Consider the following 57,403-nt stretch of genomic DNA (forward strand, 5'->3'; position numbering starts at 1 on the left):
CAGCAGGGCAATGCGCTGATGCCCCAGCGACAGCAGATGCTCAACGCCCAGATGTGCCCCCTGTACGGCGTTAAATACGAGGCTGTTTACCTGTGCTGAAGGCGAGACATCAAGGAACAGCACCGGGACAGGCGATGCCAGCGCCCTGAGCGCTTCGGCGTCAGGATCGTCGAGCGGAACGTTTACCAGTAGCGCGTCCACCCGCTGCGCCAGCAGCGCCTGAAGCGCGCCCTGACACTGCGTCGGCTGCTCCACCATCGAAATGAGGACGCTCGCCCCCTGTTCCGCCGCCCGTGATTTCACGGCCGACACGATTTGCGAGGGCGCATGCAGGGCCAGATCGGTGGTGATGAGACCCAGCGTGCGGGTGCGTTTACCCGCCAGCTGCTGCGCGCGCAGGTTAGGCACGTAGTGTAATTCCGCCATCGCCTGCTGTACCTTTTCCCGCGTGCGGGCAGACACATGCTCCGCGTTGTTAATGACGCGAGAGACGGTTTGATAAGAAACCCCCGCAAGGAGGGCAACGTCATAGAGAGTGATTGCTTTCATGCATTGTGGCATCGCGTGAGTCGTAGTGCATCATTGTTGCACAGCGACGCCGTTAAAACATGTGAGCGCTTCGCAAAATTAAACACCCCGCTCCGGCTGCGCAATTTCAGCAACGCTCGGCTTCTGGCGGAACCAGGGCAGACAGAGCTGGATAAGTGGGCCAATGGTCAGGGCGTACACTACCGTTCCCACCCCAAACGTGCCGCCAAGCACGCACCCAATCAGCAGGACGGACACCTCAATGGAGGTACGCACGCTGCGAATGGACCATCCCAGCCGGGCATGAATGCCGGTCATCAGGCCGTCGCGCGGGCCTGGCCCAAAACCGGCGCCGATGTACATGCTGGTCGCAATTGCGTTCATCACGATACCCGACACCAGGAAAGCGATGCGCACAGGTAACGAGTCCAGTTCCGGGATCAGCGCCATGCTGGCATCCGCCGCCAGACCGATACAAATCACGTTGCTGATGGTGCCCAGGCCCGGCATCTGGCGCAGGGGGATCCACAGCAGCAGCACCGCAGCACCGGTTAAAATGATCACCATTCCGATAGTCATCCCCAGCTGTATCCCCACCCCAAGGTGAAAAACATCCCAGGGATCGACACCCAAATCGGAACGAATAAACATCGCGGTGGACAGGCCATACAGCCCTAAACCGACATAGAGTTGTAGCAGACGACGTACCATTTTTATCTTCTCCAGTGAACCAGACTTTCATCCTGACCTAAAATGGCACTATGATTAATGTCCAGTTTTCAAATAGTGGACTGCACATGTCGTCACGTCGCTTCGGAAGCCAGTCTCTGGTACGCCTTTTAGGCCACTGGCAGCAAACCTCATCCCGCACGCCGCTCTGGCGACAGCTGGCCGATGCGCTGCGCCTGTTAATCCTTGACGGACGTCTGGCATTGAATACACGGCTACCGGGGGAGCGCGAGCTGGCCACGGCGCTGGACGTGAGCCGGACCACCATCAGCAGCGCCCTCGCCCATCTGCGCGAGGAGGGATATCTTGAAAGCCGCCACGGCAGCGGGTCACGCGTGATCCTCCCGGATACGCGCGCCGTTCCCACGCTTTCCGCGGCGAGTGCCGCACTGGATCTCTCCACTGCCGCCCTCAATGCCGGGCCGGAAATCCACCAGGCGTATACCCACGCGCTCACGGCCATTACGCAGCACCTCGCGCTGACGGGTTACGATCAGCTAGGGCTGCCGACGCTGCGGGAGGCCATCGCTGCGCGCTACACCGCGCGGGGCCTTCCCACCCGCGCGGACGAAGTAATGGTGGTCAATGGCGCCGTCAGCGGCTTCGCGCTGGTCCTGCGGATGATGGCCGGGCCCGGGGATCGCGTCGTGGTCGATCATCCCACCTATCCGCTGGCGATTGCCGCCATTCAGGGCGCGCAGTGTCGGCCCGTGGGGGTGTCGCTGCCGGAAACGGGCTGGGATACGGACGGCTTCGCCGCCACGCTTGCCCAAACCGCGCCGCGCCTGGCGTACCTGATGCCTGATTTTCATAACCCCACCGGGCGCTGCATGGATGTCGCGACCCGTCAGGCCATTACCGACATTGCTGCGCAAACCCGTACGACGCTGGTGGTGGATGAAACGATGGTGGATCTCTGGTTTGACGCCCCTCCTCCGCCCCCGCTGGCCTCCTTTAACCCGCAGGCCACCGTCATCACCTTAGGTTCTGCCGGAAAAAGCTTCTGGGGCGGGCTGCGTCTCGGCTGGATCCGCGCGTCCTCGCGCACGATCGCCACGCTTGCCCAGACGCGCGATACGCTGGATTTAGGCTCGCCGCTGCTGGAACAGCTGGCGGCGCTGTGGCTCATCAACAACAGCGAGACGTTTCTACCCGCACGCCGCAAAATGCTGGCGGAACGACGCGATCGATGCGGTGAACTGCTGCGTGAACATTTCCCGGAGTGGACATTCCATGAAGCAGAGGGCGGGCTCTCATACTGGATTGAGCTCCCCGGCATGCTGGCGACGCAGCTTGCCGCGCGGGCTGAGATTCTGGGGATAAATCTGGGGACCGGTACGCGGTTTGGTTTATCGGGTGCGTTTGACCGCTATTTGCGGATGCCCTTCTCGCTCGAGCCGACAGAGCTTGAACAGGCGCTGCTGAGGATTAAACCGTTATGGCTCGCCCTGAATAAAAACGTGCCAGCCGTTAAACGCAGCGTGATTTAATAGCAAAAAGTTTGAAGCCGATCATAAAAAATAAAAACAGCTGACTGTCATGGATACAGTCAGCTGTTTTCACCAGTCAGGAATTAATGCTGAGCAGGAATAGGAAACCCTTTCAGTGAAATAACGAAGTTTTCACCGTCTTTCTTTATTTTTGCGCCAGTATCACACCAGTCAGACGCAATACGAAAGAACTCATCACTTCCGACATTCCAGCCAAGACGTACATGCTTCACGTAGCCTGAACGCAACAAATCGCAGGCCTCTTTGTAGTCACTGGCAGTTGACAGTTGTTGTTTCATTTTTTCTTCTTCAGAAGTTTACGTAGAGCCTTGATTTCTTTAGGAGTAAATGGAGAAACATTCTCTTCTTCCGTATGCTGATTATCAATATCCTCTTCCGATACTCCCGCCTCTTCTACTGCCTCGAACGCCAGCAGCAGCAGTTTCTCTGTCGTCACGCTTAAATTCTCGTTATTCACTTCCGCATAGTGGCGAAGCCTTTCTTTTAGCGCGTCATCAATCTTAACGTTTAATACCGCTGTAGCCATGTTTGTCACTTCCCTTCGGAATAAGTACTTTATTTAATACACGAAGTTAACAATGTTATCCAGATATATATTTTTTTGAAGTATGGCAGAAAATAGACGTCCGATTATAAAATGCCAGTCTATTATTACAGGTTTATGACAATAATATTTCAGCGCGATGAAATATATATTACATGCTATAGGCTTAATCTTATTAGGGAATAACGTCCAGGGAAGAGGCAAAAATCAGGGAAGAACGCAGAGGCTCAGAAATGGGTGGGGGCCCTGCCAGCTACATCCCGGCACACACGTCGTCTGCCCTGGCTGCTTCCTTCCGGACCTGACCTGGTGAACAGAGTAGCGTTGCGGGAGAACCAACAGAGCCCCCATTGAGAGCGTTGATAACCAACGCGCTGGCGCATTATCCCTGTGCGAAGGCCCAATTGCAAGCCGCCAGGAACCGGATGCTGGTTTCTTGCGCAAACAGGCGCAGCAATCAGGGCGATCTTCGTTTACCATGGCTCTCCAGAAACTCCCCGCAGGTGAAAGTATGGACGAGCAGGACTCTTTTCCACAGCGCGTATGGCAAATCGTGGCTTCAATCCCGGAGGGCTATGTCACCACCTATGGTGATGTCGCGCGCCTGGCCGGTTCCCCGCGCGCGGCGCGACAGGTTGGAGGCGTCCTGAAACGGCTGCCGGAAGGCAGTACGTTGCCCTGGCATCGAGTGGTGAACCGTCATGGCGCCATCTCACTCACCGGGCCGGATCTCCAGCGGCAGCGTCAGGCGTTACTTTCAGAAGGGGTGCAGGTGTCAGGGTCGGGTCAGATCGATTTACAGAAGTACCGGTGGGTGTACTGACCCCTCTCCCGAAGGAGAGGGGAATAACCCTATTACATCTGCGTCGGTGGGGTTGGCAGAGACGGCTGATTGGTTTGCGGTGCGACCGGCACTTCGGTCTGCTGTACTGGCACCAGGTTCAGGTCGATTTTGGTTCCACCGTTGTTAATCGCTTCCTGGACCGTATCGGTGATAAACACCAGCTTACCGTTGATGGTGACCGCTGCGCTCAGCAGAATACGGGCATTAGGCTGCACGTCCGACGGGTTATACGGCAACACGAAGCTAAACGGCGCCTGCTTGCCTTCAGTACGGACGGCACGCTGGGCCACGACTTTCGACGGCGCGTCGGCCAGGGAAGCATCAGACAGCGTCACCGTTAATACCGCATCCGGCGGCAACGCAACTTTCTGTTTAATCCAGATGGTACCGGAAACGTTAGGCTGCTGAATGGACTGCTGCGAAAGGGTATTAATCCCGTTCGGGTCAGCTGCTGGCACTGGCACCTGGGCGCTCTTACCGGCACAGGCGGACAACGCCACCGCAATCGCTACACCACTTAGCATAGGCACGAGTTTCATTGAAGTCTCCTTATCATCAATGCACCAGCGGGATCGATCCCATCCGATGTCGTTTCAATCACATAACGTTTTTAAGTGTGGCACAACTCACTGATTAATGCCTGAAATCATCCCGATATTCAGATTATTCTACCCATCGGACCACTTTCATTTCTGCGTTATACTCTGCCTATCTTTCGCTACGGGGTTTATTGAGGACAACTATGAGTCAGGCACTGAACAATCTGCTGACATTACTGAATCTGGAAAAAATTGAGGAAGGACTCTTTCGCGGACAGAGCGAAGATTTAGGCTTACGCCAGGTCTTCGGTGGGCAAGTCGTTGGACAAGCGCTGTACGCTGCAAAGGAGACTGTCCCGGCAGACCGTCTGGTGCATTCATTCCACAGCTACTTTTTACGCCCTGGCGATAGCGCGAAACCCATCGTGTATGACGTTGAAGTTCTGCGAGACGGCAACAGCTTCAGCGCGCGCCGCGTCGCGGCCATCCAGAACGGTAAGCCGATCTTTTACATGACCGCCTCTTTCCAGGCGCCGGAGCCGGGTTATGAGCATCAGAAAGTCATGCCCCCTGCCCCCTCGCCGGACGATCTCAAATCGGAAACGGATATCGCTCGCGCATTGGCGCATCTGCTGCCGCCGCAGGTTAAAGAGAAGTTTCTCTGCGATAAGCCGCTTGAGATCCGCCCCGTCGAGTTCCACAACCCGATGAAGGGCCACACCGCCGAGCCAAAGCGTCAGGTGTGGATCCGCGCCAACGGCAGCGTGCCGGAAGATTTCCGCGTCCATCAGTATCTGCTAGGCTATGCGTCTGACTTCAACTTCCTGCCGGTGGCGCTGCAGCCGCACGGCGTCGGCTTCCTCGAAAAAGGGATGCAGGTCGCGACGATCGATCACTCGATGTGGTTCCACCGTCCCTTCAACATGAACGAGTGGCTGCTCTACAGCGTGGAGAGTACGTCGGCATCCAGCGCCCGCGGGTTTGTACGTGGGGAGTTTTATACTCAGGACGGCGTGCTGGTCGCTTCAACGGTGCAGGAAGGGGTGATGCGTAACAGAGGTTGATGTAAAAAGCCCGGTGGCGCGACGCTTACCGGGCCTACGTTTTGTGCTGTTGTAGGCCGGGTAAGGCGAAGCCGCCACCCGGCAAGACACTCAGATCATGCGTTATACGCATTCTCGCCGTGGCTGTTCACATCCAGACCTTCGCGCTCCTGCTCTTCCGGTACGCGCAGGCCGACCGTCATGTCCGCCAGCTTGTAGCCGATGAAAGCGACGACCGCAGACCACACCACGGTGATAGCGATGCTTTCCAGCTGCACCAGCACCTGATGAACCATAGTGACGCCTTCTGCGTAGCCCACGCCACCGAGCGATTTCGCCGCGAAGATACCGGTCATGATACAGCCGACAATCCCGCACACGCCGTGCACGCCGAACACATCGCAAGGGTCATCCACGCGCAGAACTCGTTTCAGTGCGGTGACGCCCCACAGACCCGCCAGACCCGACACCAGGCCGACCAGCAGCGCACCACCGACACCGACATAACCACACGCAGGGGTGATACCAACCAGACCGGCAATCGCACCTGAACAGGCCCCCAGCAGGGAAGGTTTACCGCGCACCGCCCACTCGCCAAACACCCAGGAGAGGATTGCACCCGCCGTGGCCACAACGGTGTTCACGAAGGCCAGCGCGGCGATTTCGTTGGCCGCACTTGCTGAGCCGGCGTTGAAGCCAAACCAGCCAAAGTAGAGGATCGCAGTACCGGTAAAGACCATCGGCAGGTTGTGCGGTTTGAACGCCTCTTTACCGAAGCCCACGCGTTTGCCAATCAGATAAGCGCCCACCAGACCCGCGACCGCGGCGTTAATGTGGACAACGGTACCGCCCGCGAAGTCCAGCGCGCCGTGCGTGGCCAGCAGACCACCGCCCCAGACCATGTGCGCAATCGGCACATAGGAGAGCGTCAGCCAGACCACCACGAAGATCAGGACCGCAGAGAAACGAATGCGCTCGGCGAGCGCGCCCACAATCAGCCCGACGGTAATGCAGGCGAACGAGCCCTGGAACGCCACGTGAATATACTGATAGAAGCTGCCCATCAGCGCGGTCAGTTCAATGTTTTTCAGCATCACCCAGTCGAAGTTACCAAAGAACGCGTTACCCGTGCCGAACGCCAGAGAGTAACCGTAAACCACCCAAAGCACGCAGACCAGTGCAAACGTCACGGCAACCTGCGTCAGCATGGAGAGAACGTTTTTGCCACGGATCAGACCGCCGTAGAACAGCGCAATGCCCGGAATGGACATAAACAGCACCAGCGCGGTGCTGATCATCATAAAGGCGTTATCGGCTTTGTCGGCCACCGCAGGGGCAGCAGCCAGCGCCAGGCCCGGCAGCAGCGCCAGCGAACCCAGACCCGTTTTAAGTGTTGCTATCTTCATTTTCTCGATCCCTATCACTGTGTGCCAGGCGTTAATTACAGTGCCGCTTCGTCAGATTCGCCGGTACGGATGCGAATGACGCGCTGCAGTTCGGCAACGAAAATTTTGCCGTCGCCAATTTTGCCGGTGTAGGCCGCTTTGCTAATGACATCAATGACTTCATCAAGCTGATCGTCAGCAATCGCGACATCAATTTTTACTTTTGGCAGAAAGTTAACGCTGTATTCCGCCCCGCGATAAAGCTCGGCATGACCCTTCTGACGACCAAAGCCTTTCACTTCGGTGACAGTCAGTCCCTGAATACCCATTGAAGACAATGCTTCACGCACGTCTTCGAGTTTGAATGGTTTGATTACAACCGTAACCAGCTTCATAGATCCCCTCCAGTCAGAATTCGGTAATGGCCGCAGCTTACGCGGAAGGTATTGCAAGGGATGTGCCAGAAATGAAAACGTGAGGGAATCGCGGTGCGATGTGCGTTACACGGTTCTGATAAATGAACCGGTGAAAAAAAACGCACCATGCCGGTGCAGGGTGCGTTTCAGTTTTGCACCAACAGGAATGACTGTTAGCGCGGCGCCTCATTTTAGTGCATCAGGCGCTAAGGGACTCTTCATCACGCACGCTGGCGGCCAGCTCTTCGCCCGCCAGCTGCAGCTGGTACATCTGCCAGTAGCGCCCTTGTGCTTCCAGCAGCTCGCGGTGCGTACCGCGCTCCACGGCCTGTCCGCGATGCAGCACCAGAATCGTGTCCGCGTCGACGATGGTGGAGAGCCGGTGAGCAATCACCACCAGCGTCGTATGGTCGCGTACGGCGGCCAGCGCCTGCTGAATCGCCTGCTCGGTTCCAGAATCTATGCTGGCCGTGGCTTCGTCCAGAATCAGCACCTGCGGCGTTTCAATCAGGACGCGCGCCAGCGCCAGGAGCTGTTTTTGCCCCACGGAGAGGTTGTTGCCCTGCTCGCCCAGCTTGGTGTTGATCCCGTCGCTAAACCCGCGCGCCAGCTCTGCCAGCTGCACCGTTTCCAGTACCGCCCAAACCTGCGCTTCTGAATAGTCCCGTCCCAGGGTTACGTTGGCGTAGAAGGTATCGGCCAGCACGACCGGATCCTGCTGCACCATCGCAACGCCTTTGCGTAACACCGTGTGGCTGAGCGACGCGAGCGGGCGTCCGTCGAGGCGGATTTCGCCTTGCGTGACCGGATAGTAGCCCATCAGCAGGCTGGCGAGCGTGCTTTTACCGCTGCCGGTATGGCCCACCAGCGCGACGAAACCGCGTGACGGCACATCGAGCGTAATGTCCTGCAGCACCAGACGGTCTTCGCGATAGGCAAACGAGACGTTATCAAAGGTGATAGCCCCGCTTTGCAGAGGTCGCTCGTCATTGCCGTAGGCCTGGCGCGGCCTGTCCATCAGCTCAAAGACGCGCTCACCGGCGACAACCGCCTGTTGCAGCATCGATTGCTGCGTAGTGAGTTCGATCAGCGGCTCGTTAAGGCGTCCCAGATAGCTAATGAAAGCGTACAGCACGCCCACTTCAATCGTACCGTTTGCGCTCAGGCCAAAGAGCATCAGCAGCCCGCAAAGCACCAGCGCCGAGAACAGGCTCAGCAGCGGTCTCAGCAGGAAACCGTCCAGGCGCAGCGTCTGCATACGCGCCATATAGTGCGAACGGCTGGCTTCGCCCATGCGCTCGCCAAAGCGCGCCTGCTGGCGGAACTGCTGGATGACGCTCATGCCGTTGATCACTTCGTTGAAGCCATCGTTGATATCGGCCAGATAGGCGCGCACCCGGCGCACAATTGGCGTGCTGTAACGCTGGTAAATCACCATGACGATCAGCACCGCCGGGAAGATGGTGATCGCCACCAGCGCCATGCGCCAGTCGAGGCTGAACATCGCCACCAGCATCGCGCCAATCAGCGCCGCGCTGCGCAGCACGGTTGCCACCACGGTGACATACAGATCGCGGATCACCTCGGTATCGTTGGTCACGCGCGAAATCACCTGCCCGACCGGCTGGGTATCAAATTCGCTGAGCGGCTGGCGAAGCGCCGCGTCCATCACATCGGTACGCAACTGCTGAACCACGCCTACGGCTGCACGGTTAAACAGCAGCGACTGCGCATAGTGCAATCCTGCCGCCGTCAGCTGTAAGCCAACGTAGGCCACGCCTAATCCCGCCACCAGCCCGAGCGGCAGGTAGCTTTTGGCGACCATATTGTCGATGAAGTAGCTGATGAGCAGCGGCCCGCTCACTTCGGCAATCGCCGCAATCCAGAGTAAAAGCACAGCAACGGAGAGCGGTTTACGCCACGGCGAGCCGTAGGCCAGCAGACGTTTGAGCGTCGGCCACATCGTTCCGAGCTTACGCATTGGCGGCCTCCTCATCCTGCTCCGGCGCATCATCCAGCGCCGCCTCAAGCTGCTGATAACGGTACATATCGCGATACCAGCCCGGCTGCTCTGCCAGCGCGTCATGCTGCCCGCGCTGGGCAATATGGCCGTGCTGCAAAACCAGAATTTCGCTGGCTTCGGTGAGCGCTGACAAACGGTGGGCACTGATAATTATCGTGCGTCCGTCGCCCCACTGGCGCAGGTTATGCAGGATCTGATGCTCGGTACGGCCGTCCACGGCGGAGAGCGCATCGTCCAGAATCAGGATCTCGGCATTGAGCAGCAGCGCGCGGGCAATGGAGATACGCTGTTTTTGCCCGCCGGACAGCATGACGCCGCGTTCCCCGACTTCGGTGTCGTAGCCCTGCGGCAGGCGCAAAATATCATCATGTACGCTGGCTAAACGCGCCACATGCTCGATCTCTTCCTGCGTTGCTGCCGGGCAACCAAGCGCGATGTTGTTCGCCACGGTGTCAGAAAAAAGAAACGGCGTCTGGCTGACAACCGCCAGGCGACCACGCCACTCATCCAGCAGCAGGCTGGTGAGCGGAATATCATGGAAGCGAATATCGCCCTCGGTGACGTCAAAGTGGCGCTGGAGCAGCGACAGCACGGTGCTTTTACCGGATCCCGTCGGGCCGCAGATGCCGAGCATCTGGCCCGGCTGAAGGGTAAAACTGACGTTCTCCAGCACCGGATGTTCCGTTTGCGGATAGATAAACTTGCGGACGTCGACTTTCATGACGCCGCGTCCTTCCGGCAACGCTTCGCTGCCGTCATTGACCACCGGCGCTTCGGCCAGCATGGCGCGAATACGGCTGTAGGCGGCGCTGCCGCGCTCCACGATGTTAAACATCCAGGCCAGCGCCAGCATCGGCCAGATCATCAGCCCCAGATACATGGCAAAGCTGGTCAACTGGCCCAGGGTGAGCGTGCCCTGCACCACCATCCAGCTACCGCCGCCAATCGCCAGCATATTTGCCATGCCAATTGCGATATAAATCGTTGGATCAAATCGCGCGTCAATACGCGCGACGCGCATGTTTTTCGCCCCCGTGTCGGCCGCATCGGCGGCAAACAGCGCGGACTGCCGGTCTTCCAGACCAAACGCTTTAATCATGCGGATGCTGGTCATGCTCTCCTGGGTGCGATCGTTCAGCGACGAAAACGCCGCCTGCGCCAGCTTGAAGCGCTCGTGCAGCTGTTCGCCGTAGCGATTGATCGCCAGCGCCATGAGCGGCATCGGCAGCAGCGCCAGCAGGGTCAGCTGCCAGCTGATCTGCGTTGACATGACGATCAGCACCGCGCAGCCCATTACCAGCGAGTCCACCAGCGTCAGCACCCCTTCCCCGGCGGCAAAGACCACGCGATCGACGTCGTTAGTCGCGCGCGCGATAAGATCCCCGGTGCGATGGCGCAGATAAAATTCGGGATGCTGTCGACTCAGCTGGCGATAAAAATCTTCACGCAGCTCAACGGCCAGCTGATAGGACGCACCAAACAGCAGCACGCGCCAGACGTAGCGCAGCAGATAAACAATGACCGCCGTCAGCACCAGCGTGCCAACCCACATCAACACCCGTGCGGTGGTGTAATGCTGTTCGGTGACGCCATCCACGACGTAGCCCACCACTTTCGGCGGGATCAGCTGCAGGATAGCAATGATAATAAGCAGGGCGACTGCACCGAGGTAGCGTTGCCACTCCCGACGAAAGTACCAGCTTAATTGGGCAAATAATCGCACGCGGTTTGTTCCTGAAGGTATTTTACGAAGTTATTCAATGGGTAATGCTGTGGTGTATTTAATCTGTTCCATAGCGAAGCTTGAGGTGACGTCCGATAACCCCGGCACGCTGTTCACCAGCCGCTTGTAGAAGTCATCATAACGCTTCATGTCGGCCACCTGGACGCGCATCAGGTAATCGTACTCGCCGGCCATACGCCAGAAACCGAGCACTTCGGGCATCTCAGACACCTGGGTAACGAAGCGGCAATACCACTCGCTGCTGTGATGCTGGGTTTTTATCAGCACAAATGCCGTCAACCCAAGCCCCAGTTTTTCAGGATCTAACAGCGCGACGCGCCCCAGAAGAATACCGTCATCTTCCAGCTTCTTAAGCCGCTTCCAGCACGGGGTGGTGGTCAGATTAACGGCATCTGCCAGCGCCTGCAAAGAGAGGGTACAGTCACTTTGCAGCAATGAAAGGAGCTTGCGGTCAATTTTATCTAGCATACTCACCTCACAGAGAAAATTTTTCTCCCTTAATTCTATTTTAAAGGCCAGATAGCAACAATTTTTTCTGTGCTTTTCGCTATGCTAGGCACAAAATGACAAACGGATAACGACGATGAATAGCACCTGGGTTAAACATGCGATCAGCGAAATCAATGCCGACTATCAGCGCTCGGCGGATACGCACCTGATTCGCCTTTCCCTGCCGGGATTTGACGGCATTCAGCTCTATCTGAAAGATGAAAGCACTCATCCTACCGGCAGCCTGAAGCATCGCCTGGCGCGCTCGCTGTTTTTATACGGTTTATGTAACGGCTGGATTAAAGAAGGCACCACCATCATTGAATCCTCTTCCGGTTCAACGGCGGTGTCCGAAGCCTATTTCGCCCGCCTGCTGGGCCTGCCGTTTATTGCGGTGATGCCCTCCTGCACCGCAAAACGCAAAATCGAACAGATCGAATTTTACGGCGGTCGCTGCCACTTTGTGGAAAGCGCCTGCGAAATCTACGCCGCCTCTGAAATGCTGGCTCGTGAGCTGAACGGCCACTATATGGACCAGTTCACCTTCGCCGAGCGCGCAACGGACTGGCGCGGGAATAACAACATTGCCGACAGTATTTTCCGCCAGATGACCCACGAACCGCATCCGGTTCCGTCCTACATTGTGATGAGCGCCGGTACCGGCGGTACGTCAGCCACGATCGGACGCTATATCCGCTGTCAGGGTTACGATACCCAGCTGATGGTAGTTGACCCGCAGAACTCCGTGTTCCTCGACTACTGGCAAAACCGCGATGCCGGTCTGCGCAGCCCGGTGGGGAGTAAGATTGAAGGGATTGGCCGTCCGCGCGTTGAGCCCTCTTTCATCCCCGACGTTGTGGACGAGATGATGCGCGTGCCGGATGCCGCCAGCGTGGCAACGGCGCACTGGCTGGAAACGCAGCTGGGCCGCAAAGTGGGCGCCTCGACGGGCACCAATATGTGGGGCGCGCTGCAGCTTGCCGCACGTATGCGCGAAGCGGGACGCACCGGTTCCATCGTCACGCTGCTGTGCGACAGCGGCGAGCGTTATCTCGAGACCTACTACAATGCGGAGTGGGTGCAGGCCAACATCGGTGATATCGCCCCCTGGAAGGCGCAGATTGCTCAACTGCTGAAATAAAAAAAGCCAGACCGAAGTCTGGCTTGCTGGAAGGGTCTCACTATTCGGGGGAATATGGGAGGTTGTTATTGTCCAGCCAATGCGTCAAAAAATGGGACACTGCTTCATTACGGCAGTGACCGATAACCGGCAGATGGGGAAGTTCTGCTTTCAGCTGCGCCATCGCATTCCCCATGATCAGACCGCGACCTACGCTACCCAGCATTTCGCGGTCGTTCATGGCGTCACCGAACGCCATACACTCCTGCAGCGTTAATCCCAGGTGGTCGCTCAGCACCGCCAGAGCGGAACCTTTGTTGCAGCCCACCGGCAGCACTTCCAGGCAATCCACCGCCGAGAAGGTCAGGTGCGCCCGGTCGCCCAGCGCCTCATTCAGTTGGATCCGTAAGCGACAGAGATCGTCGTGATCGCCGCAGAAGCAGATCTTGGTCACCGCATGGGCGGGGATCCGACGCAGATCGATAAGCTGGTATTTAAAACCGCTATACACATGCGCGTGCAATAATTCCGGGATGTCGCTTCCGGTAAACCAGCCCCGATCGTTAAAGACGTGGATGCTGGCCTGCGTGTCCCAGGTACTGTGCAGCACGATATCCGCCACTTCCGGGTTGAGATCCTGTCGGTACAGCACATCGCCTTCTACAGAGTGAATTCGCGTCCCGTTGCCGGTGATCAGAAAGGCATCGAGGGCAAACGCGCCCAGCAAATGGCGCATTTCCAGAACATGACGCCCGGTGGCAAACGTCAGGGTGACATTACGCTCGTGCAGGCGCTTCAGCGTGTTCAGGGTTTTCTCCCCTAAACGGTGATCCGGCATTAACAGCGTACCGTCCATATCAAATGCAGCGAGCCGAGCCATGATTACTCCCGAAATGTGATGCGGTTAACTTGTGCATCAGTATCGTGTGAGATATACGGAAGTAATAGTGAATAGATGAGAATTATTGTTCCGGGTTTCTTATGCGCCAGCTTAACCGTCTTAACCAGTATCAACGCCTGTGGCAACCTTCCGCTGGCGCGCCGCAGCAGGTAACCGTAAATGAACTTGCCAGCCGCTGCTTTTGTAGCGAGCGACATGTCCGTACTCTGCTGCGTCAGGCCCAGGAGGCGGGCTGGCTGACCTGGCGCGCGCAATCCGGGCGAGGAAGGCGCGGTGCGCTGACGTTTCACGTCACTCCGGAATCACTGCGCAATACGATGATGGAAGAAGCGCTAAAAAGCGGGCAGCAGCATAACGCCCTCGAGCTGGCGCAGCTTGCTCCCGAAGATTTGCGTGCGCTGCTGCACCCGTTTTTGGGTGGGCAGTGGCAAAACGACACGCCGACGCTGCGCATTCCCTACTACCGCTCACTGGAGCCGCTTCAGCCGGGCTTTTTACCGGGTCGGGCAGAGCAGCATCTGGCAGGGCAAGTCTTCTCAGGTTTGACGCGATTTCACGGCAACAGCAGTGAGCCGACGGGCGATCTGGCGCATCACTGGGATGTGTCGGATGATGGACTGCGCTGGCATTTCTACATTCGCTCCACGCTGCACTGGCATAACGGCGATAAAATTGAAACGGCGCATCTCCAGCGAAGCCTGACCGCGCTGTTGACGCTTCCCGCCCTGCGCACTCTGTTTCAGAGCGTCCTCTGTATCGAAACAACGCATCCGCAGTGCCTGACGTTTACGCTGCATCATCCGGACTACTGGCTGCCGCACAGGCTGGCAACCTACTGTAGCCGTCTGGCGCATCCCGACCATTCGACGATTGGCAGCGGCCCCTTTCGGCTGGTCGCCTTTGAACCCGACCTGGTTCGTCTGGAAAGCCATGAGCAGTACCACCTGAGCCATCCGCTGCTCAAAGCCATCGAATACTGGATCACACCCCAGCTTTTTGATCACAGGTTGGGTACCAGCTGCCGTCACCCGGTGCAAATCGCGATTGGTGAGGCCGACGAGCTGGAAAGTCTGCGGCTGGTAAGCAGCAGCACCAGCCTGGGGTTCTGTTACCTCACGCTAAAACAGAGCGCACGCCTGAGTGAGAACCAGGCAAAGCGGCTGATTAATATCATTCATCACTCCAGGCTTCTCCACACGCTTCCGCTAAACGAGGGGCTCATCACCCCCACCGGGGAACTGCTTCCCGGCTGGACAATCCCCGAATGGACTGATTTAACCGATGTTGCCCTGCCTGAAGCACTGACGCTGGTTTACCATCTTCCCGTTGAGCTTCACACCATGGCCAGCCAGTTGAAGACGTACCTGGCGCTAGAGGGTTGTGAGCTGACCGTCATCTTTCATGACGCCAAGACGTGGGACGGATGCCAGCAGCTTGCCGAAGCAGACATCATGATGGGCGACAGGCTGATTGGCGAAGCGCCAGCGTATACGCTTGAGCAGTGGCTGCGCTGCGATACGCTTTGGCCACACGTGTTAAGCGCACCGGCGTACGCCCATTTGCAAGCCACGCTGGATGCGGTACAGACTCAGGCCGAGGCTCGGGATCGGCACGCGGGCCTGAAGGCCATTTTTAGCCGATTAATGGAAAATGCGGTGCTGACGCCGCTCTTTAATTATCAGTATCAGATCAGCGCGCCGCCGGGCGTGAATGGGATTCGCCTCAACACCCGCGGCTGGTTTGATTTTACCGAAGCCTGGCTGCCCGCCCCCAAATCGTGAAGAAGCTGGTCGCCGCCACAGGCAGACGGTAACATAACGTTTTTACCGTAACAGTCGAGATGATTTATGAAACGTGCCGTCGTCGTGTTCAGCGGAGGACAAGACTCTACTACCTGCCTGGTCCAGGCTCTTCATCAGTACGATGAAGTTCACTGTGTCACTTTCGATTATGGTCAGCGTCATCGCGCTGAGATCGACGTTGCCCGTGAACTGGCCCTGAAACTGGGCGCACGCGCGCACAAGGTGCTGGACGTTACGCTGTTAAATGAACTGGCCGTGAGTAGCCTCACCCGGGACAGTATTCCCGTCCCGGACTACGAACCCGATGCCAGCGGCATTCCGAATACCTTCGTGCCGGGCCGCAATATTCTGTTCCTCACCCTGACGGCAATTTATGCCTACCAGGTAAAAGCCGAAGCGGTGATCACGGGCGTGTGTGAAACAGACTTCTCCGGCTACCCGGACTGTCGTGATGAGTTCGTGAAGGCGTTAAATCACGCCGTCAATCTGGGGATGGCGAAAGAGACGCGCTTTGAAACCCCGCTGATGTGGCTGGATAAAGCCGAAACCTGGGCGCTGGCCGACTACTGGGGCAAGCTGGACCTGGTTCGCAGCGAAACCCTTACCTGCTACAACGGCATTAAAGGCGACGGTTGCGGCCAGTGCGCCGCCTGTAATCTGCGCGCTAACGGGCTGAACCACTATCTTGCCGATAAAGCCGGCGTGATGGCCGCAATGCAGAAAAAAACCGGGCTTAAATAGGGCGACCTGACCGTGCTGTCGCATAACAGGTGTCGACAGCACGGGTAAGCCTGAACCTGTGTTACACGATCATCAGTTCCAGCTTTTCGCGCAATTCCCCTTCCAGCGGCAGCGCTTTCTGCGTTTTCAGATCGATACAGACAAAGGTGATCAACGCATCAGCCACCACCTGCCCTTCGGGATCGAGCGTAACCACCTGGCTTAACACGCCGCTTTTGCCATTGATCTGCTGCACCTGGCTGGTCACCGTGAGCACATCGCCCAACACGGCAGGGCGACGGTAGTTGATATTAATATTGACGACCACGAACGCGATGTTGTGCGCGGTCATCCACTGAAAGCTTTCGCTGTTTTCCAGCCCTTCCCAGCGCGCTTCCTCAAGAAACTCCAGGTAGCGGGCATTGTTCACATGCTGGTAAACGTCGAGGTGAAAACCGCGTACTTTTATTTTTGTCTGCATAGCGCAATAGCCTTTACTGTTATTGTAGGATAAGAGGTCATAACTGGTATGACCTCTTTATCCTGGCAAAATTTTGCCGCTGTGCAAGTAATTGTGAGATTACAACGTCAGGTGTGCGAGGTTGCGCTCAACCAGCGCGCTCCCCATGCCCGGAACCTGCTTGAGGTCGTCGACCGTTTTGAAAGGACCATACTCTTCACGATAGCTTACGATGGCCTGCGCTTTTTTCAGCCCGACGCCATTCATCACGCGGGCCAGCTCTTCTGCAGAGGCCGAATTGATGCTGACTCGCGTACCGTCATCATCCACGTTTTTACCAACGTCAGTCGCTTTGGTTTGCCCCTGCCCCGGCGCTGCGGCGTCGGTCTTACTCTGTACCGCCTGTGGTTTAGCGGCAGGTGTCGCCGCCAGTGCGCCCGCGCTCAGCCCGGTGGTAGCAATAGCCAGCGTAATAAACAGTGCTTTGATTCCACATTTCATGCTGTTATCTCCTTGTTTGTAGACAGCCACGTCACGATAGCCGCCCGATAAAAGAGGCACAAACAGCAGAGTGCAGAAATGGAAAAGGCCGCGAAAGCGGCCTTTAGTTATTGCAGAGCGTTGCGAAAATCTGCGAGCAGATACGTAATTATTGCTGCTGAGTAATGATATCGCCCAGCTTAATTTTGGCCTCTTTACGCAGGTTGCTCATCATGGCTTCGAAGGCAATCTGGGCATTGTTCTGGGTAATCCCCTGAACCATCGCCTTCTTCTGCGCGTCTGGCAGAGTGCCGGCTTTCACTTCATCCAGCGCCAGCAGAACAACGTTACCCTGCATATCGGTAGTGGTGCCGAAGCTTGGCTTGTCTTTCGCCGGCAGAGTCAGGCCAAACGCGGCCTGACTGATAGGGTCCTGACCAGTACGGCTCAGCGTTTTCGCTTCACCGAAGCTCAGGCCAGCCGCTTTCAGCGCGTCCTGTTTACCCGCTTTCAGATCGGCCAGAATCTTCTCAGCATCCAGTTTCGCCTGCTGTTCCGCTTTGTTGTGCTTAACCTGAGCGACGACCTGATCCTTAACTTCCGCCAGCGGTTTGACCGCTTCTGGCTTGTGCTCGCTGACGCGCAGCACAAACGCACGATCGCCATCGACGGTAATGATGTCTGAGTTACTGCCCGGCGTGCCGTTCTCACCAACCAGACCACCGTTGAAGATGGCATCAGAAACCGGTTTGAAGTTCAGCTCTTCCGGCAGGTTGTCACGACCAAACCAGCCCGTCTCAACCGCTTTCACCCCAGCCGCCTGCTCGGCACCCGCCAGAGATTCGTTGTCGTTGCTGGCAGCATCACTCACTTTCTGCTGCAGCGCATAGTAGGCATCCAGCGCTTTTTCCTGCTTCACTTTTGCCGCGATATCGTCACGAACCTCAGCCAGCGGCTTGGTTTTCGCCGCGGTGATGTCGTCCAGACGCACGACCAGGAAACCTACGGAGGATTTAATGACGCCAGACAGTTGGCCTTTCTCTTTCAGACCGGCATTTTTCAGCTCGTCCGGCGTGGTCGCGTCTTCCAGCCAGCCCATATCGCCGCCGTTTTTCGCAGAGATAATGTCGGTGGATTTCGCTTTCGCGACGGTCGCAAAATCAGCGCCTTTGTTCAGCTCATCCAGTACCGTTTTGGCATCCGCCTCGGTTTTGGTCTGAATCACGCGGTAGCGGTTACGCTGCGGCTGTGTGAACTGATCCTGATGTTGGTCGTAGTAAGACTGGATTTCCGCGTCAGACGCGCTTTCCTGCAGCGCAGCCGCATCCAGCTTGATGTAGCTCACGCGGAACTGTTCAGGAGAAACAAAGGTATTCTTGTTCTGCTCGTACAAGGCGTTAATGTCAGCGTCGCTCACCTGCTGTTTCGCCGCCAGGGCGTTAACATCAATGGTCGCTTCACGTACAACGCGCTGCTGCGCCACCAGCGCAGCCAGTTCATCCGTTTCGCCTTTGAGCATGAAATCGGTGCCAACAACGGCATTGATGAGCTGCTGGGTGGTCAGTTGGTTACGCAGCGCCTGCGCGTACTGATCGGCCGTCATCCCCATCTGGTTGACGATGCTGTTGTAACGCGCGTTGTCGAATTTACCGTTAGACTGGAAGGCTTGCGTGGAGAAGATGGCTTTTTTCACCTGCTCATCGCTAATGCCAAGGCCGAGTTTTTTGGCATACTGATCCAGCAGCGCTTCGTCGATAAGACGGTTCAGCGTCTGCTGACGCAGGGTCTTCATATACCCTTCGTTTGCTGCCAGTTCAGAGAATTGGTCGCCCAGCTGTTGCTGCATACGGTTACGTTCACCGGCAAAAGCATTCTCGAACTGGCCGCGGCTGATCTCCTGGCCATTCACTTTTGCGGCATAGTTCGCGCCACCGCCAATAAGGTAACTGCTCACGCCGGTCAATATGAACGACACGATAATGATACCGAAAATAATCTTGAGCACGAGACTGTTAGCAGCCGTGCGTAAGCTGTCCATCATGGTGTAACAACACTCCGCTGTAGGTGACTGGTTACCTGACGCTGACGGAAAATCCTGCCCGTCGCGCGTAAAGTCGTATTGTGACAAGAAAACGGGGCGATTGTCAGCCCACAACTCGCATAAACTCGCACAAATCAGGTCTGGACAAACAAAAAAGGCACATCAAACGATGCGCCCTTGTACTATCCGGCTTCCCTGAAACGGGAAAGCAATCAGTTTACTGCGTCTTTCAGCGCTTTACCTGCACGGAAACCCGGCACTTTAGCGGCAGCAATGGTGATCTCTTTACCGGTCTGAGGGTTGCGGCCAGTACGGGCAGCACGCTCTTTAACAGCAAAAGTACCGAAGCCTACCAGTGCAACGTCGTCCCCAGCCTGCAGAGATTCAGTAACAGAAGCAATTAATGCATCTAACGCACGTCCAGCTGCAGCTTTAGAAATATCAGCACCAGCAGCAATTTTGTCAATCAGTTGAGATTTATTCACTGTTCTCTTCCTCTCTTTATAATTTATATCGCGCCTGAATCCTTCACAACGCGACCGCGCAGCAGTTATATCAGGCCTGCCATGACCTTACAACACCCGTTGTTGATGGCTGACCTAATCAGCAATCTAAATTAGCTATACAAAAAAAGGCTGGCAAGTGCGAAATGACTTACCAGCCTTGTTTTTATTGACGCTCTTTGCGCGAGGTCACTATTTTGCGGTTACAACCTGCATTCCAGACGGTTCATTCTGCAATGCGAGACTAAGTACTTCCTCAATTCGCTTAACAGGATGGATCTGCAGGTCGGCAATCACGTTGTCCGGAATCTCTTCCAGATCGCGTTTGTTTTCGTAAGGGATCAATACGGTTTTGATCCCACCACGATGCGCCGCCAGCAGTTTTTCTTTTAAGCCACCGATTGGCAGAACCTGACCGCGCAGGGTGATTTCACCGGTCATTGCCACATCAGCACGCACCGGGTTACCTGTCAGGCAAGAAACCAGAGCGGTACACATGGCAATACCCGCGCTTGGACCATCTTTCGGCGTCGCCCCTTCAGGTACGTGTACGTGGATGTCGCGTTTTTCGTAGAAATCCGGGTTGATACCCAGTTTCTCCGCGCGCGCGCGCACCACGGTCAGCGCCGCCTGAATGGACTCCTGCATCACTTCACCCAGCGAGCCGGTATAGGTCAGCTTGCCTTTACCCGGTACACAGGCGGTTTCGATGGTCAGCAGATCGCCGCCCACTTCCGTCCATGCCAGACCGGTCACCTGGCCAACGCGGTTTTCGTTGTCCGCGCGACCGTAGTCGAAGCGCTGAACGCCGAGATAAGCATGCAGGTTATCACCATTAATCGTGATGTGTTTCAGGCTCTTATCCAGCAGCAGCTGTTTCACCGCCTTACGGCACAGTTTAGAGATTTCACGCTCAAGGCTACGCACGCCCGCTTCACGAGTATAGTAGCGGATGATGCCAATAATCGCGCTGTCCTCGACGGTCAGCTCGTTGGCTTTCAGCGCGTTACGCTCAATCTGTTTCGGCAGCAGGTGCTGTTTCGCGATGTTCAGCTTCTCGTCTTCGGTATAGCCGGAGAGACGGATCACTTCCATACGGTCCAGCAGCGGCGCCGGAATGTTCATGGAGTTCGACGTCGCCACGAACATCACGTCGCTCAGGTCGTAATCCACTTCCAGGTAGTGATCGCTGAACGCCACGTTCTGTTCTGGATCAAGCACTTCCAGCAGCGCAGACGCCGGGTCACCACGCATGTCCGAGGACATTTTGTCGATCTCATCGAGCAGGAACAGCGGGTTTTTAACGCCCACTTTCGCCATCTTCTGGATCAGTTTACCCGGCATAGAACCGATGTAGGTACGGCGGTGACCGCGGATTTCCGCTTCATCGCGTACGCCGCCCAGCGCCATACGGATATACTTACGTCCGGTCGCTTTAGCGATGGACTGGCCCAGAGAGGTTTTACCCACCCCCGGCGGTCCTACCAGGCACAGAATCGGGCCTTTAATTTTATTCACACGACTCTGTACCGCAAGGTACTCAAGAATGCGGTCTTTCACACGTTCCAGGCCGTAGTGGTCGGTATCCAGGATTTCCTGTGCCTGACGCAGGTCTTTTTTGACCTTGCTGCGGGCGTTCCAAGGAACCTGTACCATCCACTCAATGTAGCCGCGTACGACGGTCGCTTCAGCCGACATCGGAGACATCATTTTCAGCTTCTGCAGTTCTGCTTCGGCTTTCTCTTTCGCCTCTTTCGGCATCTTCGCCGCGTCGATCTTACGCTTCAGCGCTTCGTTTTCGTCCGGCGCGTCGTCCATCTCGCCCAGCTCTTTCTGAATAGCCTTCATTTGCTCATTCAGATAGTACTCACGCTGAGATTTCTCCATCTGCTTTTTGACGCGGTTGCGAATGCGCTTCTCAACCTGCAGCAGATCGATTTCAGACTCCATCATCGCCATCAGGTATTCCAGACGTTCGTTAACGTCGGACATTTCCAGCACAGACTGTTTGTCAGCCAGCTTCAGCGGCATATGGGCAGCGATGGTGTCCGCCAGACGTGCAGGATCGTCGATGCTGTTCAGCGACGTCAGCACTTCTGGTGGGATTTTCTTGTTCAGCTTGATATAGCCTTCAAACTGGCTAATCGCGGTGCGAACCAGCACTTCCTGTTCGCGCTCATCAAGTTCAGGCGAATCAAGGTACTCTGCCTTCGCAGAGAAGTGTTCGCCGTCGTCTGACAGAGTGGTAATACGCGCACGCTGCAGGCCTTCTACCAGCACCTTCACGGTGCCGTCAGGCAGCTTCAGCATCTGCAAAATAGAGGCCACGGTCCCGACGGTGAAAAGATCGTTTACACCCGGCTCATCCGTTGATGCTTCTTTCTGCGCCACCAGCATGATTTTTTTATCATGATCCATAGCGGCTTCGAGGCAACGGATAGATTTTTCCCGCCCTACAAATAAGGGTATGACCATGTGCGGATAAACCACCACATCGCGCAACGGCAATACGGGGATTTCAATGCGTTCAGAACGCTCAGGATTCATAGAGCTCTCTCTTAGTTAGTGTCCGCCAGGTAAGCTGGTCATGTCACTGTGCTTCACATAACCATTAACATGTATCCAGTATATGGGGATGTTTCCCACACATTCAACGCTATGAATACGGAAAAAGTAAAGGGGAGATAAAATCCCCCCTTTTTGATTAACTGCTTGTATGATTTGGTGAATTATTCGCCAGATGCCTGCTGGGCTTCCGGTTTGCCGTAAATCAGCAGCGGTTTGGTTTGACCGCTGATGACCGACTCGTCAATCACCACTTTCTCAACGTCTTCCATCGACGGCAGATCGTACATGGTGTCGAGCAGTGCCGCTTCAACGATAGAACGCAGGCCACGCGCGCCGGTTTTGCGGCTCATTGCTTTTTTGGCAATCGCATCCAGCGCTTCGTCGCGGAATTCCAGATCAACCCCTTCCAGATTGAACAGCGCCTGATACTGCTTGGTCAGCGCATTTTTCGGCTCTTTCAGGATCTGGATCAGCGCCTCTTCACTCAGCTCATTCAGCGTAGCCACAACCGGCAGACGACCGATGAATTCAGGGATCAGACCGAATTTGATCAGATCTTCTGGTTCAACCTGTGCCAGGAGCTCGCCTTCGTTCGGTTTTTCGGATGTGGATTTCACCGTTGCGCCAAAACCAATGCCGGAGCCGGTTTCAACACGGTGGGAGATGACTTTATCCAGACCAGCAAAGGCACCGCCACAGATGAACAGGATCTTGGAGGTATCAACCTGCAGGAACTCCTGCTGCGGATGTTTACGACCACCCTGTGGCGGAACGGCGGCAACCGTACCTTCGATCAGCTTCAGCAGTGCCTGCTGTACGCCTTCACCCGATACGTCACGAGTGATGGACGGGTTGTCGGATTTACGGGAGATCTTGTCGATCTCATCGATGTAAACAATCCCGCGCTGGGCTTTCTGTACGTCGTAATCGCACTTCTGCAGCAGTTTCTGGATGATGTTTTCGACGTCCTCACCCACGTAACCGGCTTCGGTCAGGGTGGTGGCATCCGCCATGGTGAACGGAACATCAAGCAGACGCGCCAGGGTTTCAGCCAGCAGCGTTTTACCGGAACCGGTTGGGCCGATCAGCAGAATGTTACTTTTACCCAGTTCCACGCCATTGCTGGTATCGCCGTTACGCAGGCGTTTGTAGTGGTTATAGACCGCTACCGCCAGCACTTTCTTGGCCTGCTCCTGGCCGATGACGTAGTCGTCAAGGTGATGACGAATTTCATGCGGCGTTGGCAGCGCGCTGCGCTCACGGTGCGGTGCGACTTCTTTAATCTCTTCGCGAATGATGTCGTTACATAAATCGACGCATTCGTCGCAGATATACACGGACGGCCCGGCAATCAGTTTACGCACTTCATGCTGGCTTTTGCCGCAAAAAGAGCAGTACAGCAGTTTGCCCGAACCATCTTTGCGTTTATCTGTCATGAGTCCAAACCTCTTTTTAAGTTCTTTGTGCCGCACATGACGACGCAAATGCCATTCTAAGACGCAAGCTGCATCAAGCAGCGTGCCGCCCTACCTTAGTATAGCGGCACACTCGCGTCGCGGGCATCAATTACGATGGGTCAACACGGAGTCGACTAAGCCGTACTCAACTGCCTCTGAAGCAGAGAGGAAGCGATCGCGCTCGGTATCGCGCTCGATCTGCTCGAGAGGTTGACCCGTATGCTGCGCCATAAGTTCATTCATGCGCGCTTTTACTTTCAGGATTTCGCGGGCGTGGATTTCGATATCCGTCGCCTGCCCCTGGTAACCGCCCAGCGGCTGGTGAATCATCACGCGGGAATTCGGCAAGCAGAATCGCTTACCCTTCGCCCCTGCGGTTAACAGGAACGCGCCCATAGATGCGGCCTGACCCATACAGATCGTGCTGACATCCGGTTTGATGAATTGCATGGTGTCATAAATGGACATCCCTGCGGTAATCACGCCACCCGGGGAGTTAATGTACAGGTAAATGTCTTTTTCCGGGTTTTCCGCTTCCAGAAACAGCATCTGCGCCACGATCAGGTTAGCCATGTGGTCTTCCACCTGGCCTGTCAGAAAGATAACGCGTTCCTTGAGCAGACGGGAATAGATATCAAAAGAACGCTCACCACGTGAGGTCTGTTCAATAACCATTGGCACCAGAGCCATATGGGGTGCAAAGTTATCTCGTTCGCCACTGTATGACATTTCCGTCTCCTGGATCAAAATTGAAAACACCTGCTGTACTGATTGTAACCTTACGGACGGATTATCAGCCAGTCTCATTCATCATGATTACGTACTTATGGGGTTCACAGTGCCCTATTTCAAGCATAACAACCTTTTGTTGTTACGCTAACACCGAAAGGGCGTTTTAGCACTCTTCCTGGGCTCTGGCTGTGATAAAAAAAACCCGCTGCCGCAAGGCAACGGGTTTTCTGTTCAAACTTTAAACCGTTGGGGCGAAATTACGCCTGCTGGTTCATCAGTTCGTTGAAAGAGGTCGCTTTTTCGGTCACTTTCGCTTTCGCCAGTACCGCTTCAACAGCCTGCTCTTCCAGGGCAACGTTGCGCATGTTGTCCATCAGCTCTTTGTTCTTACCGTAGAACTCGATCACTTCTGATGGATCTTCGTATGCAGAAGCCATCTCTTCGATCAGGCCTTTCACACGCTCTTCGTCAGCTTTCAGCTCGTGGGTACGAATCACTTCGCCCAGCAGCAGGCCAACCACAACGCGGCGTTTTGCCTGCTCTTCAAACAGCTCGCGCGGCAGTTCCATCGCTTGCTGCTGGTTGCCACCGAAACGCTGTGCAGCCTGACGGCGCAGAACGTCGATTTCGCTGTCGATCAGGGCAGCAGGAACGTCGATTTCGTTGGCTTTCACCAGACCTTCGATCGCCTGAGACTTCACGCGGTTACGCACAGCACCGTTCAGCTCGCGCTCCATGTTTTTACGCACTTCGGTACGCAGGCCAGCAACAGAACCGTCTTCCACGCCGAAACGTTTGATGAACTCTTCAGTCAGTTCTGGCAGTTCGCGCTCTTCCACTTTCTTCAGGTTGATGACGAACTTCGCTGCTTTACCTTTCAGGTTTTCAGCGTGGTACTCTTCCGGGAAGGTCACGTCGATGGTGAACTCTTCGCCAGCCTTGTGGCCTTTGATACCGTCTTCGAAGCCTGGGATCATTCGACCCTGGCCCATTGCCAGTACGAAGTCAGACGCTTTGCCGCCTTCGAACTCTTCGCCGTCTACAGAACCGGTGAAGTCGATGGTTACGCGGTCTTCCGCGTCAACAGCGCCTTCTTTCTCTTTCCAGTTCGCCTGCTGCTTACGCAGGGTGTCCAGCATGCCGTCAACGTCTTCGTCAGTCACGGAGACAATCGGTTTTTCAACTTCGATAGATTCCAGACCTTTCAGCTCAACTTCCGGATACACTTCAAACTCTACGGAGTAGGTGAAGTCTTCGCCCAGTTTGTATTCGCCTGGAACGTAGTTTGGCGCACCGGCCGGATTGATTTTTTCTTTGATGATCGCATCGATAAAGTTGCGGCTCATCAGTTCACCCAGCACATCCTGACGCACGGAAGCGCCATAACGCTGAGCAACAACATTCATTGGTACTTTGCCCTTACGGAAGCCGTCAATACGTACTTTTTTTGCTACGTTGACCAGCTCGCTTTTCACAGCAGTTTCGATGCTGTCAGCAGCGATAGTAATCGTTACACGGCGGCCAAGGCCTTGAGTGGTTTCAACTGAAACTTGCATCTTGTTACCTCAAAAAAATCACAGTGCTCGGTCAACTCTGAATCTGTCTGTCTGTTATACCGGGATGCTCTCTTAGTGCAGATTCACATTCCCTGTCGCCAGAATCATCCCGAAGACATTCAATAAGACGCGGCATTATAGCGGCATCACTTAGGTGAGTCGAGAACGGTTGGGGCATGTTGCTGCGGCTTTTTTCACACTTTAAGGCTATTTTTAGCCTTAAAATCGCGCCATCCGCTCAAAACTCAGACAAAACAAAACGGCCCGAAGGCCGTTTTGAGGAAATCTGTAAGCAACATACTGGAAAAGCTCCAGCCGTTGCAAATCCGATTTATCAGGCGATAGTGCCTGCACCGCGACAGGGCGGCGATGCGAAAACCGTATCCTGCAAGCCTTCCCATTCCTTAATGGTGTAGGTATGCAGTGCCAGCGCATGCACGGTCGTGGAGAGCTCTTCCGTCAAGGTGCTGTAGATCAAGCGATGTCGGTTCAGGAAACGTTCTCCCGTGAAGCGATCGCTAACCAGAACCACTTTAAAGTGGCTTTCAGAACCTGCCGGTACGTTATGACGATAGCTTTCGTCGACGACTTCGAGGAACACAGGGTTGAACGCTGCCCTTAATTTATCTTCTATATGCTCACGTATCATCATGAAATTACTCCTCCGACAACGCCAGGATGTCACCCATCCCTTTAAATATTAGCCGCTTTTACCGTTTCCATTACACATTGACAACAAATATTTAGCTTTCGTCCGATTTTCTCATTCAAACGAATGAAGTTAACTGTGAGGCTCATACCTTTTATCATCAGTGAAAGGAGAAAATGAGTGAGCTGGTCAGTTTTCAGACAAGACGATGAATTTACATGCGTTGACCACTTCCCCTGACCGTTGGCGATGTTATGATGGCGGCAATTTTTCTCTCTATTATGCTTACGATTCGTGAGAACTTAAAAATGTTAAAAAAACTCTTCTTTCCATTGGTAGCCCTTTTTATGCTGGCAGGCTGTGCTACCCCGCCTACCACCATTGATGTCTCACCAAAAATCACCCTGCCTCAGCAGGACCCAAGCCTGATGGGCGTCACCGTGAGCATTAACGGTGCCGATCAGCGTCAGGATCAGGCGCTGGCAAAAGTGACCCGCGATAACCAGCAGGTGACGCTCACCGCGTCCCGTGACCTGCGCTTCCTGCTGCAGGAAGTGCTGGAGAAACAAATGACCGCTCGCGGCTATATGATCGGCCCAAGCGGTGCGGTTGATCTGCAGATCATCGTCAACAACCTGTACGCTGACGTGTCACAGGGCAACGTGCGCTACAACATCGCCACCAAAGCGGATATCGCCATCATTGCCACCGCGAAGAATGGCAACAAGATGACCAAAAACTACCGCGCGAGCTACTCTGTTGAAGGTGCGTTCCAGGCATCCAACCAGAACATTGCTAACGCCGTTAACAGCGTGCTGACCGATACCATCGCCGATATGGCGCAGGACACCAGCATCCACGACTTTATCAAGCAGAACGCACGTTAATCCTGCTCACTGACCCGGTGTAACACCGGGTCAGTCTTAAAAGAACATGTCCAGCCATTACTTACGCATTTTCCAGCAACCGAAATCAGCGATTCTGCTGATCCTCGGCTTTGCCTCGGGTTTACCCCTCGCGCTCACCTCCGGCACGCTTCAGGCGTGGATGACGGTCGAGAACATCGATCTCAAAACCATTGGTTTCTTCTCGCTTGTCGGCCAGGCCTATGTCTTCAAGTTCCTGTGGTCGCCGGTGATGGATCGCTATACGCCGCCGTTCCTCGGGCGTCGCCGCGGCTGGCTGGTGATGACGCAGGTCCTGCTGCTGCTGGCCATCGCGGCGATGGGGTTTCTTGAGCCCACCACGCAGCTGCGCTGGATGGCCGCGCTTGCGGTGGTGATTGCCTTCTGTTCCGCCTCTCAGGATATCGTGTTCGACGCCTGGAAGACGGACGTGTTACCAGCGGAAGAACGCGGTGCCGGTGCGGCCATCAGCGTGCTGGGCTATCGCCTAGGGATGCTGGTCTCCGGCGGGCTGGCGCTGTGGCTTGCCGACCGTTACCTCGGCTGGCAGGGCATGTACTGGCTAATGGCCGCCCTGCTTATCCCCTGCATTATCGCCACGCTCTTTGCCCCCGAACCGAGCGACGTTATTCCGGTTCCCCGCTCGCTGGAGCAGGCCGTGGCCGAACCGCTGCGCGACTTCTTTGGCCGCAACAACGCCTGGCTGATCCTGCTGCTGATCGTCCTTTATAAGCTTGGCGACGCCTTTGCCATGAGCCTGACCACCACCTTCCTGATCCGCGGTGTCGGTTTTGACGCTGGTGAAGTGGGGGTAGTGAATAAAACGCTGGGGCTGTTTGCGACCATTGTCGGGGCACTTTACGGTGGCGTGCTGATGCAGCGCCTGACGCTGTTCCGCGCACTGCTGATCTTCGGCATTCTTCAGGGTGCCTCTAACGCGGGCTACTGGCTGCTGTCGATTACCGACAAACATATGATCAGCATGGCCGCTGCGGTGTTCTTCGAAAATCTCTGCGGCGGTATGGGGACTGCAGCCTTTGTCGCCCTGCTGATGACCCTGTGCAACAAGTCATTTTCCGCCACGCAGTTCGCGCTGCTCTCGGCGCTCTCTGCCGTTGGCCGCGTTTACGTAGGTCCGATTGCCGGCTGGTTTGTGGAAGCCCACGGTTGGCCAACGTTTTATCTTTTCTCCGTGGTGGCTGCCGTGCCGGGGATTTTATTGTTGCTGGTCTGTCGCCAGACGCTGGAATATACCCAGCGGACCGAACACTTTATGCCACGAACTGAATATCACCGCGCCTACCGTTTTGCGTTACGTCTGTTAATGATGGGCTGCGTTGCGCTGGCACTCTGGCTTATCGTGCTCATTATTAATGCCAGCACATCACTGGCGCTCCCCTTTGAGGCCCTTCTGCTGGACGCCGGAGCCCTGCTGGCCATCGTTGGGATCCTGACGGGCGGTCTGCTCGATTTCATGGCGTTGCGGAAAACGAAGCTGACCTGAAGAAAAATGCGAAAGGTTATTTCCCGTTGTAATCACCAACCGAAATTATAACGGTGAAATAGCCACCATCGACTAAAAAATATTTGTTGTTTTGTGCGGGATAGGATTTGGAAATTATTGGCTCTGGTTCCAAAACGCTATTTTTCATTAAACGATTCAGCATGCGATAGTTTGATTTTTCGTTTTTTAGATGTCTTTTTATTGATAATTAATTGTTAATTTTTTGTTTATTTTTAACAATGGTTATACCAATTGTCCCTTTTAAGGTATGCTTGGGGGTCCTTTCGTTATAAAGCCCATCTCATGCGGCTTCGGTCATAAAAACCGACATAATTTGCAACACTTGTGACACGTGCGGCAGAACCCGGTAACACCTTCCTGACACAGGCCTAATGATGTTTACAGTAATGTAACCTTCCCGTAAAATGCCCGCACACTTTAAACGCCACCAGACTCCCGTGGAATTGAGGTCGTTAAATGAGACTCAGGAAATACAATAAAAGTTTGGGATGGTTGTCATTATTCGCAGGCACTGTATTACTCAGTGGCTGTGATTCTGCACTACTAGACCCCAAAGGACAGATTGGACTGGAACAACGTTCACTGATATTGACGGCTTTTGGCCTGATGTTGATTGTGGTTATTCCAGCCATTTTGATGGCTGTTGGTTTCGCCTGGAAGTATCGTGCGAGCAATAAAGATGCGAAGTATAGCCCGAATTGGTCACACTCCAACAAAGTGGAAGCTGTGGTCTGGACGGTACCTATCCTGATCATCCTGTTCCTTGCCGTACTGACCTGGAAAACCACTCACGCACTTGAGCCAAGCAAGCCGCTGGTTCACGATGAAAAACCAATTACCATTGAAGTGGTCTCCATGGACTGGAAATGGTTCTTCATCTATCCAGAGCAGGGCATTGCTACCGTGAATGAAATCGCCTTCCCGGCGAACACTCCGGTTCAGTTCAAAGTGACCTCCAACTCCGTAATGAACTCCTTCTTCATCCCGCGTCTGGGTAGCCAGATTTACGCGATGGCCGGTATGCAGACTAACCTGCATCTGATCGCGAATGAAGCAGGCACCTACGATGGTATCTCCGCCAGCTATAGCGGCCCGGGCTTCTCAGGTATGAAGTTCAAAGCTATTGCAACGCCAGACCGTGCCGCTTTCGACCAGTGGGTTGAAAAAGCGAAACAGTCTCCAAACACCATGTCTGACATGGCGGCGTTCGAAAAAGTGGCTGCACCTAGCGAATACAACAAGGTGGAGTACTTCTCTAACGTGAAGCCTGATTTGTTCAAAGACGTTATTGGCAAATTTATGGATCACGGCAAGAGCATGGACATGACCCAGCCAGAAGGCGAGCACAGCGCGCACGAAGGTATGGAAGGCATGGACATGAGCCACGCGGAAACCGCTCACTAAGGGGCCGAGGAAGAAAATGTTCGGAAAATTGACACTGGATGCAGTGCCCTACCATGAACCGATTATCATGGTTACGGTGGCTGCTATTATCATCGGTGGCGCGGCCTTAGTTGGCCTGATCACTTACTTCGGTAAGTGGAGCTACCTGTGGAATGAGTGGCTGACTTCGGTTGACCACAAAAAACTCGGTATCATGTACTGCATCGTCGGTATCGTCATGTTAATTCGTGGCTTTGCGGATGCGATCATGATGCGTAGCCAGCAGGCGCTCGCGTCTGCGGGTGAAGCCGGCTTCCTGCCACCGCACCACTACGATCAGATCTTTACCGCCCACGGCGTTATCATGATCTTCTTCGTGGCGATGCCGCTGGTTATCGGTCTGATGAACGTGGTCGTTCCGCTGCAAATCGGCGCGCGCGACGTTGCGTTCCCGTTCCTGAACAACCTGAGCTTCTGGTTCACCGTTGTCGGCGTTATTCTGGTTAACCTGTCACTGGGTGTGGGCGAATTCGCGCAGACCGGCTGGCTGGCTTACCCACCGCTGTCAGGAATTGAGTACAGCCCGGGCGTTGGCGTCGACTACTGGATTTGGGCGCTTCAGCTCTCCGGTGTCGGTACGACCCTGACCGGTATCAACTTCTTCGTGACCATTATCAAGATGCGTGCCCCTGGCATGACCATGTTCAAGATGCCGGTATTTACCTGGGCATCTCTGTGCGCCAACATCCTGATTATTGCGTCCTTCCCAATTCTGACTGTTACCATCGCGCTGCTGACCCTGGACCGCTATCTGGGCACCCATTTCTTCACGAACGATATGGGTGGCAACATGATGATGTACATCAACCTGATTTGGGCATGGGGTCACCCGGAAGTGTACATCCTGGTTCTGCCTGTATTCGGTGTGTTCTCCGAAATCGCGGCAACCTTCTCGCGTAAACGTCTGTTTGGTTACACCTCTCTGGTGTGGGCAACCGTGTGTATTACCGTTCTGTCGTTCATCGTTTGGCTGCACCACTTCTTCACCATGGGTGCGGGCGCGAACGTAAACGCCTTCTTCGGTATTACCACCATGATTATCGCCATCCCGACCGGGGTGAAGATCTTCAACTGGCTGTTCACCATGTATCAGGGCCGTATCGTGTTCCACTCAGCAATGCTGTGGACCATCGGTTTCATCGTGACCTTCTCCGTAGGTGGGATGACCGGCGTACTGCTGGCGGTACCGGGTGCTGACTTCGTTCTGCACAACAGTCTGTTCCTGATTGCGCACTTCCATAACGTTATCATCGGTGGCGTGGTCTTCGGCTGCTTCGCTGGCGTAACCTACTGGTGGCCAAAAGCGTTCGGCTTCACGCTGAACGAAAAATGGGGTAAACGCGCGTTCTGGTTCTGGATCATCGGCTTCTTCGTGGCCTTTATGCCGCTGTACGTGCTGGGCTTCATGGGTATGACCCGTCGTCTGAGCCAGCAGATCGATCCGCAGTTCCACCCAATGCTGATGGTTGCAGCGGGCGGTGCCGTGCTGATTGCCTGTGGTATCGCGTCTCAGCTGATTCAGTTCTACGTGTCTATTCGCGACCGCGACCAGAACCGTGACCTGACCGGTGACCCATGGGGTGGCCGTACGCTGGAGTGGGCGACCTCTTCTCCACCGCCTTTCTATAACTTTGCCATCGTGCCTCAGGTTCATGAACGCGACGCATTCTGGGAAATGAAAGAAAAAGGTGAAGCGTACAAGCAACCTGCTCATTACGAAGAGATCCATATGCCGAAAAACAGCGGTGCGGGCATCGTGATTGCCGCCTTCGCAACGGTATTTGGTTTCGCAATGATCTGGCACATCTGGTGGATGGCGATTGTTGGCTTTGCTGGCATCGTAATCAGCTGGATTGTGAAGAGCTTTGACGAGGACGTGGACTACTACGTACCAGTCCGTGAAGTTGAAAAGCTGGAAAATCAGCATTTCGACGAGATTTCTAAAGCGGGGCTGAAAAATGGCAACTGATACTCTGGCGCACTCAACTGCCCACGCGCATGAACATGCGCACCACGATACAGGACCGACCAAAGTCTTCGGTTTCTGGATCTACCTGATGAGCGACTGCATTCTGTTCTGCTGTCTGTTCGCGACCTATGCCGTTCTGGTGAACGGCACAGCGGGCGGCCCGACCGGCAAGGACATCTTTGAACTGCCGTTCGTTCTGGTTGAAACCGCACTGCTGTTATTCAGCTCCATCACCTACGGCATGGCGGCTATCGCCATGTACAAAAACAACAAGAGCCAGGTTGTCTCCTGGCTGGCGTTGACCTGGCTGTTTGGTGCTGGATTTATCGGGATGGAAATCTATGAATTCCATCACCTGATCATGGAAGGCTTCGGCCCGGATCGCAGTGGCTTCCTGTCCGCGTTCTTCGCGCTGGTTGGCACCCACGGTCTGCACGTGACCTCCGGTTTGATCTGGATGGCAGTCCTGATGTTCCAGATCTCCCGTCGCGGCCTGACCAGTACTAACCGTACCCGTATCCTGTGCCTGAGCCTGTTCTGGCACTTCCTGGACGTGGTGTGGATCTGTGTGTTCTCTGTTGTCTATCTGATGGGGGCGATGTAATGAGTCATTCTAACGATCATGGCGCTTCCCACGGCAGCGTAAAAACCTACATGACAGGTTTCATCCTGTCGATCATCCTGACGGTGATCCCGTTCTGGATGGTGATGAGCGGTTCTGCGTCTAAGCCGGTTATCCTGGGTGCAATCCTGGTGACCGCGGTGATTCAGATTCTGGTGCATCTGGTTTGCTTCCTGCACATGAACACCAAGTCCGATGAAGGCTGGAACATGACCGCCTTTATCTTTACCGTGATTATCATCGCTATCCTGGTAGTCGGTTCCATCTGGATTATGTGGAACCTCAACTACAACATGATGGTTCACTAAGAGCGGCGAGTATGTTTAAGCAATACCTGCAAGTAACGAAACCAGGCATCATCTTTGGCAACCTGATCTCCGTGATCGGAGGGTTCCTGCTGGCCTCTAAGGGCAGCATTGATTACGCCCTCTTTATCTACACGCTGGTCGGTGTGTCACTGGTTGTTGCGTCCGGTTGTGTATTTAACAACTACATCGACATGGATATCGACAAGAAGATGGAAAGGACCAAAAATCGGGTGCTGGTGAAAGGCCTGATCGCCCCTTCCGTCTCGCTGGTGTACGCCACCTTGCTGGGTATTGCTGGCTTTATGCTGCTGTGGTTTGGTGCTAACCCGCTGGCCTGCTGGCTGGGGGTGATGGGGTTCGTGGTGTATGTGGGCATCTATAGCCTGTATATGAAACGTCACTCCGTCTACGGCACGCTGATTGGTTCTCTCTCCGGCGCTGCGCCGCCGGTGATTGGCTACTGCGCGGTCACGAACGAGTTCGACAGCGGTGCGCTGATCCTGCTGGCTATCTTTAGCCTGTGGCAGATGCCGCACTCCTATGCCATCGCGATTTTCCGCTTTAAGGATTATCAGGCAGCGAACATCCCGGTTCTGCCGGTCGTGAAGGGCATCTCCGTTGCCAAGAACCACATCACGCTGTACATCATCGCCTTTGCCGTGGCAACGCTGATGCTCTCTCTGGGTGGTTACGCCGGATACAAATATCTGGCGGTAGCGGCTGCGGTGAGCGTCTGGTGGCTCGGCATGGCGCTGCGCGGTTACAAAGTGGAAGATGACAAAGTCTGGGCGCGCAAGCTGTTTGTGTTCTCGATTGTGGCCATCACCTCGCTGTCCGTGATGATGTCCGTGGACTTCATGGTGCCAGATTCACATAACCTGCTGACTTACGTCTGGTAAGCCACAACAGGTAAATAAAGGGGTGCTTCGGCACCCTTTTTTATTCATAAAATCCATTAATAACGCATGTAATATTTGTTAAATAACCCTTTATTTACCCCGCCCCTTCCCCGCACTACACTATGGCCTGCTTTTGAACTGAGGTGGTAATGAACGATTATAAAATGACGCCAGGCGAGCTACGCGCGACCTGGGGCTTAGGGACTGTCTTCTCGCTACGGATGCTTGGCATGTTTATGGTCCTGCCTGTTCTGACCACGTACGGTATGGCGCTACAGGGGGCCAGCGAGGCGCTGATTGGCCTCGCCATTGGCATTTATGGTCTGGCGCAGGCGGTGTTCCAGATCCCGTTTGGCCTGCTCTCTGACCGGGTGGGCCGCAAACCGCTGATTGTCGGCGGGCTGCTGGTCTTTGTGCTCGGAAGCGTCATTGCCGCCCTCTCCCACTCCATCTGGGGGATTATTCTTGGCCGCGCCCTGCAGGGCTCCGGCGCGATTGCCGCCGCGGTGATGGCGCTGCTGTCAGACTTAACTCGCGAGCAGAACCGCACCAAAGCCATGGCCTTTATCGGCGTCAGCTTTGGCGTGACGTTTGCGATTGCGATGGTGCTGGGCCCGATAATCACCCATGCGCTCGGCCTGCACGCCCTGTTCTGGATGATTGCCGTGCTGGCGACCCTCGGCATTGCCTTAACCCTGTGGGTGGTGCCGGACAGCAAAAACCACGTTCTGAACCGTGAATCCGGCATGGTAAAAGGCTGCTTCAGCAAAGTGATTGTCGAGCCGCGCCTGCTTAAGCTGAATTTTGGCATTATGTGCCTGCACATTCTGCTGATGTCGACCTTTGTCGCCCTTCCCGGCCAGCTTGCCGCAGCGGGTTTCCCGGCGGCTGAGCACTGGAAAATCTATCTGGTCACGATGTTGATTTCGTTTGTCTCCGTCGTGCCGTTCATCATCTACGCCGAAGTGAAGCGCAAAATGAAGCGCGTCTTCGTGGGCTGCGTGGCGCTCCTGCTGATTGCCGAGATCGTGCTCTGGGGCGCCGGCCCGCACTTCTGGGAACTGATCGCCGGGGTACAGCTGTTCTTCCTGGCGTTTAACCTGATGGAAGCCCTGCTGCCGTCGCTGATCAGCAAAGAGTCCCCCGCCGGTTACAAAGGCACGGCGATGGGCATTTACTCCACCAGCCAGTTCCTCGGCGTGGCGATCGGCGGCTCGCTTGGCGGCTGGGTGGACGGCCTGTTTGATTCGCAAACCGTGTTTCTCGCGGGCGCGCTGCTGGCGACAGTCTGGCTGCTGGTCGCCGGCACCATGAAAGAGCCGCGCTACGTGAGCAGCCTGCGCGTAGAAATCCCGGATGATGTGGAGATTAGCGACGCGCTGAAACAGCGTCTGGAAGCAAAAGAAGGGGTCACGGAGGTGCTGATTGTTCCCGAAGAGCGCAGCGCTTATGTCAAAATTGACAGCAAGGTGACCAATCGCTTTGAGGTCGAGCAGGCGCTGAAAGCGTGAAAAAAAGCCCGGGTAAACCGGGCTTTTTATATTAATCGCGGAAGTTTTTAAACTGGAACGGCTGCCCCAGATCGCCGCCGCGCACCAGCGCCATCACCGACTGGAGGTCATCGCGGGACTTACCGGTCACGCGAATCTCTTCGCCCTGGATCTGCGCCTGCACCTTCAGCTTGCTGTCTTTGATGAGCTTCACAATCTTCTTCTGCACCGCGCTCTCGATGCCCTGCTTCAGCTTCGCTTCAACAAACCACGTTTTGCCGCTGTGGACGAACTCTTCCGGCACGTCCAGTGAGGTCCCTTCGATGCCGCGCTTCAACAGCTTGGCGCGCAGAATGTCGAGCAGCTGATTCACCTGGAAATCAGACTCGCTCAGCACCTTAATGGTCTTATTTGCATCGTTCAGCTCAAACGACGCCTCAACGCCACGAAAATCGAAACGTGACTCAACTTCGCGGGTTGCGTTCTCAACGCCGTTGCGAACTTCCTGGATATCAACTTCGGAAACAATATCGAAAGATGGCATCTTTTCTTCTCCCTTCACTTTTGTTGCGTTGCATAATACCCGCTACGAGGCATAACTCAACAGAAGCTTAGCTGTATAATTAAGCTGTAACACCTGGCGCAGTTGCAGGTGAGGAGGAACAATGAAAATTACGGTGCTCGGATGCGGAGCGCTTGGTCAGCTGTGGCTGACCGCACTGTGCAAGCACGGACATGAGGTTCAGGGCTGGCTGCGCGTGCCCCAGCCTTATTGCAGTGTAAACCTGATTGGTGAAGACGGAAGCATCTTTAACGAATCCCTCACCGCGAACGATCCTGATTTCCTGGCGCAAAGCGACCTTTTACTGGTGACGCTTAAAGCCTGGCAGGTCTCAGACGCGGTAAAAACGCTGGCCGCGCAGCTCCCCCCCACTTCGCCCATACTGCTGCTGCATAACGGCATGGGAACCCTGGATGAGCTGAAAAGCGTTCCGCAGCCCCTGCTGATGGCCACGACCACCCACGCTGCGCGCCGCGACGGCAACATCATCGTGCATGTCGCCAGCGGCGTGACGCACATCGGGCCTGCCAGAACGCAGGATGGGGACTACAGCTATCTTGCCGATGTGCTGCAGAAGGTGCTCCCGGACGTGGCCTGGCATAACCACATTCGCCCTCAACTCTGGCGCAAGCTGGCCGTTAACTGTGTGATCAACCCGCTGACGGCGCTGTGGAACTGCCCGAACGGTGAACTGAAAAACCATCCGCAAGAGGTGGCATCCCTGTGTGCAGAAGTCGCGGCGGTCGTTGAGCGGGAAGGGCTGCATACCTCGGCAGACGATTTACGCTGTTATGTCGAGCAGGTTATTGAGAGTACAGCTGAGAACATCTCCTCGATGCTGCAGGACGTTCGGGCATTACGCCACACGGAGATCGACTACATCACCGGCTATCTGCTAAAACGCGCCCGCGCGCACGGCATCGCGGTGCCGGAAAACGCCCGTCTGTATGACCTGGTTAAACGCAAGGAGAGTGAATATGAGCGCGTCGGCACTGATCTGCCTCGCCCCTGGTAGCGAAGAGATGGAAGCGGTCACCACCATTGATCTGATGGTGCGCGGCGGCATTAAGGTCACCACCGCCAGCGTCGCCAGCGACGGTAATCTGGCAATCACCTGTTCACGCGGGGTGAAAATCCTTGCAGATGCACCGTTGGTACAGGTGGCTGACGGAGATTACGACATCATCGTGCTGCCCGGCGGGCTGAAGGGCGCAGAATGTTTTCGTGACAGCCCGCTGCTGGTTGAGACCGTGCGTCAGTTCCATTTATCCGGCCGCATCGTCGCCGCCATTTGTGCCGCCGCCGGAACGGTTCTGGTTCCACACGATATCTTCCCCATTGGCAACATGACCGGCTTCCCGGGGCTGAAAGACACCATTCCGGAAGATCAATGGGTGGACAAGCGCGTCGTCTGGGATCCCCGCGTCAACCTGCTGACCAGCCAGGGCCCGGGCACCGCTATTGATTTTGGCTTAAAGATTATCGACCTGCTGGTCGGGCGCGAAAAGGCGTACGAAGTGGCGTCATCGCTGGTGATGCCTGCGGGGATTTATAATTACTATGAAGAGTAGTGCATAAAAAAGCCGGGTGGCGGCTACGCCTTACCCGGCCTACAAATGCACGGTACCGTAGGCCCGGTAAGCGAAGCGCCACCGGGCGAGAAACTACGGACGATACACCTTCACATTGGCAAAGCCCTGCTCGCGCAGATACAGCGCCTGCAGGCGACTCATCACCCCGCGCTCACACCACAGCAGGTACGTTTTGCTCTGGTCGAGGTCGCCAAACTTCGTGCTCAGCTTGTAGAACGGCAGAGAAACCACTTCGACGCCGTCAACCTGCAGCGGCTTGTCATCCTGCTCGTCAATAGAGCGGATATCCAGAATCGCGTCGTTCGCGCCGAAACCGCTCACGGTCTCCACTTCTACCACTTCCTGCTCGGTCTGCTGGGCGATCTCGCGGATATCAATGTTGGACGCTTCTTCCACCACTTTATCCAGAATGCTGAAATCGAAGTTCTCTTCTTCCGCTTCGATCTTCGCCTTCACCGCTTTGACGGTCGGGCTTTTTGAGATCACGCCACAGTATTCCGGCATGGTGCGGGCAAAATCTTCGGTACCGATTTCGCGCGCCAGATCGATGATGTGCTCTTTATCATGGGAGATCAGCGGACGCAGGATTAGGGTATCAGACACGTTGTCGATCAGGCGCAGGTTGGTCAGCGTCTGGCTGGAGACCTGCCCCAGCGCTTCACCGGTGACCAGCGCCTGCACGCCGTAGCGTTCAGCCACTTTGGATGCCGCACGCACCATCATACGCTTGAGGACAACGCCCATCTGGCCGTCGTCCACTTTCTCCAGAATCTCGCCGACCACCGGTTCGAAATTGATTGCCACGAAACGCACGCGGTGGGAGCTGCCGAAGCGGTTCCACAGGTAATGCGCCACCTGACGAACGCCGATTTCGTGCGCCGCGCCGCCCAGGTTGAAGAAGCAGTAGTGTACGCGGCAGCCGCGGCGCATCAGCATATAGCTGGACACGCCGGAGTCGAAGCCGCCGGAGATCAGGGACAGAACATCCTCCTGAGTCCCGATCGGGAAGCCGCCGATACCTTCATAGCGGCCTTTCACCAACAGCAGGCGGTCGTTTTCGATCTCCAGATTAACGGTCACGTCCGGGTTGGTCAGACGCACGCGCGCCGTCTCAACGTGCTGGTTCAAACCGCCGCCAACGTAACGTTCCACTTCAATGGAGCTGAATTCGTGCTTACCGCGACGCTTCACGCGCACGCAAAAGGTTTTGCCTTCGATCTGATCGCGGTACTGAACCAGCGCTTTTTCGAAGATGTCGTGCATATCGCTGAACGGGACATCTTCCACTTCCAGAATATGGTGGATCCCCGGAATACGGGTCAGCGCGTCGCGAATATCCTGACGTTTGTTTTCGTCTTTTGCACGGACCTCAACGTGGTCCCAGTGGCGCACCACGGCGAGGGTTTCGTCGTAGTGCTTTAAAACGTTACGAATGTTCCCGGTGAGAATTTTAATAAAGCGCAAACGCACAGATTGGCTTTTGATGGTGATTTCAGGGAACAATTTAATGATAAACTTCATGGCGGCAATGTTTCTTAGGCAAGCGTATTAAGGCTTGTAATGGAAAAGAGTACAGCAGCCCACACCCGTGGCTGCATCCAGGCGCGCAAGTATACCACCATCGCGCCGCTCCTGTGCACATTGCGCGTTATTTGATAATTGCCCTGAGTCCGTTACCATGTCGGGGCTGAGAATATAAGAGTCAATTCACTATGCCGAAGAAGAACGACGCACCGGCCAGTTTCGAAACTGCGCTGAGTGAACTGGAGCAAATCGTTACCCGCCTTGAGAGCGGCGATCTCCCGCTGGAAGAGGCGCTCAACGAATTCGAGCGCGGCGTGCAGCTGGCGCGCCAGGGGCAGGTCAAACTGCAGCAGGCCGAGCAGCGCGTGCAGATCCTGCTTTCCGATAGCGAAGACGCGAAAACTACGCCTTTCACACCGGACGCCGAGTAAATGGATTTTGCCAACGAGCTTCAGGCGCGCGTCGTGCGTGCCAACGACGCCCTGCGCCGATTTATTGCGCCACAGCCTTTTCAGAACACTCCTCTGGTTGAAGCCATGCACTATGGCGCACTCTTGGGTGGAAAGCGCCTGCGCCCGTTCCTGGTGTACGCCACCGGCAACATGTTTGGCATCAGCGATAACACGCTGGACGCCCCGGCAGCCGCCGTTGAGTGCATCCATGCCTACTCGCTGATCCACGACGATCTCCCGGCGATGGACGACGACGATTTGCGTCGGGGTCAACCTACCTGCCACATCAAGTTTGGCGAGGCGAATGCCATTCTGGCGGGTGATGCCCTGCAGACGCTGGCGTTCTCGATTCTGAGCGACGCGCCAATGGCCGAAGTGGCTGACCGTGACCGTCTGGCAATGATTTCCGAACTGGCCATGGCCAGCGGCGTGGCCGGCATGTGCGGCGGTCAGGCGCTGGATCTTGAAGCGGAAGGACGTCAGGTTAATCTGGAACAGCTGGAGCGTATTCATCGCCATAAAACCGGGGCATTGATTCGTTCCGCCGTTCGCCTGGGCGCGCTGAGCGCGGGTGAGCAAGGGCGCAAAGCCCTGCCGATTCTGGACAGATACGCAGAAAGTATCGGTCTGGCATTCCAGGTTCAGGATGACATTCTGGATGTGGTGGGCGATACTGCAACATTGGGTAAACGTCAGGGTGCGGACCAGCAGCTTGGCAAAAGTACCTACCCCGCCCTGCTGGGTCTTGAGCAAGCCCAACGTAAAGCCCGGGATCTGATTGACGATGCCCGCCAGTCACTGAATGAACTGGCTGCGCAATCGCTGGATACCTCGGCACTGGAAGCGCTAGCGGACTATATAATCCAGCGTGATAAATAAACTATATATCTCGATGAGCCTTTGATGAGTTTTGATATTGCCAAATACCCGACACTGGCGTTAGTTGACTCCACCCAGGAGTTACGTCTGTTGCCGAAAGAGAGCCTGCCGAAGCTGTGCGACGAGCTGCGTCGCTACCTGCTCGACAGCGTAAGCCGCTCCAGCGGCCATTTCGCCTCCGGGCTTGGCACGGTAGAGCTGACCGTGGCGCTGCACTACGTCTATAACACGCCGTTCGATCAGCTCATCTGGGACGTGGGCCACCAGGCCTATCCGCACAAAATTCTGACCGGACGTCGCGATAAAATTGGCACTATTCGTCAGAAAGGTGGCCTGCATCCGTTCCCGTGGCGCGGTGAGAGCGAGTATGACGTGCTGAGCGTCGGCCATTCCTCCACCTCCATTTCTGCGGGCATCGGTATTGCCGTCGCCGCCGAGAAAGAGAACAAGCAGCGCCGCACCGTCTGCGTGATTGGCGACGGTGCCATCACCGCGGGTATGGCCTTCGAAGCCATGAACCATGCGGGCGACATCAAGCCGGACATGCTGGTTATCCTCAACGATAACGAAATGTCGATCTCCGAGAACGTTGGCGCGCTGAACAACCATCTGGCACAGCTGCTCTCCGGCAAGCTTTACTCCTCGCTGCGTGAAGGCGGTAAAAAAGTCTTCTCCGGCGTACCGCCGATCAAAGAGCTGCTTAAGCGTACCGAAGAGCACATCAAAGGCATGGTCGTGCCGGGTACCCTGTTTGAGGAGCTGGGCTTTAACTATATTGGCCCGGTTGACGGCCACGACGTACTGGGGCTGGTCACCACGCTCAAGAACATGCGCGACCTGAAAGGCCCGCAGTTCCTGCACATCATGACCAAAAAAGGGCGTGGCTACGAACCGGCGGAAAAAGATCCGATTACCTTCCACGCGGTACCGAAATTTGACCCGTCCAGCGGCTGTCTGCCGAAAAGCAGCGGCGGCATGCCGAGCTATTCAAAAATCTTCGGCGACTGGCTGTGCGAAACCGCCGCAAAAGACAACAAGCTGATGGCGATCACCCCGGCCATGCGCGAAGGCTCCGGCATGGTAGAGTTCTCTAAAAAATACCCTGACCAGTATTTCGACGTGGCCATTGCCGAGCAGCACGCGGTGACATTTGCAGCGGGCCTGGCGATCGGCGGCTACAAACCGGTTGTCGCTATCTATTCCACCTTCCTGCAGCGCGCCTACGATCAGGTGATCCACGACGTGGCGATCCAGAAGCTGCCGGTGCTGTTTGCCATTGACCGTGCGGGCATCGTCGGTGCCGACGGCCAGACGCACCAGGGCGCGTTTGACCTGTCGTTCCTGCGCTGCATTCCGGATATGGTGATCATGACGCCAAGCGACGAGAACGAATGTCGTCAGATGCTGTTTACTGGCTACCACTATCAGGATGGACCAAGCGCCGTTCGCTATCCGCGCGGCAACGCGGTGGGCGTTGAGCTGCAGCCGCTGGAGAAGCTGGCGATCGGTAAAGGTCTGGTTAAACGTCGCGGTGAGAAAGTGGCGATCCTGAACTTCGGCACGCTGATGCCAGAGGCGGCGAAAGTAGCTGAAACGCTGAATGCCACCCTCGTGGATATGCGCTTTGTGAAGCCGCTCGACGAATCCCTGATCCTGAGTATGGCTGAGGCGCACGACGTGCTGGTCACGCTGGAAGAAAACGCGATTATGGGCGGTGCGGGCAGCGGCGTGAACGAGGTGCTGATGGCAAACCGTAAAGCCGTTCCGGTGCTGAACCTCGGCCTGCCGGATTACTTCATCCCGCAAGGTACCCAGGACGAAGCCCGCGCGGCGATTGGCCTGGACGCTGCCGGTATCGAAGCTAAAATCCGCGCCTGGCTGGACTGATCCCTACCCCCTTTTCCGCTCCTGCTATGCTTAAACGTATTGTTTAAACAGCAGGAGCGGAACCGTGCAATACACAACATTAGGAAAAACGGACCTTAAGGTTTCCCGACTTTGTCTGGGATGCATGACCTTTGGCGAGCCCGATCGGGGGAACCACGCCTGGACGCTGCCGGAAGAGAGCAGCCGTCCGATCATCAAACGCGCCATCGAGGGCGGCATTAACTTCTTTGACACCGCCAACAGCTACTCCGACGGCAGCAGCGAGGAGATTGTCGGCCGCGCCCTGCGCGATTTTGCCCGTCGGGATGACATCGTCGTTGCCACCAAGGTCTACTACCCGGTGGGAGACCTGCCGCAGGGCCTTTCTCGCGCGCAGATCCTGCGTTCCATTGACGACAGCCTCAGGCGCCTGAACATGGATTACGTCGACCTGCTGCAAATTCACCGCTGGGATTACAACACGCCGATCGAGGAGACGCTTGAGGCGCTCAACGACGTCGTCAAAGCCGGTAAAGCACGCTACATCGGCGCATCGTCGATGCACGCATCGCAGTTCGCTCAGGCGCTGGATCTGCAGGCGCAGCACGGCTGGGCGCGCTTTGTCACCATGCAGGATCACTACAATCTGATCTATCGTGAAGAAGAGCGCGAGATGCTGCCGCTATGCTACCAGGAGGGAGTAGCGGTCATCCCCTGGAGCCCGCTGGCGCGCGGACGTCTGACCCGTCCGTGGGGCGAAACTACGGCCCGTCTGGTCTCGGATGAAGTGGGAAAAAATCTCTATGAAGGAACAGAGGCCAGCGATGCGCTGATTGCCGAACGCCTGGCCGGCATTGCCGACGATACCGGCGCAACCCGCGCCCAGGTAGCGCTGGCATGGCTGCTGGGTAAACGCGGCGTCGCGGCTCCCATTATCGGCACGTCCCGGGAAGAGCAGTTGGACGAACTGTTAAACGCGGTGGATATCACGCTGACGCCCGAACAGGTTGCCGAGCTGGAGACGCCGTATCAGCAGCATCCGGTGGTGGGGTTTAAATAAGCCCCTCTTTTGTAGGCCGGGTAAGGCGGAGCCGCCACCCGGCAATACAGAGCGTACAACATCACGCGAAGTGATCGTACCCTTTCCAGTCCAGCGTAACCCGCGCACCGTCTTTCACAAACTTCAGCCCTTCACTCTCCGGCATGATCTGCCCGATACAGGTGAATTTCGCGCCAAGATGCGCTAACGCCACGTCGATCGTTCCACGGTTCAGCTCCGGAACGGTAAAGCACAGTTCATAATCTTCACCACCGGACAGCGCCCAGCGCAGTGCCTGTTCAGGTTCAACATGACGAAGCAGTTCCTCTGACAGCGGGAACAGATCCAGGTCAACGCGCGCGCCGACACCGCTGGCCTTCAGAATATGGCCAAGATCTGAGATCAGCCCGTCAGAGAGATCGATAGCCGAGCTTGCGCGCTCGCGCAGCGCCTGACCGTGCAGAATACGCGGCGTCGGGCGCAGATGGCGTTTCACCAGATACGCCGCATCGTCAGCGTTCTTCACGGTTAAGCGATCCTGAAGAATCGCCAGGCCCGCGGCGCTGTCGCCCGGTGTACCGGTCACGTAGATCCAGTCGCCGGGTTTTGCACCCGAACGCTTCAGCGCGCGACCAAGCGGTACATAGCCATGGATCGCCAGCGTCATCGACAGCGGCCCGGCAGTGGTATCACCGCCAATCAGCTGCATATCGTAGTAGTTAAGCTGCTCAAACAGCGCATCGCTGAAAGCTTCAAGCCAGGCTTCGTCTACCTCAGGCAGCGTCAGCGCCAGGGTTAACCACGCGGGATCGGCCCCCATCGCCGCCAGATCGCTGACGTTGACCGCCAGCGCCTTATACGCCAGATCGGCAGGATCGATATCCGGTAAAAAATGACGTCCGCACACTAAAGTGTCGGTGCTGATTGCCAGCGTCTGTTTTTCGGGAATATTGAGAAGTGCACAGTCATCGCCGATGCCGGTTTCAACATCAAGACGAGAGGTTCTGACACGGTCGAAATAACGGGCAATCAGGGAGAATTCGCCGCATGCCATACGTTATGCCTCAGCAAATAAAAGAAAAAACCGGAGCCGCACTGCCCGTCAGGCAATGCAGAACTCCGGTTTGCGGATCACTTTTTGTGGGGACGGATCGCAGGTGCTGCTTTATCAAGTACGCCGTTTACAAACTTATGGCTGTCTTCAGCGCCGAAGGTTTTCGCCAGTTCGATCGCTTCGTTGATGGCCACTTTGTACGGCACATCATCACGTTTAGACAGCTCAAACAGCGCAATGCGCAACACTGCTTTTTCTACCTGACCCAGCTCTTCGAGCAGACGGGACAGATAAGGCTTCATCAGACCATCGAGATACGCGCTATTAGTCGCCACTCCCGACAGCAGTTCACGGAAGTACAGAACGTCAACGTCTTTCACGTCCTGTTCTGACAGGAACTGGTATTCAACATCAGCGATGTCGTTCTGGGACAACTGCCAGGAGTAAAGTGCCTGGACGGCACATTCACGGGCGCGGCGACGAGCAGCAGGTTTCACGGAATTCCCCTTACAAAAAAATCAGGCCTTGATGGCTTTCAATACATTGATCATTTCAAGCGCGGTCAGTGCAGCTTCTGCACCTTTGTTACCGGCTTTGGTGCCAGCACGTTCGATGGCTTGTTCAATACTTTCGGTGGTCAGCACGCCGAACGCGACAGGAATTTCAGCATCCTGCGCAACGTGTGCCAGACCGTTGCTTGCACCGCCCGCAACGTATTCGAAGTGCGCAGTGCCGCCACGAATAACGGTACCCAGCGCAATCACCGCGTCATATTTACCGGTTTTCGCCAGCGCGCCCGCCGCCAGTGGCAGTTCGTAAGCGCCTGGAACCCAAACAACGGTAATGTTGTCATCTTTAACCTGGCCGATACGTTTCAGGGCGTCAATGGCACCTTCCAGCAGGCTGTCGTTGATGAAGTTGTTGAAACGCGCAATGGTGATGGCGACGCGAGCGTCCGGGGTAGCTACAGCAGCTTCAATAATGTTCATACTCTTCCTTTACGGGTTCATTTGGCCCCGCAGGGGGGCGGATTTTATCATAATACTTTGCGCACTGCTTCCCTATTTCGGGAGCAATTACGCTGTCGTTAAGTGGAGGCAGACATCCGGACCCACCGGACGAATCTCGCTAAATTTGAGTTGTGGTGCATCGGCCAGTTTTTCAAGGCCGGGCAGCACAAACAGGCCGCGCGCGTCACTGCCCAACAGTTTAGGCGCAACGTAAACAAGCAGTTCATCCACCAGCCCGGCCTGTAAGAGCGCGCCGGCGAGCGTTGGACCCGCTTCGACCCAGATGCTGTTCACCTGCTGCTTGCCGAGCAGCATCATCAGCACCACCAGATCCAGATGCCCGTTATGTTCCGGCACCGTAATGCTCCGTACGCCTTCCGGCCATGCGCGCGTATCTTCTTTGGTGCGCGCAATCCAGGTTTCCCCTGGCTGCTGGACGATGCGGTGCTCCGGCGTCACGCGGTTCTGGCTATCAATGACAATACGCAGCGGCTGACGCAGATTCTCCTGCGGATACAGAGCCTGGGTATCGGCATTCAGCTCGTCCCAGCGCACGGTCATGGCCGGATCGTCAGCCAGAACGGTTTCACTGCTGGTGAGGATAGCATGGCTTTGCGCACGCAGACGTTGCACATCGCGCCTTGCCTGCGGCGACGTGATCCACTGGCTCTCGCCGTTTGCCATCGCCGTACGACCGTCCAGCGAGGCACCCAGCTTAAGCTGGATATACGGGAACCCGGTACGCATGCGCTTCAGGAAACCTTTGTTGAGCGCTTCCGCGTCCTGCATCATCAGGCCATGGCTGACGTCAATGCCTTCCTGCTGCAGACGATACAGACCTCGTCCCGCCACCTGCGGATTCGGGTCTTGCATCGATGCAACCACGCGCGACACCCCCGCGGCAATCAGCGCGTCGCAGCACGGTGGCGTACGCCCGTGATGGCTGCAGGGCTCCAGCGTAACGTAGGCCGTCGCACCGCGCGCCTTCTCGCCGGCCATGCGCAGGGCATGAACCTCAGCATGCGGCTCGCCTGCACGATAGTGAAAGCCCTCCCCCACGATCTCGCCATCTTTAACGATAACGCACCCGACGTTCGGGTTGGGATGGGTCGTAAAACGACCGCGCTGCGCCAGCTTCATGGCTCGCGCCATGTACATCTCATCGTGCATGAGCTTAATCCTGTAAGCGGGCGATCTCTTCGCCAAACTCTTTGATATCTTCGAAGCTGCGGTAGACCGAGGCGAAGCGGATATAGGCGACCTTATCGAGCTTTTTCAGCTGCTCCATCACCAGGTTGCCGATCATCTTGCTGGGCACTTCACGCTCACCCAAACCACGAAGGTAAGATTTTATGTGGTTTAACGCCATCTCCACGTCGTCCGCGCTGACGGGACGTTTTTCAAGGGCTTTCAGCATTCCGCTGCGCAGTTTCTCTTCGTTAAACGGCTCACGCACGTCGTTACTTTTAACCACGCGCGGCATGACCAGCTCTGCCACCTCAAAGGTCGTGAAACGCTCGTTACACACCAGACACTGCCGACGACGGCGCACTGAAGACCCTTCGCCCACAAGGCGAGAGTCGATGACTTTGGTATCCACAGCGGAGCAGAATGGGCAATGCATACGGTATCCCTGTTATCTGGTTAACTGATTTTCATTTTACCCTGAACTGGCCTGACAACAAAGGAAGAGCTTTTTGAGAAAAAGGATCTATGTCTGACACAATGATGCTGGCTACCATTAGGACGATCCGTTATTTCAAGGAAATAAACGCAATGACAAGACGTTACCTGAAAATATTGCTGGTGGGGAGCCTCTTCACCCTTAGCGCCTGTGCACAGCAAACCGAAGTCCGTCAGATGAAACAGAGCGTCAATACGCTCAATACGGCGATGGACAAGCTAAACAAAGAAACGGTGAAGATCACCCAGCAAAATGCGCTGAACGCGAAATCTACCAGCGGGGTGTACCTGCTGCCGGGGGCGAATACGCCTGCCCTGCTGAACAGCCAGATTGGCACGCTAAAAATGTCTCTGGTGAATGTGGCGGCGAATGCCGATGGTACTCGCGCAACATTACGCATCAAGGGAGAGTCCAACGATCCGCTTCCGGCCTTCAGCGGCACCGTCGAGTGGGGCCAGATCCAGGGCACCACGGAGAACTACCAGGAGGTGAACGTGAAGAATCAGCTCTTCACCGCACCGGCCAGTGTTTTAGCACCCAGTGATGTGGATATTCCGCTTCAGTTAAGCGGCCTTACGCCGGAACAGTTAGGCTTTATCCGCATTCACGACATTCAACCCGCCGCGCAGTAATCCTCTTTTTTTAGCGGAGTGAAATGTCACTCCGCTAACATTTACATTTCGTATGGATTGGCAACATAAATGATTGCCGCTACAATCCCGGCCGTTTAAAGTACGCAAACGTGAACGCAATCGATTACGTGTATGAGAGATATGTGAAACAACACATATTTTTGTGAGCAGGGATTCCTATAATAGGCACCGCAGAAACACGAAATATTTAGAAACGCAATTCGCGCATTTTTCACTCCCGGAAGGGAATTTCAATCAGTGGCATGATTATGAAAAAAACATTACTCGCAGCTGGCGCCGTGCTGGCACTGTCCTCTTCTTTCACTGTTAACGCAGCGGAAAACGACAAACCACAATACCTCTCCGACTGGTGGCACCAGAGCGTTAACGTGGTCGGCAGCTACCACACGCGTTTCGGACCTCAGATTCGTAACGATACCTACCTGGAATATGAAGCGTTCGCCAAGAAAGACTGGTTTGATTTCTACGGCTACGTCGATCTGCCAGTATTCTTTGGTGGTAACACCGATGCGAAAGGTATCTGGAACAACGGCTCTCCGCTGTTTATGGAAATCGAACCACGCTTCTCTATCGATAAGCTGACCGGCACAGACCTAAGCTTCGGGCCGTTCAAAGAGTGGTACTTCGCGAATAACTACATTTACGACATGGGCCGCAACGATTCTCAGGAACAAAGCACCTGGTACATGGGTCTGGGTACGGACATCGACACCGGTCTGCCAATGAGCCTGTCTCTGAACGTGTACGCTAAGTATCAGTGGCAGAACTACGGTGCCGCGAACGAAAACGAGTGGGATGGCTACCGTTTCAAAGTGAAATACTTTGTGCCTATTACCCAACTGTGGGGCGGTAACCTGAGCTATATCGGCTTCACCAACTTTGACTGGGGTTCAGACCTGGGTGACAACGATTTCCGTGACCTGAACGGTAAGAAAGCACGTACCAATAACTCCATCGCCTCCAGCCACATTCTGGCGCTGAACTACGATCACTGGCACTACTCTGTTGTGGCACGTTACTGGCACAACGGCGGTCAGTGGAACGACGACGCCAGCCTGAACTTCGGCAACGGCGACTTCAGCGTGCGTTCTACCGGTTGGGGTGGTTACCTGGTTGTAGGTTACAACTTCTAATCAGTGCGGGTTTCGCCCGGTGGCGCTACGCTTACCGGGCCTACGACCCAAATGTAGGCCGGGTAAGGCGTAGCCGCCACCCGGCTTTTTACTGCCTCACCTTGCGCAAAAAATCCGCCAAAGACCTGTCCGCACTTTCGCTAAACCGCCTTTCCGTAGCCACAATATTGAGGCATCTGTCGAGCCGGAAACAGCGATAGTCATCGCGCCGTTCACACCACGCCGCCAGCAACCAGCGCTCTCCCCAGAAGAACAGCCCCAGCGGCTGAACCTCACGTTTAGACAACTGTCCTGCTTCATCACGGTAATGCAGCGCCAGCACCTGCTGGGCGGAAATTGCCTGATGGATCCTATCAAAATCGCTGCGGGAGTGGCTTTGCATGCAAAAATCCGGGGCGTAGATCCGCGTCTGCTCCGCCTTTCGACGACTCTCCTCGGGCAGAATCGCCAGCACCTTTTCCTGAGCCGACTCCAGCTCGCGCGACAGCGATTCCCCGCCCCAGGTTTTGAGCAGGCGAATCGCGACGATCAGCGCCTCGGACTCCTTATTTGTCAGCATCAGCGGCGGCAGGTCAAAGCCCGACATCAGCCGATATCCGCTCCCCGCCTCGCCTTCCACCGGCACGCCGGAAAGCGACAGGTCGCGGATATCGCGGTAGACCGTACGCTCGGACACGCCAAGCCGGTCCGCCAGATGCGCTGCCGTTGTCAGACGCCTGCCCCGCAGGATCTGCACAATCTGAAACAAACGGTCAGCGCGTCGGGTCATTTCTTAGTTCGCTCTCAGGCAGGTTGATGGAGGCCGACGCGGTTACCCTCGCTGTCGGTAAACAAGGCGATAGTGCCAATGCCATGCGGCAGTTCCAGCGGGCCAAACACGCACTCGCCGCCCGCAGAGGCGATGCGATCGAGCGTTGCCGCCAGATTGTCAGTATGCAGGTAAATAATAGCGCCCTGCAAAGACGGTGTAACGCCGTCAAATTTTGCCAGTGCGCCTCCGGTGGCGGGATCCTCATGCGGGAAAACCGCCAGCTCCGCACAGTCCATTTTCTCGCGACGCAGCGCAAGCTGCATCACCGGCTCATAAAATTTGATGGCGCGATCCATATCCGAGACCGGAATTTCAAACCAGTTAATGACGCTTTTCATACATCCTCCTGCCTGTTGTTTGGGTTCAGAAGGAGTCTACGACAGGGCTCCTGACAGCATACTGTCAGGAGTGTTTGTCAGGAGCAGATAAAAAAAATCCCGGTCAACAGACCGGGATTTTGATAACGCGCTAAACGTCGTCTTACGGCAGAATGGACGGCTGATCCGCCCCTTCTTTTTCGACTTTCTGCTGGAGCAGGTGCTCGCGCTTCATGCCGAGTTTCAGCGCCAGGGCGGACGCAACGTAGATAGACGACGCCGTACCGATGGTGACACCAATCAACATGGTCAGCGAGAAGCCTTCCAGAACCGGACCACCGAACAGGAACAGCATCAGGATCACCATCAGGGTGGTACCGGAGGTGATCAAGGTACGGTGCAGCGTCTGGGTCAACGACACGTTAAAGATTTCGTACGGCGTACCGCGACGGATCTTACGGAAGTTTTCACGGATACGGTCAGATACCACGATACTGTCGTTCAGTGAGTAACCGATGACGGACATCAGGGATGCCACAATCGTCAGGTCAATCTCAATGTGGAACAGCGACAGTATGCCCATGGTGATCACCACGTCGTGCGCCAGAGCGATAACCACACCGGCCGCCAGTCGCCACTCAAAGCGGAAACCGACGTACACCAGGATGGAGATCAGCGCCACCAGCAGCGCCATCGCACCGGTCTGCGCCAGGTCAGCACCCACGCTTGGGCCGACGAACTCAATACGCTTAACCGCCGCGTTCTGGCTGGTTGTTTCGTTAATCACGCTAACAACCTTACTGCCCAGCTCCTGGCTGCCGTTGGCATCGTGCACCGGCGGCATACGCACCATGATGTCGCGGCTGCTGCCGAAGTTCTGCAGCAGCGGCTCTTCAAAGCCCGCTTTCTGCAGCGATTCGCGCATCTGGTCCATATCAACCGGTTTTTCCAGGGAGATTTCAATTACCGTACCACCGGTAAAATCGAGACCCCAGTTAAAGCCTTTCACGCCCATAATGACGATGGACAGAATCAGCAGGAAACCTGAAATGCCGAAGGCCCAGTAGTCCCAGCGCATAAAGTCCCAGACTTTACGGCCGTGGTTCAATTGTTCAACAGTATATTCCTGTGCCACAACGCACTCCTCAGATAGACAGCTTTTTGACGCGCTTGCCGCCGTACAGCAGGTTCACGATGGCACGGGTGCCGACAATAGCGGTAAACATTGACGTTGCGACACCGATACCGGTTGTAATCGCAAAGCCTTTGATCGCGCCAGTACCCACTGCATACAGGATAAGAACCTTAATCAGTGTTGTTACGTTCGCATCGAAGATAGAGCTGAACGCGCCTTTATAACCTTCATCAATCGCCTGCTGAACAGAGCGACCGTTGCTCAACTCTTCTTTGATACGTTCGTTAATCAGTACGTTGGCGTCGACCGCCACCGCAAGGGTCAGAACGATACCCGCAATCCCCGGCATGGTCAGCGTCGCTCCCGGCAGCAGGGACATGATGCCGATAATCAGCACCAGGTTCGCGATCAGCGCGGAGGTCGCAATCAGACCAAACTTCTTATAGAAGAAGATCATGAAGAGGATAGAGACCACCAGACCGGCCAGACACGCTTCCAGGCCCTGCTGGATGTTTTGCATACCCAGAGTTGGACCAATGGTACGTTCTTCAACAATCTGAATTGGCGCTATCAGCGCACCGGCACGCAGCAGCAGGGAGAGCTGACGCGCTTCGTTCGGGTTGTTAATACCGGTAATACGGAAGCTGTTACCCAGACGAGACTGGATATTGGCGATGTTAATCACCTCTTCCTCTTTCACCAGCACAGCACGGCCGTTTGCATCTTTCTTACCGCTGTCTTTGTACTCCACGAACAGGGTCGCCATCGGTTTACCGATGTTGTCCTTGGTGAAGTTAGACATGATGTTACCACCCGCGCTATCCAGCGAGATGTTAACCTGCGGCTGGTTGTATTCATCCTGGCTCGACGTGGAGTCGGTGATGTGGTCACCGGTCAGAATCACGCGTTTGTACAGCACAACCGGCTGACCTTCGCGGGTCTGTTTCACTTCGGAGTCACCCGGAATACGGCCAGAAGCGGCAGCAGACTGGTCAACGTTGGTATTCACCAGACGGAATTCCAGCGTTGCGGTCGCACCGAGAATCTCTTTCGCACGCGCGGTGTCCTGGATACCCGGCAGTTCAACCACGATACGGTCAGCCCCCTGACGCTGTACCAGCGGCTCGGCCACGCCCAGTTGGTTTACACGGTTACGCAGAATGTTGATGTTCTGCTGAACGGCATATTCACGCGCTTCTTTCAGGCGCGCATCGGTCATCACCGCGCGCAGCTGGTTGCTGCCCTGCGAGGAGATCACCAGGTCACGGTGACGTTGGGTCAGGTAATCTACAGCCTGATCGCGCGCCGCGCTGTCGCGGAACGTGATGCTCATGCCGTAGTTATCTTCTTTACGCACGGTGGTGTAAGCGATGCCTTTATCACGCAGATCGCTGCGCAGGCTGTCGATATTCTGTTCCTGCAGCTTGCCGAGCGCGGTATCCATATCCACTTCCATCAGGAAGTGAACGCCACCACGCAGGTCAAGACCGAGTTTCATTGGCTCTGCATTCATCGCAGCCAGCCAACGCGGGGTTGCAGGGGCAAGGTTAAGCGCCACGACGTATTTATCACCCAGCACGCCCATCAGCGCTTCACGTGCGCGGAGCTGCGTGTCGGTGGTGTCGAAGCGAGCAAGAATTGCGCCCTCTTCCAGTGCCACAGACTTAGCGGTAATTTTTTCTTCTTGTAACGTTTTCTGGACCTGGATCAGCGTTTGCTCACTGGCGGCGACACCGCGCGCGCCAGTGATTTGAACAGCCGGATCCTCACCATACAGGTTGGGAAGCGCGTACAGCAGGCCGACGAGAATCACGACGACCAGCATGATGTACTTCCACAAAGGATAACGGTTTAACACGGCAGTTCCCTTTGGGAAAAGTTGGGATTACAGCGCCTTCATGGTGCCTTTCGGCAGAACGGCAGCTACGAAGTCACGTTTGATGACCACTTCAGTGGTGTCGTTCAGGGCGATTGCAATGTAGCCACTTTCAGCCACTTTGGTTACGCGACCGACCAGACCACCGTTGGTCAGCACTTCATCGCCTTTCGCGATGGAGTCCATCAGCTTTTTGTGCTCTTTGGTGCGCTTCTGCTGTGGGCGCAGGATCATGAAATAGAAGATCAGACCGAACACAACCAGCATCAGAATCAGAGACATTGGGCTGCCCTGCGCTGGAGCGCCTGTTGCTGCTACCGCATCAGAAATAAAAAAGCTCATTCAAATTCCCTCATTATTAAAATTAATCAACGTTCAACGGTGGAACATCCCGCCCCTGACGTTGGTAGAAATCGGTCACGAAGCTCTCTAATTTACCCTCTTCGATAGCCTTACGTAAACCAGCCATTAAGCGCTGATAATAACGAAGATTATGAATGGTATTGAGACGCGCGCCCAAAATCTCGTTGCAACGATCGAGATGATGCAGGTACGCGCGAGAATAATTGCGACAGGTATAGCAATCGCACTCGGAATCGAGCGGGCTGGTGTCACTCTTATGCTTCGCGTTACGGATTTTCACCACGCCATCGGTAACGAACAGATGGCCGTTACGCGCGTTGCGGGTTGGCATGACGCAGTCGAACATATCAATGCCGCGGCGTACGCCTTCAACCAGATCTTCCGGTTTGCCCACGCCCATCAGGTATCGTGGTTTATCCGCCGGGATTTGCGGGCAGACGTGCTCCAGAATGCGGTGCATGTCTTCCTTCGGCTCACCCACAGCCAAACCGCCGACAGCGTAGCCATCAAAACCTATCTCTACCAGACCTTTAACAGAGATATCGCGTAAATCTTCGTAAACGCTGCCCTGGATAATGCCGAACAGCGCATTTTTGTTCTGCAGGGAGTCAAAACGGTCACGGCTACGCTTCGCCCAGCGCAGAGACATCTCCATGGAACGCTTGGCGTAGTCCCAGTCGGCCGGATACGGCGTGCATTCGTCGAAGATCATCACGATGTCAGAGCCGAGATCGTACTGAATCTCCATTGATTTTTCGGGATCGAGGAAAATCGGATCGCCGTTGATCGGGTTACGGAAGTGAACGCCCTGCTCGGTGATCTTGCGGATATCCCCCAGGCTGAAGACCTGGAAACCGCCGGAGTCGGTCAGGATAGGGCCTTTCCACTGCATGAAGTCGTGCAGGTCGCCGTGGAGCTTCATGATCTCCTGACCCGGACGCAGCCACAGGTGGAAGGTATTGCCGAGGATAATCTGCGCGCCAGTGGCTTCAACTTCTTCCGGCGTCATCCCTTTTACGGTGCCGTACGTGCCCACAGGCATAAACGCGGGGGTTTCCACCACGCCGCGATCAAACACCAGGCGACCGCGGCGCGCGCGACCGTCGGTGGTATCGAGTTCAAATTTCATTTTTTCTCCGACGTCAGAAAAACAGTCCAACGTTGTAAAACGGTGCCGCGGACTTATTCCCCGACACGCTCATTCAAAGCCTGCGGATTGTACGTGATAAACATCGCGTCCCCGTAGCTAAAAAAGCGATATTTTTGTTCTACCGCAGACTTGTAGGCATTCATCGTATGCTGATATCCCGCGAACGCAGAGACCAGCATAATCAGCGTCGATTCAGGCAGATGGAAGTTGGTCACCAGCGCGTCAATCACTTTGTACTGGTAACCCGGGTAGATAAAGATCTGCGTATCGCCAAAGAACGGCTCAATCAACTCGCTTTTCGCGGCCTGCGCGGCGCTCTCCAGCGAGCGCACAGACGTCGTACCGACCGCCACGACGCGGCTACCGCGCGCTTTCGCCGCCAGCACCGCGTCCACGACATCCTGCGGCACTTCAGCATACTCAGAGTGCATGATGTGGTCTTCAATGCTGTCCACGCGCACCGGCTGGAAGGTTCCCGCCCCGACGTGCAGCGTTACAAACGCCATCTCAATGCCTTTCGCGCGCAGTTTTTCCAGCAGCGGTTCATCAAAGTGCAGGCCTGCCGTCGGGGCCGCGACCGCGCCAGGCTTCTGGCTGTAGACGGTCTGGTACAGCTCGCGGTCAGCCTCTTCGTCCGGACGCTCAATGTACGGCGGCAGCGGCATGTGGCCGATGGCGTTCAGAATATCGAGCACCGTGCGCTCGTCGTTGAACTCCACCTCGAACAGCGCGTCGTGGCGCGCGGTCATGGTCGCCTTGATGCTCTCGTCATCGCCCAGCAGCAGCTCCGCGCCCGGCTTTGGCGCTTTGGATGCGCGAATATGTGCCAGAATACGTTTATCATCGAGCATACGTTCGACCAGCACTTCAATCTTGCCGCCGCTGGCCTTACGGCCGAACAGGCGCGCCGGGATCACGCGGGTATTGTTAAAGACCAGCAGATCGCCAGGGTTGAGCTTGTCGAGCAAATCGGTGAAAGTACCGTGCGTCAGCTCGCCCGTTGGCCCATCCAGTGACAGTAAACGACAGCTGCTGCGCTCAGGCATGGGATAGTGAGCAATCAGGGATTCAGGTAGTTCAAAGGAGAAATCAGCGACGCGCATGACGTATACTCGTGACTTAAAAACAGGCGGCATAGTCTAGTGCTCACACCCTTTTGCTGCAACAACTAGCCGCCCCCGGACAAATAAAACGCATGAATTTTCTCGCTCACCTGCATCTCGCTCACCTCGCTGACAGCTCCCTGTCCGGCAATTTGCTGGCCGATTTCGTACGCGGCAACCCCGCGGAAGCGTACGCCCCTGAGGTTGTCGACGGGATTTTTATGCACCGCCGCATCGACGTGCTAACGGATAAGCTGCCGGAAGTGACGGAAGCCAAAGCGTGGTTTCGGCCGGAAACGCGACGCGTCGCACCGATCACGCTTGATGTGATGTGGGACCATTTCCTGTCGCGCCACTGGGCACAGCTCTCGCCGGAGCTACCCCTGCCGGAATTTGTGCGTTATGCCCATCAGCAGGTGTCGATCATTCTGCCCGACTCGCCGCCGCGCTTTGTGAATCTGAATAACTACCTGTGGTCAGAGCGCTGGCTGGAGCGCTATCGCGAGATGGATTTCATTCAGAACGTGTTGAATGGGATGGCGAGCCGTCGCCCGCGCCTGGATGCGCTGCGCGATTCCTGGTATGACCTGGATAAACATTACGATGCGCTGGAGACCCGCTTCTGGCGGTTTTACCCGCGCATGATGGCGCAGGCGAAAAACAAACAGCTCTGACAGAATTCGTATTGATAGGTAAAAGCTGGCGGAACGATTGTCACCACCTCTTTGTCTTATCCATGAACACTCTCTATACTGGCTCGCGTTGCGTTCCAAATAACCTTAGTATCTACAGGAGAATCATATGGTTCTGGTAACTCGTCCGGCTCCGGATTTTACAGCTGCAGCAGTTCTGGGCAACGGTGAAATCGTTGAAAACTTCAACTTCAAACAGCACACCAACGGTAAAGCGACCGTTCTGTTCTTCTGGCCAATGGACTTCACTTTCGTTTGCCCGTCTGAGCTGATCGCGTTCGACAAACGTTATGAAGAATTCCAGAAGCGTGGCGTGGAAGTGGTTGGCGTCTCCTTCGACTCTGAGTTTGTACACAACGCATGGCGTAACACCCCTGTCGACAAAGGCGGCATCGGTGCGGTGAAATACGCAATGGTTGCGGACATCAAACGCGAAATCCAGCAGGCTTACGGTATCGAACATCCGGACGCTGGCGTTGCGCTGCGTGGTTCCTTCCTGATCGACGCAAACGGCATCGTTCGTCACCAGGTTGTGAACGATCTGCCGCTGGGTCGTAACATCG

57 protein-coding genes, 1 other RNA gene and 1 pseudogene (1 of these 59 cut by a window edge) are annotated in these 57,403 nt (G+C 55.6%); 24 read left to right on the forward strand and 35 right to left on the reverse strand.

The window, feature by feature from the left end; all coding sequences use genetic code 11:
- Both B498_RS01365 and B498_RS01360 read right to left on the reverse strand, forming a co-directional pair.
- The coding region (locus B498_RS01365; protein WP_008503295.1) for a LacI family DNA-binding transcriptional regulator at window positions 1-549 on the reverse strand (549 nt) is incomplete at its 3' end.
- Between the two features lie 78 nt (window positions 550-627).
- Window positions 628-1,239: a YczE/YyaS/YitT family protein gene (locus B498_RS01360; RefSeq protein WP_008503296.1), complete on the reverse strand. Its 612-nt coding sequence runs from the start codon at window positions 1,237-1,239 to the stop codon at window positions 628-630.
- Between the two features lie 86 nt (window positions 1,240-1,325).
- On the opposite strand from B498_RS01360, the gene B498_RS01355 reads away from it, so the two are divergent.
- Window positions 1,326-2,747: a PLP-dependent aminotransferase family protein gene (locus B498_RS01355; RefSeq protein ID WP_008503297.1), complete on the forward strand. Its 1,422-nt coding sequence runs from the start codon at window positions 1,326-1,328 to the stop codon at window positions 2,745-2,747.
- A gap of 83 nt (window positions 2,748-2,830) precedes the next feature.
- Here B498_RS01355 and B498_RS01350 read toward each other — a convergent pair whose 3' ends face one another.
- The 3 genes from B498_RS01350 to ffs all read right to left on the reverse strand — a co-directional run bounded on the left by B498_RS01350 (window position 2,831) and on the right by ffs (window position 3,653).
- The gene (locus tag B498_RS01350) at window positions 2,831-3,046 is read right to left on the reverse strand and encodes a hypothetical protein (RefSeq protein WP_008503298.1); all 216 of its coding nucleotides are present in this window, start codon (window positions 3,044-3,046) and stop codon (window positions 2,831-2,833) included.
- A complete protein-coding gene (locus B498_RS01345; protein ID WP_008503299.1) occupies window positions 3,043-3,294 on the reverse strand; it encodes a hypothetical protein in 252 nt (83 codons plus the stop codon). Before B498_RS01345 ends, B498_RS01350 begins: the two co-directional genes overlap by 4 nt.
- A gap of 262 nt (window positions 3,295-3,556) precedes the next feature.
- Window positions 3,557-3,653: signal recognition particle sRNA small type (gene ffs, locus B498_RS22620), an RNA gene on the reverse strand.
- 84 nt (window positions 3,654-3,737) lie between these two features.
- On the opposite strand from ffs, the pseudogene B498_RS01340 reads away from it, so the two are divergent.
- Window positions 3,738-4,135: pseudogene (locus B498_RS01340) on the forward strand (MGMT family protein).
- Between the two features lie 32 nt (window positions 4,136-4,167).
- Here the strand turns inward: B498_RS01340 and B498_RS01335 are convergent.
- Window positions 4,168-4,695 carry a YbaY family lipoprotein gene (locus B498_RS01335; RefSeq protein WP_008503301.1) on the reverse strand — a complete coding sequence of 176 codons (528 nt, stop codon included), beginning with the start codon at window positions 4,693-4,695 and terminating at the stop codon, window positions 4,168-4,170.
- A gap of 203 nt (window positions 4,696-4,898) precedes the next feature.
- On the opposite strand from B498_RS01335, the gene tesB reads away from it, so the two are divergent.
- Window positions 4,899-5,759, forward strand: coding sequence for an acyl-CoA thioesterase II (gene tesB, locus B498_RS01330; RefSeq protein WP_008503302.1), 861 nt, complete (start codon window positions 4,899-4,901; stop codon window positions 5,757-5,759).
- Between the two features lie 95 nt (window positions 5,760-5,854).
- On the opposite strand, the gene amtB is transcribed toward tesB, so the two are convergent.
- From amtB to B498_RS01305, 5 genes are all read right to left on the reverse strand, one after another.
- Window positions 5,855-7,144 (reverse strand): ammonium transporter AmtB, encoded by a 1,290-nt coding sequence (gene amtB / locus B498_RS01325; protein WP_008503303.1) that lies wholly within the window; start codon window positions 7,142-7,144, stop codon window positions 5,855-5,857.
- Between the two features lie 35 nt (window positions 7,145-7,179).
- Entirely contained in the window at window positions 7,180-7,518 is a 339-nt protein-coding gene (gene glnK, locus B498_RS01320) for a P-II family nitrogen regulator (protein WP_008503304.1), read from the reverse strand.
- Between the two features lie 220 nt (window positions 7,519-7,738).
- The gene (locus B498_RS01315) at window positions 7,739-9,520 is read right to left on the reverse strand and encodes a SmdB family multidrug efflux ABC transporter permease/ATP-binding protein (RefSeq protein WP_008503305.1); all 1,782 of its coding nucleotides are present in this window, start codon (window positions 9,518-9,520) and stop codon (window positions 7,739-7,741) included.
- Window positions 9,513-11,285, reverse strand: coding sequence for a SmdA family multidrug ABC transporter permease/ATP-binding protein (locus B498_RS01310; RefSeq protein WP_008503306.1), 1,773 nt, complete (start codon window positions 11,283-11,285; stop codon window positions 9,513-9,515). Before B498_RS01310 ends, B498_RS01315 begins: the two co-directional genes overlap by 8 nt.
- A gap of 30 nt (window positions 11,286-11,315) precedes the next feature.
- Entirely contained in the window at window positions 11,316-11,774 is a 459-nt protein-coding gene (locus B498_RS01305) for an Lrp/AsnC family transcriptional regulator (protein ID WP_008503307.1), read from the reverse strand.
- A 115-nt stretch (window positions 11,775-11,889) separates the two neighbouring features.
- Here B498_RS01305 and B498_RS01300 point away from each other — a divergent pair, with 115 nt between their 5' ends.
- Window positions 11,890-12,936: a PLP-dependent cysteine synthase family protein gene (locus tag B498_RS01300; RefSeq protein WP_008503308.1), complete on the forward strand. Its 1,047-nt coding sequence runs from the start codon at window positions 11,890-11,892 to the stop codon at window positions 12,934-12,936.
- Between the two features lie 40 nt (window positions 12,937-12,976).
- On the opposite strand, the gene cof is transcribed toward B498_RS01300, so the two are convergent.
- On the reverse strand, window positions 12,977-13,795 hold the full coding sequence (gene cof, locus B498_RS01295; RefSeq protein WP_008503309.1) for an HMP-PP phosphatase: 819 nt from the start codon (window positions 13,793-13,795) through the stop codon (window positions 12,977-12,979).
- Window positions 13,796-13,896: 101 nt separating this feature from the next.
- On the opposite strand from cof, the gene B498_RS01290 reads away from it, so the two are divergent.
- Window positions 13,897-15,597 (forward strand): SgrR family transcriptional regulator, encoded by a 1,701-nt coding sequence (locus tag B498_RS01290; RefSeq protein WP_008503310.1) that lies wholly within the window; start codon window positions 13,897-13,899, stop codon window positions 15,595-15,597.
- 66 nt (window positions 15,598-15,663) lie between these two features.
- The gene (queC, locus tag B498_RS01285; RefSeq protein ID WP_008503311.1) at window positions 15,664-16,359 is read left to right on the forward strand and encodes a 7-cyano-7-deazaguanine synthase QueC; all 696 of its coding nucleotides are present in this window, start codon (window positions 15,664-15,666) and stop codon (window positions 16,357-16,359) included.
- A 61-nt stretch (window positions 16,360-16,420) separates the two neighbouring features.
- Here queC and B498_RS01280 read toward each other — a convergent pair whose 3' ends face one another.
- The 9 genes from B498_RS01280 to bolA form a co-directional block, all read right to left on the reverse strand.
- On the reverse strand, window positions 16,421-16,819 hold the full coding sequence (locus B498_RS01280) for a YbgC/FadM family acyl-CoA thioesterase (RefSeq protein WP_008503312.1): 399 nt from the start codon (window positions 16,817-16,819) through the stop codon (window positions 16,421-16,423).
- Window positions 16,820-16,918: 99 nt separating this feature from the next.
- Complete coding sequence (locus tag B498_RS01275) at window positions 16,919-17,299, reverse strand: helix-hairpin-helix domain-containing protein (RefSeq protein ID WP_008503313.1); 381 nt, start codon at window positions 17,297-17,299, stop codon at window positions 16,919-16,921.
- A 148-nt stretch (window positions 17,300-17,447) separates the two neighbouring features.
- Window positions 17,448-19,319 (reverse strand): peptidylprolyl isomerase, encoded by a 1,872-nt coding sequence (gene ppiD, locus B498_RS01270; protein WP_008503314.1) that lies wholly within the window; start codon window positions 19,317-19,319, stop codon window positions 17,448-17,450.
- 212 nt (window positions 19,320-19,531) lie between these two features.
- Window positions 19,532-19,804, reverse strand: a complete 273-nt coding sequence (hupB, locus tag B498_RS01265; protein ID WP_002444653.1) for a nucleoid-associated protein HU-beta — start codon at window positions 19,802-19,804, stop codon at window positions 19,532-19,534.
- A 210-nt stretch (window positions 19,805-20,014) separates the two neighbouring features.
- Complete coding sequence (gene lon / locus B498_RS01260; RefSeq protein ID WP_008503315.1) at window positions 20,015-22,369, reverse strand: endopeptidase La; 2,355 nt, start codon at window positions 22,367-22,369, stop codon at window positions 20,015-20,017.
- 182 nt (window positions 22,370-22,551) lie between these two features.
- Complete coding sequence (gene clpX, locus B498_RS01255) at window positions 22,552-23,826, reverse strand: ATP-dependent protease ATP-binding subunit ClpX (protein WP_008503316.1); 1,275 nt, start codon at window positions 23,824-23,826, stop codon at window positions 22,552-22,554.
- Window positions 23,827-23,952: 126 nt separating this feature from the next.
- Complete coding sequence (gene clpP / locus B498_RS01250) at window positions 23,953-24,576, reverse strand: ATP-dependent Clp endopeptidase proteolytic subunit ClpP (RefSeq protein WP_008503317.1); 624 nt, start codon at window positions 24,574-24,576, stop codon at window positions 23,953-23,955.
- 260 nt (window positions 24,577-24,836) lie between these two features.
- The gene (gene tig, locus B498_RS01245; protein WP_008503318.1) at window positions 24,837-26,135 is read right to left on the reverse strand and encodes a trigger factor; all 1,299 of its coding nucleotides are present in this window, start codon (window positions 26,133-26,135) and stop codon (window positions 24,837-24,839) included.
- 334 nt (window positions 26,136-26,469) lie between these two features.
- Complete coding sequence (gene bolA / locus B498_RS01240; protein ID WP_021241655.1) at window positions 26,470-26,787, reverse strand: transcriptional regulator BolA; 318 nt, start codon at window positions 26,785-26,787, stop codon at window positions 26,470-26,472.
- Between the two features lie 305 nt (window positions 26,788-27,092).
- Here bolA and B498_RS01235 point away from each other — a divergent pair, with 305 nt between their 5' ends.
- The 8 genes from B498_RS01235 (at window position 27,093) to B498_RS01200 (ending at window position 35,966) form a co-directional block, all read left to right on the forward strand.
- Entirely contained in the window at window positions 27,093-27,671 is a 579-nt protein-coding gene (locus B498_RS01235) for a lipoprotein (protein ID WP_023310568.1), read from the forward strand.
- A gap of 46 nt (window positions 27,672-27,717) precedes the next feature.
- A complete protein-coding gene (ampG, locus tag B498_RS01230; RefSeq protein WP_008503321.1) occupies window positions 27,718-29,193 on the forward strand; it encodes a muropeptide MFS transporter AmpG in 1,476 nt (491 codons plus the stop codon).
- A gap of 477 nt (window positions 29,194-29,670) precedes the next feature.
- Window positions 29,671-30,618: a cytochrome o ubiquinol oxidase subunit II gene (gene cyoA / locus B498_RS01225; RefSeq protein ID WP_008503322.1), complete on the forward strand. Its 948-nt coding sequence runs from the start codon at window positions 29,671-29,673 to the stop codon at window positions 30,616-30,618.
- A gap of 16 nt (window positions 30,619-30,634) precedes the next feature.
- On the forward strand, window positions 30,635-32,626 hold the full coding sequence (gene cyoB, locus B498_RS01220; RefSeq protein ID WP_008503323.1) for a cytochrome o ubiquinol oxidase subunit I: 1,992 nt from the start codon (window positions 30,635-30,637) through the stop codon (window positions 32,624-32,626).
- Complete coding sequence (locus B498_RS01215) at window positions 32,616-33,230, forward strand: cytochrome o ubiquinol oxidase subunit III (RefSeq protein WP_008503324.1); 615 nt, start codon at window positions 32,616-32,618, stop codon at window positions 33,228-33,230. The genes cyoB and B498_RS01215 overlap by 11 nt, the downstream gene beginning before the upstream one ends.
- Complete coding sequence (locus B498_RS01210; protein ID WP_006176899.1) at window positions 33,230-33,556, forward strand: cytochrome o ubiquinol oxidase subunit IV; 327 nt, start codon at window positions 33,230-33,232, stop codon at window positions 33,554-33,556. The genes B498_RS01215 and B498_RS01210 overlap by 1 nt, the downstream gene beginning before the upstream one ends.
- A gap of 11 nt (window positions 33,557-33,567) precedes the next feature.
- Window positions 33,568-34,455 carry a heme o synthase gene (gene cyoE / locus B498_RS01205; protein WP_008503325.1) on the forward strand — a complete coding sequence of 296 codons (888 nt, stop codon included), beginning with the start codon at window positions 33,568-33,570 and terminating at the stop codon, window positions 34,453-34,455.
- A 149-nt stretch (window positions 34,456-34,604) separates the two neighbouring features.
- Window positions 34,605-35,966, forward strand: a complete 1,362-nt coding sequence (locus B498_RS01200) for an MFS transporter (protein ID WP_008503326.1) — start codon at window positions 34,605-34,607, stop codon at window positions 35,964-35,966.
- Between the two features lie 31 nt (window positions 35,967-35,997).
- Here the strand turns inward: B498_RS01200 and B498_RS01195 are convergent, their stop codons facing one another.
- Entirely contained in the window at window positions 35,998-36,489 is a 492-nt protein-coding gene (locus B498_RS01195) for a YajQ family cyclic di-GMP-binding protein (RefSeq protein ID WP_008503327.1), read from the reverse strand.
- Window positions 36,490-36,610: 121 nt separating this feature from the next.
- Here B498_RS01195 and panE point away from each other — a divergent pair, with 121 nt between their 5' ends.
- Window positions 36,611-37,522 (forward strand): 2-dehydropantoate 2-reductase, encoded by a 912-nt coding sequence (gene panE / locus B498_RS01190; RefSeq protein ID WP_008503328.1) that lies wholly within the window; start codon window positions 36,611-36,613, stop codon window positions 37,520-37,522.
- Complete coding sequence (gene yajL / locus B498_RS01185) at window positions 37,485-38,078, forward strand: protein deglycase YajL (protein WP_008503329.1); 594 nt, start codon at window positions 37,485-37,487, stop codon at window positions 38,076-38,078. The genes panE and yajL overlap by 38 nt, the downstream gene beginning before the upstream one ends.
- A gap of 93 nt (window positions 38,079-38,171) precedes the next feature.
- On the opposite strand, the gene thiI is transcribed toward yajL, so the two are convergent.
- A complete protein-coding gene (thiI, locus tag B498_RS01180) occupies window positions 38,172-39,620 on the reverse strand; it encodes a tRNA uracil 4-sulfurtransferase ThiI (protein WP_008503330.1) in 1,449 nt (482 codons plus the stop codon).
- Between the two features lie 191 nt (window positions 39,621-39,811).
- Here thiI and xseB point away from each other — a divergent pair, with 191 nt between their 5' ends.
- The 4 genes from xseB (at window position 39,812) to B498_RS01160 (ending at window position 43,880) form a co-directional block, all read left to right on the forward strand.
- On the forward strand, window positions 39,812-40,054 hold the full coding sequence (gene xseB, locus B498_RS01175) for an exodeoxyribonuclease VII small subunit (protein ID WP_008503331.1): 243 nt from the start codon (window positions 39,812-39,814) through the stop codon (window positions 40,052-40,054).
- Entirely contained in the window at window positions 40,055-40,954 is a 900-nt protein-coding gene (gene ispA, locus B498_RS01170; protein ID WP_008503332.1) for a (2E,6E)-farnesyl diphosphate synthase, read from the forward strand. It begins immediately after the preceding gene.
- A 24-nt stretch (window positions 40,955-40,978) separates the two neighbouring features.
- On the forward strand, window positions 40,979-42,841 hold the full coding sequence (dxs, locus tag B498_RS01165) for a 1-deoxy-D-xylulose-5-phosphate synthase (protein WP_008503333.1): 1,863 nt from the start codon (window positions 40,979-40,981) through the stop codon (window positions 42,839-42,841).
- 64 nt (window positions 42,842-42,905) lie between these two features.
- Window positions 42,906-43,880 carry an aldo/keto reductase gene (locus B498_RS01160; protein ID WP_008503334.1) on the forward strand — a complete coding sequence of 325 codons (975 nt, stop codon included), beginning with the start codon at window positions 42,906-42,908 and terminating at the stop codon, window positions 43,878-43,880.
- A gap of 61 nt (window positions 43,881-43,941) precedes the next feature.
- Here the strand turns inward: B498_RS01160 and thiL are convergent, their stop codons facing one another.
- The 5 genes from thiL to nrdR all read right to left on the reverse strand — a co-directional run bounded on the left by thiL (window position 43,942) and on the right by nrdR (window position 47,547).
- The gene (thiL, locus tag B498_RS01155) at window positions 43,942-44,913 is read right to left on the reverse strand and encodes a thiamine-phosphate kinase (RefSeq protein WP_008503335.1); all 972 of its coding nucleotides are present in this window, start codon (window positions 44,911-44,913) and stop codon (window positions 43,942-43,944) included.
- 77 nt (window positions 44,914-44,990) lie between these two features.
- The gene (gene nusB, locus B498_RS01150; protein WP_006809908.1) at window positions 44,991-45,410 is read right to left on the reverse strand and encodes a transcription antitermination factor NusB; all 420 of its coding nucleotides are present in this window, start codon (window positions 45,408-45,410) and stop codon (window positions 44,991-44,993) included.
- A gap of 21 nt (window positions 45,411-45,431) precedes the next feature.
- Complete coding sequence (gene ribE / locus B498_RS01145) at window positions 45,432-45,902, reverse strand: 6,7-dimethyl-8-ribityllumazine synthase (protein ID WP_006176874.1); 471 nt, start codon at window positions 45,900-45,902, stop codon at window positions 45,432-45,434.
- An 87-nt stretch (window positions 45,903-45,989) separates the two neighbouring features.
- Entirely contained in the window at window positions 45,990-47,093 is a 1,104-nt protein-coding gene (gene ribD, locus B498_RS01140) for a bifunctional diaminohydroxyphosphoribosylaminopyrimidine deaminase/5-amino-6-(5-phosphoribosylamino)uracil reductase RibD (protein WP_008503336.1), read from the reverse strand.
- A 4-nt stretch (window positions 47,094-47,097) separates the two neighbouring features.
- The gene (nrdR, locus tag B498_RS01135) at window positions 47,098-47,547 is read right to left on the reverse strand and encodes a transcriptional regulator NrdR (protein ID WP_008503337.1); all 450 of its coding nucleotides are present in this window, start codon (window positions 47,545-47,547) and stop codon (window positions 47,098-47,100) included.
- A gap of 152 nt (window positions 47,548-47,699) precedes the next feature.
- Between nrdR and B498_RS01130 the strand changes: the two genes are divergently transcribed.
- Complete coding sequence (locus B498_RS01130; protein WP_008503338.1) at window positions 47,700-48,239, forward strand: DUF3251 domain-containing protein; 540 nt, start codon at window positions 47,700-47,702, stop codon at window positions 48,237-48,239.
- 269 nt (window positions 48,240-48,508) lie between these two features.
- Window positions 48,509-49,393: a nucleoside-specific channel-forming protein Tsx gene (locus B498_RS01125; RefSeq protein ID WP_031275068.1), complete on the forward strand. Its 885-nt coding sequence runs from the start codon at window positions 48,509-48,511 to the stop codon at window positions 49,391-49,393.
- Between the two features lie 88 nt (window positions 49,394-49,481).
- Here the strand turns inward: B498_RS01125 and B498_RS01120 are convergent, their stop codons facing one another.
- The 7 genes from B498_RS01120 to queA all read right to left on the reverse strand — a co-directional run bounded on the left by B498_RS01120 (window position 49,482) and on the right by queA (window position 56,148).
- Window positions 49,482-50,162: a helix-turn-helix transcriptional regulator gene (locus B498_RS01120; RefSeq protein ID WP_008503340.1), complete on the reverse strand. Its 681-nt coding sequence runs from the start codon at window positions 50,160-50,162 to the stop codon at window positions 49,482-49,484.
- Between the two features lie 14 nt (window positions 50,163-50,176).
- Window positions 50,177-50,542, reverse strand: coding sequence for a VOC family protein (locus B498_RS01115; RefSeq protein ID WP_008503341.1), 366 nt, complete (start codon window positions 50,540-50,542; stop codon window positions 50,177-50,179).
- A 142-nt stretch (window positions 50,543-50,684) separates the two neighbouring features.
- A complete protein-coding gene (secF, locus tag B498_RS01110; RefSeq protein WP_008503342.1) occupies window positions 50,685-51,656 on the reverse strand; it encodes a protein translocase subunit SecF in 972 nt (323 codons plus the stop codon).
- 10 nt (window positions 51,657-51,666) lie between these two features.
- On the reverse strand, window positions 51,667-53,514 hold the full coding sequence (gene secD, locus B498_RS01105) for a protein translocase subunit SecD (protein ID WP_021241665.1): 1,848 nt from the start codon (window positions 53,512-53,514) through the stop codon (window positions 51,667-51,669).
- 27 nt (window positions 53,515-53,541) lie between these two features.
- Entirely contained in the window at window positions 53,542-53,874 is a 333-nt protein-coding gene (gene yajC / locus B498_RS01100; RefSeq protein ID WP_000007630.1) for a preprotein translocase subunit YajC, read from the reverse strand.
- Between the two features lie 22 nt (window positions 53,875-53,896).
- Window positions 53,897-55,024, reverse strand: coding sequence for a tRNA guanosine(34) transglycosylase Tgt (gene tgt, locus B498_RS01095; RefSeq protein WP_003859110.1), 1,128 nt, complete (start codon window positions 55,022-55,024; stop codon window positions 53,897-53,899).
- A gap of 53 nt (window positions 55,025-55,077) precedes the next feature.
- Complete coding sequence (gene queA, locus B498_RS01090) at window positions 55,078-56,148, reverse strand: tRNA preQ1(34) S-adenosylmethionine ribosyltransferase-isomerase QueA (protein ID WP_008503345.1); 1,071 nt, start codon at window positions 56,146-56,148, stop codon at window positions 55,078-55,080.
- A gap of 92 nt (window positions 56,149-56,240) precedes the next feature.
- Between queA and acpH the strand changes: the two genes are divergently transcribed.
- Complete coding sequence (gene acpH / locus B498_RS01085; protein ID WP_008503346.1) at window positions 56,241-56,822, forward strand: ACP phosphodiesterase; 582 nt, start codon at window positions 56,241-56,243, stop codon at window positions 56,820-56,822.
- 127 nt (window positions 56,823-56,949) lie between these two features.
- Window positions 56,950-57,403, forward strand: partial view of a peroxiredoxin gene (locus B498_RS01080; protein ID WP_008503347.1) — the 5' portion only. 149 nt of this gene lie beyond the right edge of the window; only the first 454 of its 603 coding nucleotides appear in the window; it begins with the start codon at window positions 56,950-56,952; its stop codon lies beyond the right edge, outside the window.

Source organism: Enterobacter sp. SST3 (assembly GCF_000286655.1).
GTDB classification, from domain to species: domain Bacteria; phylum Pseudomonadota; class Gammaproteobacteria; order Enterobacterales; family Enterobacteriaceae; genus Enterobacter; species Enterobacter roggenkampii.

Coding starts and splice junctions, on each gene's coding strand:
- B498_RS01125 (WP_031275068.1), top strand. CDS start 48,509: ATGAAAAAAACATTACTCGCAGCTGGCGCCGTGCTGGCACTGTCCTCT.
- yajL (WP_008503329.1), top strand. CDS start 37,485: ATGAGCGCGTCGGCACTGATCTGCCTCGCCCCTGGTAGCGAAGAGATG.
- B498_RS01275 (WP_008503313.1), bottom strand. CDS start 17,299: ATGAAATGTGGAATCAAAGCACTGTTTATTACGCTGGCTATTGCTACC.
- ampG (WP_008503321.1), top strand. CDS start 27,718: ATGTCCAGCCATTACTTACGCATTTTCCAGCAACCGAAATCAGCGATT.
- ribE (WP_006176874.1), bottom strand. CDS start 45,902: ATGAACATTATTGAAGCTGCTGTAGCTACCCCGGACGCTCGCGTCGCC.
- B498_RS01215 (WP_008503324.1), top strand. CDS start 32,616: ATGGCAACTGATACTCTGGCGCACTCAACTGCCCACGCGCATGAACAT.
- queA (WP_008503345.1), bottom strand. CDS start 56,148: ATGCGCGTCGCTGATTTCTCCTTTGAACTACCTGAATCCCTGATTGCT.
- xseB (WP_008503331.1), top strand. CDS start 39,812: ATGCCGAAGAAGAACGACGCACCGGCCAGTTTCGAAACTGCGCTGAGT.
- amtB (WP_008503303.1), bottom strand. CDS start 7,144: ATGAAGATAGCAACACTTAAAACGGGTCTGGGTTCGCTGGCGCTGCTG.
- B498_RS01130 (WP_008503338.1), top strand. CDS start 47,700: ATGACAAGACGTTACCTGAAAATATTGCTGGTGGGGAGCCTCTTCACC.
- cyoA (WP_008503322.1), top strand. CDS start 29,671: ATGAGACTCAGGAAATACAATAAAAGTTTGGGATGGTTGTCATTATTC.
- clpP (WP_008503317.1), bottom strand. CDS start 24,576: ATGTCATACAGTGGCGAACGAGATAACTTTGCACCCCATATGGCTCTG.
- B498_RS01350 (WP_008503298.1), bottom strand. CDS start 3,046: ATGAAACAACAACTGTCAACTGCCAGTGACTACAAAGAGGCCTGCGAT.
- thiI (WP_008503330.1), bottom strand. CDS start 39,620: ATGAAGTTTATCATTAAATTGTTCCCTGAAATCACCATCAAAAGCCAA.
- B498_RS01210 (WP_006176899.1), top strand. CDS start 33,230: ATGAGTCATTCTAACGATCATGGCGCTTCCCACGGCAGCGTAAAAACC.
- B498_RS01120 (WP_008503340.1), bottom strand. CDS start 50,162: ATGACCCGACGCGCTGACCGTTTGTTTCAGATTGTGCAGATCCTGCGG.
- B498_RS01200 (WP_008503326.1), top strand. CDS start 34,605: ATGAACGATTATAAAATGACGCCAGGCGAGCTACGCGCGACCTGGGGC.
- clpX (WP_008503316.1), bottom strand. CDS start 23,826: ATGACAGATAAACGCAAAGATGGTTCGGGCAAACTGCTGTACTGCTCT.
- lon (WP_008503315.1), bottom strand. CDS start 22,369: ATGAATCCTGAGCGTTCTGAACGCATTGAAATCCCCGTATTGCCGTTG.
- dxs (WP_008503333.1), top strand. CDS start 40,979: ATGAGTTTTGATATTGCCAAATACCCGACACTGGCGTTAGTTGACTCC.
- B498_RS01355 (WP_008503297.1), top strand. CDS start 1,326: ATGTCGTCACGTCGCTTCGGAAGCCAGTCTCTGGTACGCCTTTTAGGC.
- B498_RS01300 (WP_008503308.1), top strand. CDS start 11,890: ATGAATAGCACCTGGGTTAAACATGCGATCAGCGAAATCAATGCCGAC.
- tig (WP_008503318.1), bottom strand. CDS start 26,135: ATGCAAGTTTCAGTTGAAACCACTCAAGGCCTTGGCCGCCGTGTAACG.
- tesB (WP_008503302.1), top strand. CDS start 4,899: ATGAGTCAGGCACTGAACAATCTGCTGACATTACTGAATCTGGAAAAA.
- B498_RS01305 (WP_008503307.1), bottom strand. CDS start 11,774: ATGCTAGATAAAATTGACCGCAAGCTCCTTTCATTGCTGCAAAGTGAC.
- B498_RS01290 (WP_008503310.1), top strand. CDS start 13,897: ATGCGCCAGCTTAACCGTCTTAACCAGTATCAACGCCTGTGGCAACCT.
- bolA (WP_021241655.1), bottom strand. CDS start 26,787: ATGATGATACGTGAGCATATAGAAGATAAATTAAGGGCAGCGTTCAAC.
- B498_RS01345 (WP_008503299.1), bottom strand. CDS start 3,294: ATGGCTACAGCGGTATTAAACGTTAAGATTGATGACGCGCTAAAAGAA.
- cof (WP_008503309.1), bottom strand. CDS start 13,795: ATGGCTCGGCTCGCTGCATTTGATATGGACGGTACGCTGTTAATGCCG.
- acpH (WP_008503346.1), top strand. CDS start 56,241: ATGAATTTTCTCGCTCACCTGCATCTCGCTCACCTCGCTGACAGCTCC.
- B498_RS01235 (WP_023310568.1), top strand. CDS start 27,093: ATGTTAAAAAAACTCTTCTTTCCATTGGTAGCCCTTTTTATGCTGGCA.
- nrdR (WP_008503337.1), bottom strand. CDS start 47,547: ATGCATTGCCCATTCTGCTCCGCTGTGGATACCAAAGTCATCGACTCT.
- panE (WP_008503328.1), top strand. CDS start 36,611: ATGAAAATTACGGTGCTCGGATGCGGAGCGCTTGGTCAGCTGTGGCTG.
- cyoB (WP_008503323.1), top strand. CDS start 30,635: ATGTTCGGAAAATTGACACTGGATGCAGTGCCCTACCATGAACCGATT.
- ribD (WP_008503336.1), bottom strand. CDS start 47,093: ATGCACGATGAGATGTACATGGCGCGAGCCATGAAGCTGGCGCAGCGC.
- thiL (WP_008503335.1), bottom strand. CDS start 44,913: ATGGCATGCGGCGAATTCTCCCTGATTGCCCGTTATTTCGACCGTGTC.
- B498_RS01195 (WP_008503327.1), bottom strand. CDS start 36,489: ATGCCATCTTTCGATATTGTTTCCGAAGTTGATATCCAGGAAGTTCGC.
- yajC (WP_000007630.1), bottom strand. CDS start 53,874: ATGAGCTTTTTTATTTCTGATGCGGTAGCAGCAACAGGCGCTCCAGCG.
- glnK (WP_008503304.1), bottom strand. CDS start 7,518: ATGAAGCTGGTTACGGTTGTAATCAAACCATTCAAACTCGAAGACGTG.
- B498_RS01315 (WP_008503305.1), bottom strand. CDS start 9,520: ATGCGTAAGCTCGGAACGATGTGGCCGACGCTCAAACGTCTGCTGGCC.
- tgt (WP_003859110.1), bottom strand. CDS start 55,024: ATGAAATTTGAACTCGATACCACCGACGGTCGCGCGCGCCGCGGTCGC.
- ppiD (WP_008503314.1), bottom strand. CDS start 19,319: ATGATGGACAGCTTACGCACGGCTGCTAACAGTCTCGTGCTCAAGATT.
- cyoE (WP_008503325.1), top strand. CDS start 33,568: ATGTTTAAGCAATACCTGCAAGTAACGAAACCAGGCATCATCTTTGGC.
- B498_RS01280 (WP_008503312.1), bottom strand. CDS start 16,819: ATGCAGACAAAAATAAAAGTACGCGGTTTTCACCTCGACGTTTACCAG.
- B498_RS01360 (WP_008503296.1), bottom strand. CDS start 1,239: ATGGTACGTCGTCTGCTACAACTCTATGTCGGTTTAGGGCTGTATGGC.
- B498_RS01115 (WP_008503341.1), bottom strand. CDS start 50,542: ATGAAAAGCGTCATTAACTGGTTTGAAATTCCGGTCTCGGATATGGAT.
- queC (WP_008503311.1), top strand. CDS start 15,664: ATGAAACGTGCCGTCGTCGTGTTCAGCGGAGGACAAGACTCTACTACC.
- ispA (WP_008503332.1), top strand. CDS start 40,055: ATGGATTTTGCCAACGAGCTTCAGGCGCGCGTCGTGCGTGCCAACGAC.
- B498_RS01335 (WP_008503301.1), bottom strand. CDS start 4,695: ATGAAACTCGTGCCTATGCTAAGTGGTGTAGCGATTGCGGTGGCGTTG.